This window comes from Paenibacillus taichungensis (assembly GCF_003287275.1).
In the GTDB taxonomy this organism is placed as follows: Bacteria; Bacillota; Bacilli; order Paenibacillales; family Paenibacillaceae; genus Paenibacillus; species Paenibacillus taichungensis_A.
The window spans coordinates 57,672-115,342 of the sequence record NZ_QEVW01000002.1; the positions used below are offsets into that span (position 1 = coordinate 57,672).

At 45.4% G+C, this 57,671-nt stretch carries 49 protein-coding genes and 1 other annotated feature; of the genes, 40 read left to right on the forward strand and 9 right to left on the reverse strand.

Annotation, left to right across the window (positions count from 1 at the left end; genetic code table 11):
• Positions 1 to 277 precede the first annotated feature (277 nt).
• Both DC345_RS02615 and DC345_RS02620 read left to right on the forward strand, forming a co-directional pair.
• Entirely contained in the window at positions 278 to 1,990 is a 1,713-nt protein-coding gene (locus tag DC345_RS02615; protein WP_181586449.1) for a methyl-accepting chemotaxis protein, read from the forward strand.
• 44 nt (positions 1,991 to 2,034) lie between these two features.
• On the forward strand, positions 2,035 to 3,009 hold the full coding sequence (locus DC345_RS02620; protein ID WP_258530457.1) for a TRM11 family SAM-dependent methyltransferase: 975 nt from the start codon (positions 2,035 to 2,037) through the stop codon (positions 3,007 to 3,009).
• A 135-nt stretch (positions 3,010 to 3,144) separates the two neighbouring features.
• Here the strand turns inward: DC345_RS02620 and DC345_RS02625 are convergent, their stop codons facing one another.
• Positions 3,145 to 4,101 carry a D-2-hydroxyacid dehydrogenase gene (locus tag DC345_RS02625; RefSeq protein WP_113051789.1) on the reverse strand — a complete coding sequence of 319 codons (957 nt, stop codon included), beginning with the start codon at positions 4,099 to 4,101 and terminating at the stop codon, positions 3,145 to 3,147.
• Between the two features lie 189 nt (positions 4,102 to 4,290).
• Between DC345_RS02625 and thpR the strand changes: the two genes are divergently transcribed.
• Entirely contained in the window at positions 4,291 to 4,899 is a 609-nt protein-coding gene (gene thpR, locus DC345_RS02630; protein WP_113051790.1) for an RNA 2',3'-cyclic phosphodiesterase, read from the forward strand.
• Positions 4,900 to 5,029: 130 nt separating this feature from the next.
• Positions 5,030 to 5,887, forward strand: coding sequence for a cell wall hydrolase (locus tag DC345_RS02635; RefSeq protein ID WP_113051791.1), 858 nt, complete (start codon positions 5,030 to 5,032; stop codon positions 5,885 to 5,887).
• Between the two features lie 277 nt (positions 5,888 to 6,164).
• Here DC345_RS02635 and DC345_RS02640 read toward each other — a convergent pair whose 3' ends face one another.
• Positions 6,165 to 7,385 carry an MGDG synthase family glycosyltransferase gene (locus tag DC345_RS02640; protein ID WP_113051921.1) on the reverse strand — a complete coding sequence of 407 codons (1,221 nt, stop codon included), beginning with the start codon at positions 7,383 to 7,385 and terminating at the stop codon, positions 6,165 to 6,167.
• Positions 7,386 to 7,742: 357 nt separating this feature from the next.
• Here DC345_RS02640 and DC345_RS02645 point away from each other — a divergent pair, with 357 nt between their 5' ends.
• The 4 genes from DC345_RS02645 to DC345_RS31595 all read left to right on the forward strand — a co-directional run bounded on the left by DC345_RS02645 (position 7,743) and on the right by DC345_RS31595 (position 16,464).
• Entirely contained in the window at positions 7,743 to 8,324 is a 582-nt protein-coding gene (locus DC345_RS02645; protein WP_090894209.1) for a TetR/AcrR family transcriptional regulator, read from the forward strand.
• A 207-nt stretch (positions 8,325 to 8,531) separates the two neighbouring features.
• On the forward strand, positions 8,532 to 10,814 hold the full coding sequence (locus DC345_RS02650; protein ID WP_113051792.1) for a YhgE/Pip family protein: 2,283 nt from the start codon (positions 8,532 to 8,534) through the stop codon (positions 10,812 to 10,814).
• 674 nt (positions 10,815 to 11,488) lie between these two features.
• The gene (gene gltB, locus DC345_RS02655) at positions 11,489 to 16,087 is read left to right on the forward strand and encodes a glutamate synthase large subunit (RefSeq protein ID WP_113051793.1); all 4,599 of its coding nucleotides are present in this window, start codon (positions 11,489 to 11,491) and stop codon (positions 16,085 to 16,087) included.
• 221 nt (positions 16,088 to 16,308) lie between these two features.
• Positions 16,309 to 16,464: a hypothetical protein gene (locus DC345_RS31595; protein ID WP_157258495.1), complete on the forward strand. Its 156-nt coding sequence runs from the start codon at positions 16,309 to 16,311 to the stop codon at positions 16,462 to 16,464.
• Positions 16,465 to 16,565: 101 nt separating this feature from the next.
• On the opposite strand, the gene DC345_RS02660 is transcribed toward DC345_RS31595, so the two are convergent.
• The gene (locus tag DC345_RS02660; protein ID WP_113051794.1) at positions 16,566 to 16,934 is read right to left on the reverse strand and encodes a helix-turn-helix domain-containing protein; all 369 of its coding nucleotides are present in this window, start codon (positions 16,932 to 16,934) and stop codon (positions 16,566 to 16,568) included.
• A 332-nt stretch (positions 16,935 to 17,266) separates the two neighbouring features.
• On the opposite strand from DC345_RS02660, the gene DC345_RS02665 reads away from it, so the two are divergent.
• The 23 genes from DC345_RS02665 (at position 17,267) to DC345_RS02780 (ending at position 40,926) form a co-directional block, all read left to right on the forward strand.
• Complete coding sequence (locus tag DC345_RS02665) at positions 17,267 to 17,701, forward strand: hypothetical protein (RefSeq protein WP_113051795.1); 435 nt, start codon at positions 17,267 to 17,269, stop codon at positions 17,699 to 17,701.
• A gap of 151 nt (positions 17,702 to 17,852) precedes the next feature.
• The gene (locus DC345_RS02670) at positions 17,853 to 18,611 is read left to right on the forward strand and encodes a tyrosine-protein phosphatase (protein WP_113051796.1); all 759 of its coding nucleotides are present in this window, start codon (positions 17,853 to 17,855) and stop codon (positions 18,609 to 18,611) included.
• A 67-nt stretch (positions 18,612 to 18,678) separates the two neighbouring features.
• A complete protein-coding gene (locus DC345_RS02675; RefSeq protein ID WP_113051797.1) occupies positions 18,679 to 19,431 on the forward strand; it encodes a YveK family protein in 753 nt (250 codons plus the stop codon).
• A complete protein-coding gene (locus tag DC345_RS02680) occupies positions 19,412 to 20,095 on the forward strand; it encodes a CpsD/CapB family tyrosine-protein kinase (protein ID WP_113051798.1) in 684 nt (227 codons plus the stop codon). Before DC345_RS02675 ends, DC345_RS02680 begins: the two co-directional genes overlap by 20 nt.
• 260 nt (positions 20,096 to 20,355) lie before the next feature.
• Positions 20,356 to 21,264: a UTP--glucose-1-phosphate uridylyltransferase GalU gene (gene galU, locus DC345_RS02685; RefSeq protein WP_113051799.1), complete on the forward strand. Its 909-nt coding sequence runs from the start codon at positions 20,356 to 20,358 to the stop codon at positions 21,262 to 21,264.
• Positions 21,261 to 21,929 (forward strand): sugar transferase, encoded by a 669-nt coding sequence (locus DC345_RS02690; RefSeq protein WP_220095231.1) that lies wholly within the window; start codon positions 21,261 to 21,263, stop codon positions 21,927 to 21,929. The genes galU and DC345_RS02690 overlap by 4 nt, the downstream gene beginning before the upstream one ends.
• Before the next feature lie 33 nt (positions 21,930 to 21,962).
• Positions 21,963 to 22,925, forward strand: a complete 963-nt coding sequence (locus tag DC345_RS02695; RefSeq protein WP_113051800.1) for an NAD-dependent epimerase/dehydratase family protein — start codon at positions 21,963 to 21,965, stop codon at positions 22,923 to 22,925.
• A gap of 25 nt (positions 22,926 to 22,950) precedes the next feature.
• Positions 22,951 to 24,141: a glycosyltransferase family 4 protein gene (locus DC345_RS02700; RefSeq protein ID WP_181586450.1), complete on the forward strand. Its 1,191-nt coding sequence runs from the start codon at positions 22,951 to 22,953 to the stop codon at positions 24,139 to 24,141.
• Positions 24,142 to 24,217: 76 nt separating this feature from the next.
• Positions 24,218 to 25,450 carry an O-antigen ligase family protein gene (locus DC345_RS31600; RefSeq protein ID WP_181586451.1) on the forward strand — a complete coding sequence of 411 codons (1,233 nt, stop codon included), beginning with the start codon at positions 24,218 to 24,220 and terminating at the stop codon, positions 25,448 to 25,450.
• Positions 25,451 to 25,452: 2 nt separating this feature from the next.
• Positions 25,453 to 26,607 (forward strand): glycosyltransferase, encoded by a 1,155-nt coding sequence (locus tag DC345_RS02710; protein WP_113051803.1) that lies wholly within the window; start codon positions 25,453 to 25,455, stop codon positions 26,605 to 26,607.
• Positions 26,600 to 27,682: a glycosyltransferase family 4 protein gene (locus DC345_RS02715; protein WP_181586452.1), complete on the forward strand. Its 1,083-nt coding sequence runs from the start codon at positions 26,600 to 26,602 to the stop codon at positions 27,680 to 27,682. The genes DC345_RS02710 and DC345_RS02715 overlap by 8 nt, the downstream gene beginning before the upstream one ends.
• Before the next feature lie 63 nt (positions 27,683 to 27,745).
• The gene (locus DC345_RS02720; RefSeq protein WP_113051805.1) at positions 27,746 to 29,098 is read left to right on the forward strand and encodes a lipopolysaccharide biosynthesis protein; all 1,353 of its coding nucleotides are present in this window, start codon (positions 27,746 to 27,748) and stop codon (positions 29,096 to 29,098) included.
• Positions 29,099 to 29,144: 46 nt separating this feature from the next.
• A complete protein-coding gene (locus DC345_RS02725) occupies positions 29,145 to 30,533 on the forward strand; it encodes a sugar phosphate nucleotidyltransferase (RefSeq protein ID WP_113051806.1) in 1,389 nt (462 codons plus the stop codon).
• Entirely contained in the window at positions 30,530 to 31,861 is a 1,332-nt protein-coding gene (locus tag DC345_RS02730) for a UDP-glucose dehydrogenase family protein (protein ID WP_113051807.1), read from the forward strand. Before DC345_RS02725 ends, DC345_RS02730 begins: the two co-directional genes overlap by 4 nt.
• A gap of 39 nt (positions 31,862 to 31,900) precedes the next feature.
• On the forward strand, positions 31,901 to 32,818 hold the full coding sequence (locus tag DC345_RS02735; RefSeq protein ID WP_113051808.1) for an LCP family glycopolymer transferase: 918 nt from the start codon (positions 31,901 to 31,903) through the stop codon (positions 32,816 to 32,818).
• Positions 32,819 to 32,837: 19 nt separating this feature from the next.
• Positions 32,838 to 33,419 (forward strand): VanZ family protein, encoded by a 582-nt coding sequence (locus DC345_RS02740; protein ID WP_181586453.1) that lies wholly within the window; start codon positions 32,838 to 32,840, stop codon positions 33,417 to 33,419.
• 87 nt (positions 33,420 to 33,506) lie between these two features.
• On the forward strand, positions 33,507 to 34,025 hold the full coding sequence (locus DC345_RS02745) for a hypothetical protein (protein WP_113051810.1): 519 nt from the start codon (positions 33,507 to 33,509) through the stop codon (positions 34,023 to 34,025).
• A 528-nt stretch (positions 34,026 to 34,553) separates the two neighbouring features.
• On the forward strand, positions 34,554 to 35,462 hold the full coding sequence (locus tag DC345_RS02755) for an ABC transporter ATP-binding protein (RefSeq protein ID WP_113051811.1): 909 nt from the start codon (positions 34,554 to 34,556) through the stop codon (positions 35,460 to 35,462).
• The gene (locus tag DC345_RS02760) at positions 35,455 to 36,249 is read left to right on the forward strand and encodes an ABC transporter permease (protein WP_113051812.1); all 795 of its coding nucleotides are present in this window, start codon (positions 35,455 to 35,457) and stop codon (positions 36,247 to 36,249) included. The genes DC345_RS02755 and DC345_RS02760 overlap by 8 nt, the downstream gene beginning before the upstream one ends.
• Before the next feature lie 219 nt (positions 36,250 to 36,468).
• Positions 36,469 to 37,542, forward strand: a complete 1,074-nt coding sequence (locus DC345_RS02765) for an AI-2E family transporter (protein WP_113051813.1) — start codon at positions 36,469 to 36,471, stop codon at positions 37,540 to 37,542.
• A 223-nt stretch (positions 37,543 to 37,765) separates the two neighbouring features.
• Entirely contained in the window at positions 37,766 to 38,161 is a 396-nt protein-coding gene (locus DC345_RS02770) for a GntR family transcriptional regulator (protein WP_113051814.1), read from the forward strand.
• Positions 38,162 to 38,502: 341 nt separating this feature from the next.
• Positions 38,503 to 39,285 (forward strand): DUF1648 domain-containing protein, encoded by a 783-nt coding sequence (locus DC345_RS02775; RefSeq protein ID WP_181586454.1) that lies wholly within the window; start codon positions 38,503 to 38,505, stop codon positions 39,283 to 39,285.
• 48 nt (positions 39,286 to 39,333) lie between these two features.
• Complete coding sequence (locus DC345_RS02780) at positions 39,334 to 40,926, forward strand: alpha/beta hydrolase family protein (protein WP_258530458.1); 1,593 nt, start codon at positions 39,334 to 39,336, stop codon at positions 40,924 to 40,926.
• A 130-nt stretch (positions 40,927 to 41,056) separates the two neighbouring features.
• Here the strand turns inward: DC345_RS02780 and DC345_RS02785 are convergent, their stop codons facing one another.
• On the reverse strand, positions 41,057 to 42,415 hold the full coding sequence (locus DC345_RS02785; RefSeq protein WP_113051816.1) for a hemolysin family protein: 1,359 nt from the start codon (positions 42,413 to 42,415) through the stop codon (positions 41,057 to 41,059).
• A gap of 375 nt (positions 42,416 to 42,790) precedes the next feature.
• Between DC345_RS02785 and cls the strand changes: the two genes are divergently transcribed.
• Both cls and DC345_RS02795 read left to right on the forward strand, forming a co-directional pair.
• Positions 42,791 to 44,230: a cardiolipin synthase gene (gene cls / locus DC345_RS02790; RefSeq protein ID WP_113051817.1), complete on the forward strand. Its 1,440-nt coding sequence runs from the start codon at positions 42,791 to 42,793 to the stop codon at positions 44,228 to 44,230.
• 347 nt (positions 44,231 to 44,577) lie between these two features.
• Positions 44,578 to 45,486 (forward strand): YitT family protein, encoded by a 909-nt coding sequence (locus DC345_RS02795; RefSeq protein ID WP_072734452.1) that lies wholly within the window; start codon positions 44,578 to 44,580, stop codon positions 45,484 to 45,486.
• Positions 45,487 to 45,545: 59 nt separating this feature from the next.
• Here DC345_RS02795 and ligD read toward each other — a convergent pair whose 3' ends face one another.
• The 5 genes from ligD to ku form a co-directional block, all read right to left on the reverse strand.
• Positions 45,546 to 46,436 carry a non-homologous end-joining DNA ligase gene (ligD, locus tag DC345_RS02800; RefSeq protein ID WP_113051818.1) on the reverse strand — a complete coding sequence of 297 codons (891 nt, stop codon included), beginning with the start codon at positions 46,434 to 46,436 and terminating at the stop codon, positions 45,546 to 45,548.
• An 80-nt stretch (positions 46,437 to 46,516) separates the two neighbouring features.
• Complete coding sequence (locus tag DC345_RS02805) at positions 46,517 to 47,482, reverse strand: ATP-dependent DNA ligase (RefSeq protein ID WP_113051819.1); 966 nt, start codon at positions 47,480 to 47,482, stop codon at positions 46,517 to 46,519.
• A 70-nt stretch (positions 47,483 to 47,552) separates the two neighbouring features.
• Positions 47,553 to 48,650, reverse strand: coding sequence for a GerAB/ArcD/ProY family transporter (locus DC345_RS02810; protein ID WP_181586455.1), 1,098 nt, complete (start codon positions 48,648 to 48,650; stop codon positions 47,553 to 47,555).
• Between the two features lie 219 nt (positions 48,651 to 48,869).
• Positions 48,870 to 49,739, reverse strand: a complete 870-nt coding sequence (locus DC345_RS02815; protein ID WP_113051821.1) for a VOC family protein — start codon at positions 49,737 to 49,739, stop codon at positions 48,870 to 48,872.
• A gap of 314 nt (positions 49,740 to 50,053) precedes the next feature.
• On the reverse strand, positions 50,054 to 50,965 hold the full coding sequence (ku, locus tag DC345_RS02820; RefSeq protein WP_113051822.1) for a non-homologous end joining protein Ku: 912 nt from the start codon (positions 50,963 to 50,965) through the stop codon (positions 50,054 to 50,056).
• A 195-nt stretch (positions 50,966 to 51,160) separates the two neighbouring features.
• On the opposite strand from ku, the gene DC345_RS02825 reads away from it, so the two are divergent.
• From DC345_RS02825 to DC345_RS02855, 7 genes are all read left to right on the forward strand, one after another.
• On the forward strand, positions 51,161 to 51,457 hold the full coding sequence (locus DC345_RS02825) for a hypothetical protein (RefSeq protein ID WP_113051823.1): 297 nt from the start codon (positions 51,161 to 51,163) through the stop codon (positions 51,455 to 51,457).
• Positions 51,458 to 51,462: 5 nt separating this feature from the next.
• Positions 51,463 to 51,639 carry an H-type small acid-soluble spore protein gene (locus tag DC345_RS02830; RefSeq protein WP_053783520.1) on the forward strand — a complete coding sequence of 59 codons (177 nt, stop codon included), beginning with the start codon at positions 51,463 to 51,465 and terminating at the stop codon, positions 51,637 to 51,639.
• Between the two features lie 193 nt (positions 51,640 to 51,832).
• A complete protein-coding gene (gene tsaE / locus DC345_RS02835) occupies positions 51,833 to 52,315 on the forward strand; it encodes a tRNA (adenosine(37)-N6)-threonylcarbamoyltransferase complex ATPase subunit type 1 TsaE (RefSeq protein WP_113051824.1) in 483 nt (160 codons plus the stop codon).
• Positions 52,316 to 52,317: 2 nt separating this feature from the next.
• Positions 52,318 to 53,166, forward strand: coding sequence for a tRNA (adenosine(37)-N6)-threonylcarbamoyltransferase complex dimerization subunit type 1 TsaB (gene tsaB / locus DC345_RS02840; protein ID WP_113051924.1), 849 nt, complete (start codon positions 52,318 to 52,320; stop codon positions 53,164 to 53,166).
• Positions 53,167 to 53,183: 17 nt separating this feature from the next.
• Positions 53,184 to 53,705, forward strand: coding sequence for a ribosomal protein S18-alanine N-acetyltransferase (gene rimI / locus DC345_RS02845; RefSeq protein ID WP_113051825.1), 522 nt, complete (start codon positions 53,184 to 53,186; stop codon positions 53,703 to 53,705).
• On the forward strand, positions 53,702 to 54,757 hold the full coding sequence (tsaD, locus tag DC345_RS02850) for a tRNA (adenosine(37)-N6)-threonylcarbamoyltransferase complex transferase subunit TsaD (RefSeq protein WP_063564484.1): 1,056 nt from the start codon (positions 53,702 to 53,704) through the stop codon (positions 54,755 to 54,757). The genes rimI and tsaD overlap by 4 nt, the downstream gene beginning before the upstream one ends.
• A gap of 696 nt (positions 54,758 to 55,453) precedes the next feature.
• Positions 55,454 to 55,799: a binding site (T-box leader), on the forward strand.
• Positions 55,800 to 56,014: 215 nt separating this feature from the next.
• Complete coding sequence (locus DC345_RS02855) at positions 56,015 to 57,571, forward strand: 2-isopropylmalate synthase (RefSeq protein WP_079695244.1); 1,557 nt, start codon at positions 56,015 to 56,017, stop codon at positions 57,569 to 57,571.
• Positions 57,572 to 57,671: the final 100 nt, after the last annotated feature.

The window sequence follows — 57,671 nt, forward strand, 5'->3', positions numbered from 1 at the left end:
ATCGGATATTTGCCGTATGCTGCAGCTCTTTTTTGCTTCATTTAACTCTGAATTTTACATCATTCGATTGCGTTCAACAGATGATGTGGAATAATCACAAGATTTTACAAAATAAAGCATGACTAAAACAAAAGAATGTTATAATACTTTACGTCTCTTTTCCTATAGATATAATATAGAAAAGAGTAATTTGCAAGATGCCAAAAGAAGGGTAAAACAGCGACAAAAGCACCTAAAATACGGAAGTGGCCGAAGATGGGCACAAGGGGGAAATCATATGTTCAGCAGATTCAGGATCAAGAGTATCGGTCTGCGTATCAGCATCGCGTTCTATCTATTAATCCTCTGTTTAATTCTTCTTAGTGTCACGATTGTTACACAAATGAACTCGATGGAAAAAAACACGAATATGATCACCAATAACTGGATGCCCTCCATCCAGCAGATTAACCGATTGAATTATACAACAGAACATATTTTGTCATTGAGCTATCGTCACTTTGATGCACAGGCAGGGGCCAAAGCGGACCTTGCTGAAGAGCGCACCAAATACATTCGCGAAACGGCTCAGGCTATTAAAATATATGATCAGCAGCAGAAGACGGATGAAGAAAAAGAACATTGGGAAGCTTTAAAGACCAAGTGGGAAGCTTACCTGAAGATTAACACGCAATCCATCAAGCTGAGTGATGAAGGTCAGGAACAACTGGCTAAGGAAGTATCCGAAAAAGGGGCCGCCTCCTTCGATGCCATGCAAGTCCATCTGGACTATCTGGTGGATTACAATCAGGAGCAATCCGATCTCTCAGCAGCTCAGACGATCAGATCCGTACAGGATGGCCGAATCATTATCGTCATTGGTGTTCTCGTGATGATTATCATTACGGCGATTGCGATCCCGATTATCCGTTCACAAGTCGTCAAACCGCTGCTTCGGGTGATCAGTGCTGTGAAGCTGATTGCGGAAGGTCAATTAAATGTTCAGGACATACATACCAAACATGAAGACGAAGTTGGTGTACTTGCCAAAGCCGTGAATGACATGAAAGGTAATCTGACCTCCATGGTACTGAATGTCAGACGAATCGCTGAAGCCGTTAACCGCCAAAGCAGCGAACTGGCCATTTCCTCTGAAGAGGTTAAGATCGGCAGTCGCCAAATTGCCATAACGATGGAAGAGTCGGCAAAAGCGGCAGAGAGTCAGGCGGAAACGGCTGTTGAATCTGCCCGTACGGTCGAGGGATTGAACGCACATATCCTGCAACATTCCGAGCAGGGAAATCAGCTTCGACTAATGTCGGACCTGATTCTGAAACAAGGACAGACCGGTCGCGAGTCCATGGAGCAATCCGTGAACCAAATGTTACAGATTGCCGGCGCAGTTTCGTCTTCCATGAACAAGATGGAACAGCTGGACCGCAAAAACGAAGATATATCACAGTTGGTCCAAGTCATTCATGACATTGCGCGCCAGACCAACCTGCTCGCACTGAATGCCTCCATTGAAGCTGCCCGTGCAGGGGAGAGTGGACGCGGATTTGCAGTTGTTGCAGCAGAAGTGCGGAAGTTGTCTGAAGCCGTTCGGACCTCTGTAGAGGAGATTACAGTCATCACGGAGGATATCCAGAAGGATTCTCAGGGTGTTGTTGAGGAATTGCGAACAGGTGTACTGGAAACAGAGCGCGGGCAACAGCAAGTACGTAATTCCGGCAATCTGTTCCGTACCATTAGTGAGTCGGTCGAGGGGATGGTCCAAGTCATTGGTACAATGACGGATGGACTGGAAGGCATGCAGGAAGCCAGCGGACGCATGAATGATTTCAGTCAACAAATTTCGGCAGTATCCGAGGAATCCGCGGCAAGTGTAGAGGAAGTGTCAGCGTCGGCCGAGGAACAGGTGAGTTCGATGGAAACAATTAGCGGCAATATTCAAACCCTGAAAGATCTGTCCGAAGATCTGCTTTCTTCCATTGAAAAATTAAAAATATAAAACATCTTCTTATAATAGAAGAAACATGAAGGACGGCTACCATATTGAGCTCTACAAACAGCAAAGATTCATTTGTCGGAAGTTATGTATATACCTTCGCTTGCCATGAGAATGAACGTGCCCTATGTGAATTGGAATTGGGAACGATGCTTGTTCCTGGGACAGATATTGGTTCAGGAGATCACGCCTATGTTCACTCCGATGTTTGTATTCCACCAGGTAGAAGTCCATTTGTCCGGGGCAGATTGGACGTGATGGCTGAAGCGGATACAGTGGCAGGTCTGAAACCTGCTGCTTCGCAAATCGATCTGTCATCTGGTGAAACGTTCAAGGTTGTCTGTTTGAAAGAGGGCGATGACATGCCGGATTATGCGCATTCCCGTCTACTGGAAAAAGAGCTGGGCATGTGCATTCAAGGCAAAGCTATGATGAAACAGCCTGACGTAACTTTTGGACTAATGCATGTGAATGGAAAATGGCTCTTCGGTCAATGGAAAGAAGCCGATCGCTCGTGGCAAACCCATCATCAGAAGCCACAGAATTACTCCACAGGCCTTGGTGTTACGTTAGCCAGAGCCTTGGTCAATATTGCTATTCCACAAGTGGAGGGACATCAGTTGCTCGATCCATGCTGCGGAATGGGAACCGTTGTAATTGAGGCATTGTCGATGGGAATTGAGGCCAAAGGAAATGATTTGAACCCTTTGGCAGTACATGGGGCACGCATTAATCTTCCTCATTATGGGTATGATCCAGCCAGAATTACCCTCGGGGATATGAATGATCTGGAAGGTTTCTACGATGCAGCTATTCTGGACATGCCATATAATCTCTGTTCTGTTCTTCCGGATGAGGAACAACTTGCCATGTTGAAGAGTTTGAAGAGACTTGCAGGACAGGCAGTGATCGTTTCCACCGAATGGGTGGAGGGGCACATTCTGGATGCCGGATGGAACATCGATCAGTATCGAACGGTGAGCAAAGGCACGTTTATACGTCACATTTGGCTGTGCGCTTAGAACGACAGCGCTGAAATAACAGAAAAAACCTCCATACCGGAAAAAATCCATTTTCCGGTATGGAGGTTTTTGATTTTAGTAGGGAAAATACCTTACATGAATTTGTACAATTTCACATAGGAACATCTAGAATTTTTAGTATTTATGACTATAATTCACCAGATTGAGCGGGAGAGTTCTTCCGGCGATATATGCTTCCAAATTTTGAACGAAAATATCAAGTGCCCGCTCGGTGTATTGCTCTGTACTGCCTGCAATGTGCGGCGTAATCAGGACGTTCTCCTTACCCCACAGTGGATGATCGGCAGGGAGCGGTTCCTCCTCGAATACGTCAAGTGCAGCAAAGGCAACCTTTCCACTGTCCAGTGCACCCAGCAGAGCTTCTGTATTCACGCTTGGACCACGTCCAACATTGACGAAACAGGAACCGGATTTGAAATGCTCAAATGCAGTCTGATTATAGATATGATGGGTTTCATCTGTGAGTGGCAAAATATTGATAACGTAATCGCCTTGCCCCAGTGCTTCATATAGGCCGGACATATTGTACATTTGGTCTACATTTGGAACGTCTTTTCCGGAGCGCCGAACTCCAATGACGTTCATGCCTAGCGCTTTGAGAATGCGCGCGGTTTCTGATCCGATCTCGCCCACACCGACGATGACCGCTGTTTTGCCATGCAATTCCGGAAGAGGTTTGCCTGGGGATTTCCATTCCGCCTGCTGCTGGTGCAGCATCGCTTGTCTAAGCCAGCGGCTGTGGGACAACATCATACCCAGAATAATTTCGGTAATGGGAATGGCATGTACGCCATTAGCACTGGTTAACATTATGTTTTTTTGTTCCAAATCTGAGAAAGGAAGGTTGTCCACACCTGCGGACCAAACCTGAACCCATTTTAAAGGGCTGTTTTCTTTCAGTGCATGTTCGGTTACCAGAGGAGACCAGCCTAAGACAATTTCGGCTTCTTTTAACTCCGATGTGTCAATCTCTTTGGCTTTGCCAACCGTAAGTGTATAACCTGGTGCTGCATCCAGAATACGTTGTTGCTGCTTTGTCGACAAGGATGGAAAACATACAATTTTACCCATAGTTAGTGGCCTCCTGAATTGAAATAAGTTGTGGTATTAGTTTAGCAGAAAAGAAGACGATGTGCGTAAAAGGCAGGAATACAGCCTCATGTGCAAATCCCAAAAATTGTGTCACTCTATACTTAACCAGCTTGAAACAATAGAGACGACTGTGAAATAATAAAACGAACTTTAGAAGAGGTGTATACCATGAATAACTATTCACATTCACATACGGATCTTCCATCCCGACGGGAACGATTATTTATTGCACTCCGTATGCCGGCACATATTCAGAATTTACTTCGGATGTCTGCGGAACAGGTGCAAGGAAAGCTTGATTTTCGCAAATGGACGGACTACCGGGATTATCATATTACACTGCAATTTCTGGGAGATACCCTTGTAAGTGACATTGGACATCTGCGTAAAGCGCTGCGTTCGGCAACGGCCGGGTTCCAGCCTTTTGAACTGCAATTATCCGGATGGGGAACGTTTGGTCTGGAAGAAGCGCCAAAGGTGTTGTGGAAGGGTGTTGAGGGAGAAACGGATCAACTTCATCTTCTGCAAAAACAGATCGTGGGCGCAACTTCTTCCCTTGGATTTGAGGCGGAATTAAGACCTTATTCTCCTCATATTACGATTGCGCGTAAATTTCTGGGCCAAAACCCAGGAAATGAAGATAAAGGGATATTTGGAGTGCTTCCAGGGCAGTTTTTAGGTGTTAATTCTTGGATGGTCCAAGATTTTGTGCTTTATGTGACACAGCCAGGTCAGGCGCCGATGTATGACGTCGTGGATACGTTTTCTTTTTCCTGAAACTCATTGATATGACATAAAATCACATTGACATAACGTTATTCCCTATGTAATATTAGCCATCGTTATTCAAATTCTTTTTTTGTGGTTACTTAGATTAGGGAATTGTTTCGACAGGAGGAATCTTCGAATGGATATTATAAGCAAGAATCGTTGGGTGGCACCGATGTTATCTGTGCTGCTTGTATGTATAGTGGGGGCTAACGTCGTTCAGGCGACTGGAAAATGGAATGAGGCAAGTGATAGCAAACAGATGACCGAACTTGCGGCATCAGCAGAAAATAGCGAAAATTCTTTTAGCGGAGACAGGCGTATGATGGAAGACGGGACAAGTCTATCTTCTGATGCGTCTACACAGACTGATAACTGGACCAATTCGCTTCCGGCCAAGAACTGGCTGACGGCTGCCCAGGAAGAGCAGGAACATAAAGAAGCTAAGGCTAAACATGCGGCCCGAGCTGCAGCAGCGGCCAAAGCGAAGAAAGAAGCAGCTCTGAAATTGGCCAAGATAGAGCATGCCAAAGCGGTAGCTGCAATTACGACTCCCCCCCAAAAACTTTACTTTACACGGACCAAACTCCTGAACCAGGAAGACTCGAAACTTGCAACCTGGTCATACAGTGTGTCCGATAAAGAGCTGCTTCTGCTGCAAAAAATCGTCATGGCAGAGGCGGAAGGTGAACCGTACGAAGGCAAAGTGGCAGTTGCCAATGTTGTCTTAAACCGGCTGCGGTCAGCCAATTTTCCCGATACCATTTACAAAGTAATCTACCAGAAATCTCAATTCAGTCCTGTAGCGAACGGGCGCTTGAAACGTGTTACTCCTAATGAGGACAGTATCAAGGCGGTTAATGCAGCACTGAATGGGAAAAAGGAAGTCGCCGATGATACGTATTATTTCTTGTCATTGACGCTTGCGGACGATCTGACAGTGGCTCGTTCCCAGAAAAAAGTAAAAACGATCGGGCATCATACTTTTTACAAGTAATTGACCCGTAAATTCTGCAAACAGGCAGGGTAGTTAACTATGTATTCGCTACATAGACCTTGAAAAGCCCTGTAATGCAGTTTTATTTCGTCGTTTTTAATTTGATTGGTGATGAGAGTTTGTTATTTAAATTACCCTTTTTACCAGCTAATCATACAGAAATATGAATGAAATAAAAGAAGGTTCCCTTCCGGATTAATGGAGGGGAACCTTCTTTATGCATGTCTTTAAGAGATGAAACGCCTTCGTAGAACGATTAGAAGGGGTCATAGAGCTGCTAGAATGGGATTCGGGTACCTGACAGCGAAGTTGCTCCAATTCCGGCTGTGAAGCGCTCCTTGGGCGCTGATGTGACTTCCGCTGTGGCCGGGAACAATAAATCATGGACAGCCTGGGCACAACAGGTTGGATCGTAGGTGTTTTTGCTCCCTAATTTGTGAACTGATTTCAGCTGACTTTCAGCTTCACGTGGTGCATAGATCTGCTCACACAAATGCCTGAAGCGATTGGTTATAACGTCAGCAGAGTGAATCACCTGGCCGTATCCGGCTTGTACAAAATATTCACAGTTCTCTTCTTCCTGTCCCGGCAATGGAGGTACGAATAACATCGGCAAGCCTTTAGCCAATGCTTCTGTACAAGTCATGCCACCTGGTTTCGTAATGAGCACATCGGATACGTCCATCAGTTTGCTGACCTCACGAGTATACCCAAGAATGCGTATATTCGGATGTTGGAAGCAGGACATTTCTTTCAGCTTGGCAATCATTTTCTCATTGCTTCCCAGACAGAACAGCAGCTGTACACGATCCGCCCATGACGTGAGGGCCTTCATATGCTCTTCATCAAAGGAAAGACCCCATCCGCCACCCATTAGCAGAGCAGTGGGCATGTTCTGAAGCCCCATTTCCTGTCGGAGGCTTACCTTGTCTCCTGCTTCCCAGAAGTCAGGATGCACAGGAATACCGGTGATTTGGATGCGAGAGGGCTCAACACCCCTGATCTCAAGCAGAGCCTTTACCTGTGGCGTGGATACCAAATATTTGTTGACCTCGGGATTAATCCACGTTGCATGTACGTCATAGTCTGTGACCAACGTATATAGTGGAATATTAAGTCCCTGGCGTTTCAGTCGTGAGATGACCGCATTCGGAAATGGATGAGTACAGATCACAGCATCGGGTTTCAATTGGGATACGACTTGAGCCGTCTGTGTGTAGAAAATCCGGTGCAAGGCCAGTTTGGTAAATCCGTTTAGTGATTTGTTGTATTGTGTCCGATACAGCAGACTGACCAGCTTAGGCTGAACAGTTAGCGTCTTGCGGTATGCAGACAGAATAAGCGGAGCCATGGTTGGATTTAAAAATTTGCCGAGCTCAATAACCCGACTATGCACATGTGGACTGACTTTCTTAATGCCGCTTGCGAGCGCATGGGCGGCCTGGGTGTGACCGGTGCCGAAACCTTCGGATAACAAGAGCACTCTTGGTTTTCGCATGAGTTCACCTTTATTCATCAATTTAAATTTAACATTCATAGTCATACCGCACGTTGCATTACTACAAGAATATACAGCGAAGCGGGAAATCATGTTCATTCGTTACATATTTACACTATAGTTAATGTTCTGATACATCAAAACTTCGTCTTAATCCGTGTTGTTGGAGTCATCATACACTATAGACGACGATAGAAGCAGTTTCCACTGCATTTCGGTTAAAAAAAATTAACACAATTTTTTAATGTTAGGGTTGCAATCTGATGATGAGAGTGGTAATCTTGGTTTTGACCGAATGACCGAATTGTATTTTTGGTCATTTAAAGAGGACGATCAATGAAAATGAGGAGGGATATGATGGCTCCGATTGACAGGAGACAGCAGGTCATTCATGCAGCCGCGCAGTCTTTTGCCATGTTTGGATACAAGGCAACCACGATGGATCAGGTAGCGAAGATTGCGAATGTTGGCAAGGGAACGATCTACACGTTCTTTACGAATAAGGAACAATTGTTTGATCAGATTTTGGTGGAAGTAATCCAGGAAATGAAAAACATTGCTCATCGTGAAGTTCATCAGGAAAGTGCTTTTTTTGATAATTTGTTTCGTGTGCTTGATTCATTGCTGGAGTTTCGCCGTGATCACGATTTGCTGGTTAAATTGTCCCAGGAGCTTAAGGATTTTGGAACTCTTCAGGCCAAAGAAGGTTTGGAGAAAGTGGAGAAAGTCATCTCCGATTTTCTGGCACGGGAGCTTGAGAAGGCAAGAGACAACGGAGAGATTCGTGACTGTGATCCACAGGTAGTAGCCTTTATGATGATTCGTTTGTACATTGCCCTTACCTCAGATTGGAGCAAGCAACATGAGCCGCTGAGCAAAGAGGAAATCAAGAATTACTTTCGCCTTTTCTTAATGGAAGGAATTGCTGCTGCAACGTAACCCGAATTTATTCTACTATCATATGGGTTAGTCATACGATTGAAGGCAGTGAGGCTTGTCGAAAGACAGGTTTGTTTTTTTGCTCTAAAGTGACCGTTTGAGGAAAATAGTCATTTCGTATTTCGGTAAATTTTCCGAAAGGAATCAAATTAATTTCATTATGGTTATTCTGCTTAGGAAGCAGAGAGAACAAGGGGAGAAAATAACATGAAATCTTTATCCGTGTTTTTCAAGGATGTGGGATCGGCCGTGAGAAACCCGAAGGTGTTGATCCCCGTTATTGCAATTTTATTTATACCGATTCTATATAGTGGTATCTATTTGGCTGCCTACTGGGACCCATATGGTCATGTCGATGAAATGCCGGTTGCGGTTGTAAACCTTGATAAGGGCGCAGAACTGGAAGGCAAATCATTGCATGTCGGTAGTGACCTCGTTGATGAACTGAAGAAAAATGCAGATTTTAAATGGGACTTTGTCAGTGCCAGCCAAGCCAAAGAAGGCATGGAAAACGACAAGTATTATATGCAAATTACGATTCCGGAAAACTTTTCATCCCAGGCAACCACGTTGCTTGATGATAAGCCACAGCCGGCTGATCTGATCTATGAACCGAATGGAAATTACAGCTTCGTGGGTGCGCAGATTGGGAAGACGGCCATCAAGGATCTAAAAGCTAAGGTTTCGGCCAAAGTGACGGAATCCTATGCGGAGACCCTGTTCGACAAGTTTTCCGAAGTGTCGGACGGATTGGCAGAAGCTGGAGACGGCGCTGGAGAATTGAATACCGGTGCAGGCAAGCTGGATGATGGAGCTATGAAGCTCAAGGATAATCTGGAGAAGCTGGCTTCTGGTACATTGGAACTTCAAGATGGCTTGTCTCCATTAAGTGATGGTGTAAATGCACTGCATACGGGTGCATCTAAACTTGAAAGTGGAACATCGAATCTGGTATCCGGTTTGCAGCAGCTGCAAGCAGCGGCGACAAGCCAGCTTCAGAGCGGTGCAGACCAGTTGAAGGACGGCAGTGCCAAGCTGGAAACTGGACTGAAGTCTTCCGTGGACGGAGCAGGCAAACTGCAAGCGGGTCTGCAGTCGTCTGAGCAGGGCAGTGCGAAGCTGTCCGAGGGTCTGCAAAGTGCAGTCCAAGGTAGCGGCACTTTGGCCACTGGCCTGCAATCGGCAGTAGACGGCAGCAGCAAGGTTGCTGATGGTGCTCAAGGCGTTGCTGACGGGTTGAAGCAGCTTGCTGCATCCAACCCTGAACTGGCAGCCAGTGAGGATGTACAGAAGCTGCTGGCAGCCAGTGCAGCAGTCGCTGAAGGCAGTAAGCAACTGCATGAGAGCGAACAGAAGCTCGCGCAGGGTGCAGATCAGTTGCACCAGGGCAATCAGCAACTGGCAGCAGGTGCGTCTGAGCTGCATGGAGGCCAAGAGCAGCTTCTGACAGGTGCGAACCAGTTGGTGGATGGTCAGCAGCAATTGCTGGCGGGCGCTGGACAGCTTAGCCAAGGCGGAGCGAAGCTCTCCGATGGTCTGAAACAGTTCAGCGGTAAGCTGGGCGAGGCTGCAAGTGGAGGCACATTGCTGGCAGATGGAGCCAAGCAACTGGGCTCCGGAACTACAGCCCTGCAATCAGGTGTGGGTAAATTGAGCGGTGGTGTGAGTTCGCTAACGGACGGCTCCAAACAACTCGGTGACGGAGCAGGCAAGCTGGCAGACGGTTTAACTGAGCTGAAAGACGGCTCAAGCGAACTGGCTACCAAGCTGAACGATGCGGCTCAGAAAACGTCAGAAGTCAAGAAAACGGACGATGTAGTGAATATGTTTGCTGAACCTGTGAATACGTCCGAGAACACAACAGAGAACGTGAGCAATTACGGTACAGGGTTGACGCCGTTCTTCCTGTCCATCGGTTTGTTTGTTGGATCGCTGATTTCAACGATTGTTTTGAAAATGCGGGAAACTTCCGTACCGGGGGCAACGGGTTGGAACCGTTTTGTAAGCCGTACGCTCGTATTCGGTTTTGTGAGCATTATCCAATCCGTAATCGTGGCAAGCTTCATGCTGTACGGTCTTGGACTGGAAACACACAGCGTACCGCTGTTCTATCTGTTCACGATCTTTACGGGACTGACCTTTATGTTTATTGTTCAGGCCCTCGTAACTTGGCTTGACTTGCCAGGACGTTATGTTGTTATCCTGTTATTGGTCTTCCAGCTTGCAGCAAGTGCGGGAACCTTCCCGGTGGAGCTGATTCCGTCGTGGCTTCAGGCGTTTAGCCCTTGGCTGCCAATGACGCACAGCATCATGGGCTTCAAAGCAGTTGTATCCAGTGGCAATTTCGATGTGATGTGGCATCAGGTCGGTATTCTGTCAATCTATGCAGGTATATCTGTGCTGCTGACCTTGGCTTTCTTCCTTTGGAGCGGCAGACGTCGCAAAAAAGAAGCCGAAGTGGTTGAATCCGGTCAAGTGGTGACGGCATAAGCCGAATTGAACCGGAATAGGACAGAATAGTGAAAATAAACTTTGAACTCAAGTATCAAAATTATGCAATATAGTAGTCAAATAGTGCAAAGAGTCTGCGACCTGAAAATGGGCTGCAGACTCTTTTTGTATACAAATGCATAAGGATGAAGATAATCGCTGGAGCATGACATGAGAAATTGGCCCAACTATGGTTAAACGCAGGCCACATATGGAATGATTTTCTTTTGTCAGCAATTAAAATTAGTTGTACTCTGACATAAAATGTGTATAATTATTCGAAAAAGAGATGAATTTTAGCATCAGCACACTAAAGCTGTACTGCAAAACATTTCTTATCAGAGGTATTAAAAAGTTTAAATTGCGCTGATGTTAGGTCGGTGTTAAAATAATAGAACTATATCAAAAAACGTCGCTCCATACCAGCGGCCGTGCCAGCGGTTGCGTGTTGTTATACCAAGCTGTTTACCGGGTGATCCGGACCAGCTCATCTCATGGATGGCCCCTGCCGCAATAGCAGCACTTATAAGATTGACAGCCCTTATTGCTGTCGCCCTCGTTCATCCAGCAGGCAATTTTCATGTTGAAAATGCCCGTTCCTCCCGTTTCATTGTTGCTTGTTGCCTATGTTCTTGATCTTTCCGAAATACTTCATTATAGAAAGGTTGCGTTCCATGAGACACATCGGATTACCTCCTAAACAGGGTCTGTATGACCCGCAGTTCGAAAAAGACGCATGCGGAATGGGTTTTGTCGCCAACATCAAAGGAGTACCTTCACACGACATCGTTAGTCAGGCACTGACCATGCTCAGTAACATGGAACACCGCGGAGGACAGGGCAGTGAGCCGAATTCCGGTGACGGAGCCGGTATCTTGATCCAGATTCCACATCGCTATTTTGCACAGGAAGCGGACCGTCTTGGTTTTGCATTACCTGAACAAGGCTTCTACGGCGTAGGGATGCTGTTCCTTTCACAGGACCCTGTCATTCGGAGCGCGCACGAAGAAAGCCTTAAGAAAATCATCGAAGAAGAAGGCCAGACGTTCCTGGGTTTCCGGGATGTGCCTACGTTTGATGAAATGCTGGGACGATCTGCGCTTGCAGCGAAGCCTTATGTACGTCAGGTGTTCATTGGAAGATCGGCAGATGTTAAGGATGAATTGGGATTTGAACGGAAATTGTACGTCATTCGTAGACGTGCGGAGCTGGCTATTCGTTATTCCGCGGATGAAGCAGAAGGTGGTTCATTCTACCTGCCAAGCTTGTCCTGTCGCAAAATTGTCTACAAAGGCATGCTGACAACGGAACAGGTGGGACAGTTCTATCTGGATCTTCAGGAAGATCTCGTGGAATCAGCAATTGCGCTTGTTCACTCCCGCTTCAGTACGAATACATTCCCTAGCTGGGAGCGTGCTCACCCGTATCGCTTCATGATCCACAACGGTGAGATCAATACGATGCGTGGTAACGTGAACTGGATGCATGCCCGGCAGTCGCTGTTTGAAAGCGAATTGTTCGGTAACGACATCTCGAAAGTAAAACCGGTTATCAATCCGGATGGTTCGGATACAGCGATGTTTGATAACACGCTAGAGTTCCTTTATTTGAGCGGACGTTCATTGCCACACGTGGCCATGATGATGGTTCCTGAGCCTTGGAGTACAGATGAGGGAATGGACCCTGCCAAAAAGGCATTCTATGAATATCACAGCACGATGATGGAGCCTTGGGATGGACCTGCAGCGATGGCTTTTACCGACGGTTTGCAGATTGGTGCAACTCTTGACCGTAATGGTTTGCGTCCTGCACGTTATTATGTAACGAAAGATGACCGTATTATTTTATCCTCCGAGGTGGGGGTACTTGATATCGCTCCTGAAGAAATTCTCTACAAAGATCGTCTGCGTCCTGGACGTATGTTGCTTGTTGATACAGAGCAAGGCCGTATCATTGCGGATGAGGAAGTGAAAGCTCTCATTGCGGCCGAGAATCCGTATCAGGATTGGCTCGATGAGCATCTGATGGATCTGAATGAGCTGCCGGATGCACCGGAACTGCCTGATCCAAAACATGATAACGTGACCCAGCTTCAGCTGGCCTATGGATATACATTTGAAGAATTGCGCAAAGTGTTGGAGCCAATGGCTTCAACAGGCATGGAAGCTACAGGGTCCATGGGTTATGATGCACCACTGGCGGTTTTGTCGGATCGTCCGCAGCGTCTGTATAACTATTTTAAACAAATGTTTGCACAAGTTACGAATCCACCGATCGACGCAATTCGTGAAGAGATTGTAACGTCTACAGCAACAACGATCGGACCTGAGCGTAACCTGCTGAATCCTGAACCCGAGAGTTGTCGTCAGATTCGTTTGGATACACCGGTACTCTCTAATGAGGATTTTGCGAAGATTCGCCACGTTCGTCGTCCGGGCTTCCGTTCGATGACGATTCCGATCTTCTTTACAGCAAAAGAGGGCGCAGAAGGACTTCGCAAAGCGATGGAACTGCTCTTCGAAGCTTCAGACCGTGTCATTGACAAAGGTCACAACATTTTGATCCTGTCTGACCGTGGTGTTGACGCGGAGAATGCTGCAATTCCTGCATTGCTGGCCGTAGCAGGTTTGCATCACCATCTGATTCGCAAAGGAACCAGAACCAAAGTTAGCATTTTGCTGGAATCGGCAGAGCCGCGTGACATTCATCACTATGCCTTGTTGCTTGGTTACGGCGTAAGTGCGGTGAACCCTTATCTGGCGTTTGAAACGCTGGATGACATGATTCAGCAAGGGTTGCTGCGTGGCATCTCACATGAGAAAGCCGTGAAGAACTACATTAAAGCCGCTACCAAGGGCGTTATTAAAATATTGTCCAAAATGGGAATCTCGACGATTCAATCCTATCGCGGTGCTCAAATCTTTGAAGCCGTGGGCCTGAAATCGGACTTCGTTGATCGTTACTTTACGTGGACACCTTCGCGAATTGGCGGGATTGGTCTAGAAGAAGTGGCAGCCGAAGCATTGACTCATCACAACCGTGCCTTTACGGACAAAGATGGCAATGACAAAGTACTGGATTCCGGCGGGGAATACCAATGGCGTAACGACGGAGAAGAGCATCTGTTCAATCCGCAAACGATCCATACGTTACAGCATGCAGTACGTACGGGCGACTACAAACTGTATAAAAAGTATTCCAAACTCGTGCAAGGCGAAAATGATCAGTTGCTGACCATTCGCTCCATGCTGAGACTTAAACCGGTCGGTCCTGCTATTCCTTTGGAAGAAGTAGAATCCGTCGAAGACATTATGCGCCGTTTCAAAACAGGGGCAATGTCCTTCGGTTCAATCAGCAAAGAGGCACATGAAGATCTCGCTATTGCGATGAACCGTGTTGGTGGTAAGTCCAATACAGGTGAAGGCGGCGAAGATCCGGCTCGCTTCATTAAAGATAGTAACGGTGATTCTCGTCGCAGTGCGATCAAACAGGTGGCATCCGGACGTTTTGGTGTAACATCGAACTATCTGGTTAATGCCGACGAGATTCAGATCAAGATGGCACAGGGAGCAAAACCGGGTGAAGGTGGACAGCTGCCTGGACGTAAGGTATACCCTTGGGTTGCTGAGGTTCGTGGATCAACACCAGGTGTAGGTCTGATCTCTCCGCCACCGCATCATGATATCTACTCGATTGAGGATCTGGCTGAGTTGATCTATGACTTGAAAAATGCCAATCCACGTGCAGAGATCAATGTTAAATTGGTATCCGAAGTCGGCGTCGGAACGATTGCTGCTGGTGTTGCTAAAGGTCGCGCCGACATTATCCTCGTCAGCGGTTATGACGGCGGTACAGGGGCTTCTCCACAAGGTTCGATTCGCCACGCGGGTATGCCTTGGGAGCTGGGACTTGCAGAAACACATCAAACGTTGATGCTGAACAATCTGCGTGATCGTGTCGTACTGGAAACAGACGGAAAGATGCTGAATGGTCGTGACTTGGCGATCGCAGCTTTGCTCGGAGCTGAGGAGTATGGATTCTCTACAGCACCACTCGTTGCATTAGGCTGTATCATGATGCGTGTCTGCCAGATGGATACATGTCCGGTAGGTGTAGCGACACAAAACCCTGAATTGCGTAAAAATTACACGGGAGATCCTGCTCATGTCGTCAACTTCATGCGATTTGTTGCTGAAGATGTTCGTGAAATCATGGCTGATCTTGGATTCCGTACGATTCAGGAAATGGTAGGTCGTACCGATTGCCTCGAAACGGTAGAGGCTGTAGACCACTGGAAGAAAAAAGGTGTGGATCTGTCCGTATTGTTACATGTGCCTGAAATGCCAGAAGGTTCTGCACGTTACCGTACTCAGCATCAAAACCACCAATTGGAAGAGACGCTGGATATGCAGCAGTTGCTACCATTGGCACAACCTGCGATTGAATCCGGTCAGCCGGTTGAAGCAGTGCTTCCAATTACCAACGTAAACCGTGCAGTAGGTACCATTTTGGGCAGTGAAATCACGCGCAAATATGGCATAGCAGGATTGCCAGAAGATACGGTTCAATTCAAATTTGTCGGCTCCGCTGGACAAAGCTTTGGGGCCTTTGTACCTAAAGGGATGACATTGACCGTTGAAGGGGATTCCAATGACTATGTAGGTAAAGGGTTGTCCGGAGGTAAACTGATCGTCATGCCTTCACCAAAAGCCACATTTGATGCCGAAGATAACATCATCATTGGTAACACAGCTCTATACGGGGCAACCAGTGGTGAAGCTTATATTCGTGGTATTGCGGGAGAACGGTTTGCTGTGCGGAACTCGGGTGCCAAAGTGGTTGTTGAAGGTGTAGGAGACCATGGCTGTGAGTACATGACGGGTGGACGTGTCGTCGTTCTGGGTGATACAGGTCGTAACTTTGCAGCCGGGATGTCCGGAGGTATCGCTTATGTGTATGATCCGAAAGGCACATTCCTGAAACGTTGTAATCTGGAAATGGTACTTTTGGAGCGCATCGAAGATGTCTCTGAGAGTGCAGATCTGCGAGGCATGATTCAACGTCATGTTGCGAACACAGGCAGTGAGGCGGGTCAGCGCATTCTGGATAACTGGCAGCAATCTGTAGATCAATTTGTTCGGGTTATTCCGAAGGACTTCAAACGAATGACGGAGCAAATCGAACGGATTCAGGCAACGGGCCTGACCGGGGAGGCAGCTTTGCTGGCTGCTTTTGAAGCCAATATGCGTGAACTTGCACGTACAGGAGGTTAATATATTCCTGTCCGATTGCATGAACGGGTTGTATTAAGAATAATAGGAGCTTTATGGCGGCCAATGCGGCGCTGTAGAGCTCCTATTTGGTTTTCGACAAAATTAGAACCCGCACAAAAAACGCTATCGCCATGAGACGACAACATTGAAGAACTTTCTCAAGTATAATAAGGCTAGTTTTGGAGTGCAGGGAAAGTATAAAGATAAGAGAGGTTAGCGGAATGAATATGAAGCAACCAAACAGGGGCGATCGTAAGCCGAAAGGTAAACCAGTCGAAGCAACCCAGATGGACATCATGAAAGTTTTACTGCAATGCGGAATCGACCCGGAGCGTTGGAACCATTTCGTATCCTCCGACAACAACAAGCGCGCTTGACAACACATCGACAAGCATAGAATAGATGGAGGGAAATCAAGACATAAAAAAGCCCAGCAACCGGAGAGTGGTATTTCTCGGTACTGGGTCTTCTTTGCGGTTTAATCCATACTGCGTTCCATACGGACAAAAGCAATAAAACGACGTGCCTCTTCTTCTGTTAAGGGTTTGCCATCAATCATCAGTCCGAAGCGTTCCAGCACTTCCTTATCCGATAATTCAAGGGCGTCCACGAACTGCCTTACGTCCTCATCCATTACGACATCACTTTGTTTCGTCCGTCCAATGAGATAATCAATGGATACGCCAAAGATGTCAGCAAGTCTCGTTAACACTTCGAAATCCGGTTTGCGTCGGTTTTTCTCGTAGTGGGAGAGAGCAGCTCTCGTAATATGAATGGAGCTCGCAAGTTCTTCTTGAGTAAGTCCCCGCTGTTCCCTTAATTCAGCAATGCGATTTCCGTAGCTCATATGCTATTTCCCCCTGAACGCCATCAAATATATATTAGAACAATCCTGAGCCAAATGTTTGATCAGGGCAGCTTTCCTGCATCATCGTAACGCCTTAGTAGTCCTAGTTGTATATAGGTCTGTCTAAGGACATCTCATATTGTCGTAAATCAAAAGAACCATGTCCAAATACTGCTTGACATGATACAAATTGTATCGTAAATTGGACGTATGGAGTTACAAAATGTATCATTTGGGATATTTTAAGTATGACCACGTTGCCTAGCCAATATACCTGTGAGAAGGAGTATGGGCAACTCTTGCAAGCTAATCCATTCTAAAGGAATGAAGCCATGAATTCAATGATTCAGGAATGGGCGGATCTCAAATTAAATGTCCATATGTACATTCAGGAGTTTCATGGCAAACTGGTAGACCGCAAAAGACGCCCTGTTCTGTTGCTTGGAATGGACACGCGAGCGATCACCTTCCTGAGTGACCTGGACTTGCCGATATCATCAGAGATGCTGATTGGTTTGGATGTAGAAGATAGCCATGTATGTGTACGACTCCACGCAAGGTTGCAATGGAAACAACCCTTCGGTGAGCTCACATTGTATCATTCAAGTTTGCATATTCAGCAAGAGCAGACACTATATATAACGGGACAGTTAAATACAATGATTCGAGAAGTTCAGTTTCCGACGGTTTCCCGGTTTCAATATGAAAAGGCATCGGAGCAACCTGACTTACAGAAAACCTATCATTACATTGATTTTACCATATGAGTTGAACACATTCTAAACATATTCTGAACAAGCATGTACTTAACGCCATTTTACTATATTTCATAGCGTTATGCATTAGTTCTTTAACACCAAAAGCATTTGCGCAATGAATAAAGGGGCGAGGGGGATCATACATTGAGGAAGTTTGGATATGGTTGAAATGCACTGCCACATTTTATCCGGTCTGGATGATGGCCCTGTTCATATGGAACAGTCCATTGCGATGGCTGAGAAAGCGGCAGCCTCAGGAATTACCTCGATCATTGCTACTCCGCATCACCTGAACGGGCAGTACAACAATCAACCCAACGTGGTCAATCAGGCAGTGGACCTGCTACATGCAGAACTTCGCAAACGCAACATTTGCTTGGAGATCCGCCCCGGACAGGAGATCAGAGTGCATGACAACCTGATTGCAGACTTATACGCAGGAAAGTGCTGCACACTCGCCGGGAGTCGTTACATGTTGATGGAATTGCCCTTTGGTCATATCCCCTCGCAGTTCCCCGGGATACTCCAAGAACTTAAATTGGCGGGTATCATTCCTATTATTGCTCATCCCGAACGAAATCGTCCAATCCAGAACAATCCCGATTTATTGGTTGAATATGTTGGGCAAGGAGCTCTATGTCAAATCACGGCTCAATCGGTCATGGGACTTTTCGGGCGAAAAGTTCAGAAATGGTGTTTCCATTTTTGCAAAGAAAACGGATTTCATTTCATTTCATCAGACGCCCACAATATGGAAGAAAGAACATTTTCAATGAAGGCCGCATATCACCTGCTTGAACGCCGATTTGGAAGTCACCTGGTTCAAACTTTGCAAAATAATGCGTGCTCGGTATGGAACAATCAAATCATAGAGCCGGAAGAACCTGTGATGATGAAGCGTAGATTGTTGTTCTGGTAACCAGCTAAATAGTATATAAGACACCGTTCTTCATCATAATTGCTGATCTAAATGGGAGGAATACAAGATGGAGTTAAAAGAGTATATGCAAATTTTACGTAAACGTTTTTGGATCATCATTGCCTTTGTTGCAGTTGCTTGTATTGGGGCAGGGGTAAAAAGTTATTTTTTTACTGTTCCTGTTTATGAAGCTAACGCCAAACTAATCGTTAATCAGGCATATAATGCTCAAGGTGTGCCGACCCTGGATATTAGTTCAATTCAAACCAACATTAAAGTGATTAATTCCTATATCGAAATTATTAAATCTTCAGCAATCCTCGATAAAGTTGCTGCTACATACCCGGATCTAGGAATGAGCGGGAATCAACTGGCGCAGAGCATCCAGGTAACGACTGCGAACGAATCCCAGGTTATGAGTTTGACCGCCACTGGCTTATCTTCTGAAAAAGCAGCGAAAACGGTAAACGCCGTTGCCAAAGTGTTTGAGTCCCAAATCCCCGTAATTATGAAAGTAGACAACGTAACCATTCTGAGTGAAGCCAAGCCTACAGACTCCTCCAGACCCATTAATGTCAATCCCGTTATAAACATCCTTATCAGCTTCTTTGTTGGACTTCTATTATCTATAGGATTTATATTCCTGTTGGAATACCTAGACGATACTTTGAAAACAGAGGATGAATTGTTAAAAGAACTGGGTATACCAGCACTAGCCGTCATCTCGAGAATCCGAAAAGAAGACGCCCGTTTTTCCAAGCAAACAACAACATCTCAAAAACAGGTAGGTGATGGCCAGTATGCCACGGTTAACCAATGATAAAGGGAGCCTCGTTACTATGGCTAATCCCAAGTCTACATCATCTGAAGCATATCGGAAGTTAAGAACCAATATCCAATTCTCATCGATTGATAGTCAGATTCAAACGATCATGATTGCTTCGGCATTATCCGGTGAAGGGAAAACGACAACGATCGGCAATCTGGCAGTTACCTATGCCCAAGAAGGGAAAAAGGTTCTGCTAATGGATACGGATCTGCGAAAACCTGCGGTGCATCGTATGTTTAATGTTCCTAACCATGTGGGTCTGACTAGTGTATTGTCCAGCCAATATAAAGTTACGGAAGTACTTCGGGAAACCGGAGTGGAAGGGCTGCATGTTCTTTCTTCTGGCCCTATACCTCCTAACCCTTCAGAGATGATTGGATCTCGTAAAATGACGGCTTTACTTGAAGATTTAAAGGAAGAATACGATGTCATTTTATTTGATACACCTCCTGTTCTGACAGTTACGGACGCTTTAATTATTAGTTCACTGTGTGATGGTGTCATTCTGGTCGTGAGCGCGGGCAAGGTGAAGAAAGATCTGGTTAAAAAGGCAAAAGCCCATCTTGAACATGTGAACGCACGTATCCTCGGGGCTGTCTTGAACAATGTACAGGTACCAAAGAGTCGAAAAGCCTACTATGGGGAAAATGCTTAACGAATGCGCACATTGATCCACAAATTATATCGTCAAGGTGATGTCTACTATACCTTTATCAAGGTAGGCACTCGGTCACACTGTGGGTAGTGTACCTTAGACGTATATCGTCAAGGGTGTGATGTGAGGACGGGTTTAATGCCCTTTTATGAAATTAAAAGTAAGAATTGCATCAATTTATTTCATGATTTCATGGATTTTAATAAGTGATCCAACTCATACTTTTAAACATAAAAATATTAATGGATAGGGTGGTATTTATGACTAGAGTGAGGAAAGCAATCATTCCCGCAGCCGGATTGGGAACCCGATTTTTACCCGCTACAAAGGCAATGCCTAAAGAAATGCTCCCTATTGTGGATAAACCGACTATTCAATACATCGTGGAAGAAGCTGTAGCCTCCGGAATTGAGGATATTATTATTGTTACGGGCAAGGGAAAACGTGCGATTGAAGATCATTTTGATAGTGCGTTTGAACTGGAGCAAAATTTGCTCGAAAAAGGAAAGCTCAGCTTGCTGGAAGAAGTCCGGAAGTCCTCCAACGTTGATATTCATTACATAAGGCAGAAGGAAGCGCTGGGACTCGGGCATGCTGTCTGGTGTGCTCGGAATTTTATTGGCAATGAGCCGTTTGCTGTATTGCTTGGCGATGATATTGTGGTTTCGGATGTGCCGTGCACGAAACAACTCATTCAGCAATATGAGAAGGTCAACCAGTCTGTACTCGGTGTGAAAACGGTAATTCCAAGTGAAACCTATCGCTATGGAATTATTGATCCCCTGCATACAGAGGGACGCCTATCCTCTGTAAACAGCATGATTGAGAAACCCCCGTTGGGTACAGCACCTTCTAACTTGGCTATTATGGGGCGTTACATTTTGACACCTAAAGTATTTGAGTATCTGGAAGAACAAAATGTGGGCGCGGGTGGTGAGATTCAACTCACGGATGCGCTGCAAATGCTGAATCGGGATGAAGGAATTAGCGCTTATGATTTTGAAGGCTCACGGTTTGACGTCGGTGAGAAGCTGGGCTATATCCTGACCACACTTGATTTTGCTCTCAAAAATAAAGAATTGCGTGCGCCGGTCCTAATGGCGATAGAAGAGATTCTCATGAAGGAACAATTGAACCAAATGCTTGTCGCAGGAGGGGATAGTCTGTGAAACTTTCAAGACCTGAATACTTTGGGAGTGGAGAAGCCCTTGCCAAAGATGGCACTTCGGCAGTATTGGAACAACCTTACTCCCAGCGTGTTGGCGGATATGCTGACGTAATAAAACCGTTTATCGATTTTATTATTGCGGCTGTGCTGTTGCTGATTACATCACCGATCATGCTTGTTGCAGCGATTATGATTAAGCTTGATTCCAAAGGACCTGTAATATTCAGACAAGAACGTTACGGGAAAAACGGCGTTAAATTTAGTATTTATAAATTCAGAACGATGCGTACGGATGCACCGAAATATGGCGTATCTCCAACGACAAGCAATGATCCGAGAATTACACGGCTGGGTAGATTACTTCGTAAAACGAGCCTGGATGAGCTGCCACAATTGCTTAATATTATCAAGGGTGACATGAGCTTCATAGGTCCCAGACCTGAAATGAAACGAATCGTAGAAGAAAGCTACACGGATCTGGAACGTAGACGTTTTCTGGTGAAACCAGGGATTACTGGATTATGGCAAGTAAGTGAAGTTCGCAAGGAACCGATTCACCATAATCTGCAATATGATTTTCACTATATCTCCAACGTCTCTATGAAGATGGATATTATTATCATTTTTAAAACCGTTGGCGTTATGATCAAAAGTAATACATTTTAACCAACTCTTTAGATAACATGGAGCGTGATCGCATTGAAACATGTTGTAGTGACGGGCGCGGCCGGTTTCCTAGGCTCACATCTAGTCAAGTCATTAATTGATCAAGGACATCAGGTTACCGGAATAGATAATCTTTCAACAGGCGTTTCTAAGAATCTGCAAGAGGTGGCTAACAACCCCCTCTTTTTTTTCCGTGAAGCTGATGTTACGTTACCCGACTCACTGGATTTTCTGATAGATCAGCCAGTAGATGAAGTCTATCATTTGGCTTCACCCGCTTCACCCAAATTCTATCAGGCCGATTCGATTGGGACGATCTGGGTGAACACTCGAGGAACCTATCATTTGCTGGAACTCGCCCGTACCAAAGGAGCAAAGTTCCTGTATTCGAGTACGAGTGAAGCTTATGGAGATCCCGAAGTTCATCCGCAGCCTGAGAGTTATCGAGGTAATGTGAACACTTGGGGACCAAGAGCCTGTTATGATGAGGCCAAGCGCTTGGGAGAAGTTTTTTGTTATGAATACTACACGAAACACAGTGTTCCCGTGAAGGTAGCTCGTATTTTTAATACGTATTCCTCAGGACTTCGGAACGATGATGGCCGTGTTATTTCTAACTTTGTGACACAGGCAATAACAGGTGAGGACATAACGGTGTATGGAGATGGATCACAGACACGCTCGTTCTGTTATGTGGATGATAATATCAAAGGATTGCAAAAACTGATGGCTGTAGACGAAGCCAATGGCGAAATTATTAATATTGGGAATCCAACTGAATATACCGTACTAGAAGTTGCACATTTGGTTAAAAGGCTAACCCAATCAGAGAGTAATCTGGTATTTCTACCGTTGCCAGAAGATGATCCAAAAGTAAGACGACCCGTAATTGATAAGGCACGGGAAATCTTAAAGTGGGAACCGGAGATTGGCCTGGAAGAGGGATTACAGCGTACGATCGAGCATTATCGGTCGATCCTGCAGGCAACCACATGATGCTGATTAAAGTGAGTTGATAAGAGTGGATAAAGTATTAATCGCACATAGTCTGTATCCACCCCATATTATTGGGGGAGCCGAAATATCAACACAAATTCTCGCCCAGACATTGAATCGCCATTATGATGTCAAGGTAATTACTGTGGGCGGACATGAAAAACGGGAAGTACGTACAGATCTGGTTAACGGCATAGAGATTTCGAGGTTACCGTATAACAATCGGTACTGGATTGGGGATTCTGACAAGGAAGTATCTACAGTTAACAAGGTGGTTTGGAGAATTCAGGATATTTTTAATATCAGGCAATACAAGTACATCAAACAGTATCTCACACAGACACGACCGGAAGTTATTCATACACAGAATATCCCGGGTCTTAGCTTAGCGATCTGGAAGGCTGCACATGAATTGCATATTCCGGTCGTGCACACGCTGCGCGACTTCTCGCTAATTGATCCTATTAAAATTTCAGCGTACTCCAGGATATATAGACAAATATCAAGAAGATATAGCCGAATGGTTTCGTCGGTCGTTGGTATATCCAACCACATTCTTGGAAGTCATACAGCGCTTGGTTTCTTCGAACGATCTTCGAAACAAGTCATTCATAACATCGTAGAGGATAATACCAAGGTCCAGCAGTTGTATACACAGAAGCAGGTTAACCATAACAAGCCGCTGAATATTGGCTATTTCGGACAGTTAACGGAAGTTAAAGGCGTTCAATATTTAATTGATGCGGTGAAAAGTCTTGGACATATTGTAGGGAAATTGTTCATTTATGGGGAAGGCCCACTGCTGCCTCATTTGAAACAACTGGCTGGGTCAGATCAACGAATTGTTTTCAAAGGTAAATTGGATAAATCCCAAATTGCCTATCACATGAAAGAGATGGATCTTAACGTGGTTCCCTCTACGTGGGATGAGCCATTTGGAAGAGTGGTTATTGAGTCTTATCAGGTGGGTACCCCTGTATACGCATCGCGTGTGGGAGGCATGGCGGAGATTCTGCTGGATACGGAGAAGTTTTCATTTCCTGCGCACAGTTCGGAAGCTATTGCCCAAGCAATTGATCAATATTATCTTCTGAGAGAACAGGAAAAAGTTCAATTGAAGCAGCAATGTTACGCACATAGTCAGACGTTTAATGAAGCCTACCTTCTAAAAGAGCATATTGAGATATACGAAAAGTTAATCAGGCGTGGAGGGTAATATGCAAATTACTTCTTTGAGTGCCAATACCTATAGGTATATTCAAATAAAAAAGGAACCACAGCATACACTATTCATGGCAACCATCCATACATTGTTGATTTATTTATCGGTCTATGGTTTGGTTTCTATTTATGTGGATAACATCATTATTCGTTCCCTCAAGGACGTAGGCATGATGGGGATCGCGATCTTTGCCTTGAGCAAAGTATATCGAAGCCACACGGCATTTATCAAACCTATTCTCTTCCTGTTGGGATCCATTATTGCACTGGGCTCGTTGAATTTGTTGCTGGGTGCAAGTGTTATAACACTTGTATACGGGATTAAAATAACGTTCCTACCTATGATGATGATGTTTACGGGGATGCTGATCTCACAATGTCACAGAGCTTACTCGTTTACCAGAACAAATTTTGTTATTTTTATTTTATTAATTGTTGGCTGGTTGATTCAGTATTCGCTTGGCATTGAGAATTTGGTTTCACTTGGTTTTGTCTATGGCGTAAATGTTAAAAACTATTTTGAGGGTGTGCCGCGGCTGTCATCCATTACATATTCACCTGACGGTTATGCGTATGCTTTGGTGATCACAGGTTTAATAGCAGAACGAACCAAAATGGCGATGAATCAACGGCTGATTCGGGGAATCATTCAATTGCTAACGATCAGCTTTTTGCTGTTATCCACCATTCGTTCGGCATTGGTTTTGTGGATTGTATATCAAGTGGTTATGTTTTTTTTTCAGGTTCGAAAATATAGTAAAAAGAGTACATTGTTGCTTGCATGCACGTTCATTATGATGCCCGCAGTGGTGTTCTATGGGGGGCGGATGCTAGAGTCCTACAACCTGCTTTCTGTGTATTCTTTATTAGATCGATTTCAGACATGGGGGAACATTCTTACCTCTCCGTTCACGATGAATGGAGCTATTGGTAACGGTATCGGTTCAGTGGGGGCTGCAAGTCGGAGAACACATATTATCGGTGTAGATTCTTATAACTTTGCTGTGGACAATCAGTATTTTTCACTTTATGAACAGACAGGCTGGATCGGTATGATTTACTTTATGATGTTATTTATGTGGATTATCGCCTCTCTCGTGAGGCAGATGAACACTCTGTCTGCTACTAACCCGTTGCGTCTACCGCAGATGGCACTTGCATTTATAGCAGGTGTAACAGTCGCAAGTCTTACAACGAATGTACTGGAGATGTTACCTTCGAACATCTTTTTCTGGATGGTCATTGGCATGGCTCTCGTTCAGCCTCTTGATTCTAGTGATTTATCACAGAAAGCGGTGGGATAGAAATGAAGATTTTACACATCGGTGAATATGTCATTGGTGGAATGGCGACTTATCTTAATGAAGTTGTTGGATACCAACGTCAATTTTTTGATGTTTATCTGCTGATGAGTGATTATAACAGTGCTACGAGTTTTGATTTGGAGCCTGATCATATTTTGCATTACAAGTATAGACGTCATCCTAAATATTTCCTTTCGGCTATGCGGCAGATTCATCAAGTCATCCAAGACATTCAACCTGATATTATTCACGTTCATAGCTCTTTTGCGGGCCTACTCGCAAGGGGCTTATTTTTCGTTCAACCCAAGAAAGCCCGTATATTTTATTGCTCCCATGGCTGGGCTTTTCTGATGGATACCAAGCCGTTGTATAAAAAGGGGTTTTTATTAATAGAAAAGCTTATGGAGTTCAAAACAGATGTAATTATTAACATTTCCCAGCATGAGATGGAACAATCTTTACGTCGAGGTCTATCCCCTTCCAAATCAAGGCTCGTCTACAGCGGCATACGCGAACGGGAGTCTACTAACGTGATTCCCCTAGAAGAAGCCGCAGCGGAGACAGACATCATTCAATTATTATTCGTTGGCAGGTATGACCGGCAAAAAGGACTTGATATTGTCCTTAACATCTTTAACGAGAATCCTGAATTGCAGCAGTATATTCGCTTGTATGTTATTGGTGACACCGTACTTGAAGATAAGGTATGGGATTTTCCCGATAACGTTATTCGTCTGGGTTGGGTGAACAATGCCGAAATTGATCGTTATTATCAGCAATGTGATGCGGTTATTATGCCATCCAGATGGGAAGGATTCGGGCTTGTAGCCATCGAGGCTATGAAAAACCGGAAGCCTGTCATTGGAAGTAATCGCGGTGCATTACCGGAGCTGATTCGGCATGGGGAGAATGGATATATTTTTGACATTGAACATGTATATGAACTTTTGAACACCCTGAACAATCTAGACAAGGATGAATTGGTGAACATGGGTGAGGCAGGCTATGCCATCTATAAAGATAAATTTAGCGCTGTCAGGATGAACGAGGAGATTGTCGGTCTCTATTATGAGGCGTATACCGGGGCTTCTGTTAAGGAGATACCCGTTACTAGCGGGTTAGATTTTTCTAAGAGAGCTGGAGATGCACATGATTAAAATATATATTAATGCCCGATTTCTGACCCAAACGATGACGGGAGTTCAGCGATATGCGCTGGAGCTTGTGAAAGAAATCGATCAATTGATTGATCGAGGGGAAATTGATGGGAGTCGTTATGAATTCTGCCTCTTGTCTCCATCCAATGTTATAACAAACCTGGAGTTCAAGCATATAAGTCACCATAAGGCCGGTAAGTTGAAAGGGCACCTTTGGGAGCAACTCGAACTTCCCTTCTATGCCAAAGGGGGATTGTTAATAAACCTGTGTAACACAGGTCCAGCTTTTAATAAGAATCAGATTGTAACCATCCATGATGCTGCTGTCTTCAATTATCCGAAGGCCTTTTCGTTTGCTTTTCGGGCCTGGTACAAATTTTTGATGGTTCGTCTGGGTAAAAACTCTAAAAAAATTATTACGGTGTCTAACTTCTCTAAAGGGGAATTGATCCAGCACTGTAAAATAGCCGAGCATAAGCTGGTGGTCACTCATCTGGGAATCGATCACATTCACAGAAAAAAGGCGGCTGTGGGTACTCTTGAAAAATATGGGATACAATCTCCTTATGTTTTGGCTGTGAGTACGATGAATCCATACAAGAACTTCAACTTGATTGTTGATGTTTTACCCGAACTCGAAGCTCATAATCTGAGCGTTGTGATTGTTGGCTCCAAGAACAGTAAAGTGTTTGGTGAACAAACATGGGCACAATCCGATGCAATCAATTGGGTGGGCTATGTTACGGATGAGGAATTAAAGGCGCTATACGAAGATGCTGCAGGGTTTATTTTCCCTTCTCTATATGAAGGATTCGGCTTGCCGCCACTAGAAGCGATGGCGTTGGGGTGTCCGGTCATCGTATCTTCTCGTGCATCTATACCCGAAGTTTGCGGGGATGCAGTGTTGTATTTCGATCCCCAGAGCCCGCAAGAAGCAGCTTCACGTTTGATTGAAATTACATCAGATCCGGAGTTGAGTCAGCAATTGGCACATAAAGGAAAAGATCACTCCAGTTTATTTTCCTGGAACAAATGTGCTAAAGATACAGTCAACATTATTATGAACACGGTATAGCCATGCTGGATGATCCATTAAAATCATAGGTGAGACCAGCAAAAACCATGGGGGATAACGGTTATGATGGAATTAGCTCCAAAAGGAAACATTCAACAGCGAAATATGTACATCGCTATATTAATGACCAGTTTCACTAACATTCTCATCTTGGGAATTACAACCGTAACTTCCATCATTACAAGTCGAATGTTTGGAGCTGAAGGCAAGGGCGAATTGGCAGCTATCTTGTTCTGGCCCGGATTCCTAACTAATCTGGCTACACTGGGGTTACCAACGGCGCTTATCTACCATATCAAAAAGAATAATAAACAAATTCCTGTGTTTACAGGAATCGGATTCCTGCTACAAATTCCGGTAAGTATTGTGGTTGGGGTCATTAGTTGGTTTGGAGTATCCTCGTGGTTATCCAATTATGCGGAGTCCGTTATTTCCATATCAAGGGTATATATCGCGTCTTTGACGCCTGTTTTGCTAATAATGGGCGTATTCGCAGCTACTGCTCAGGGGATGGAAAAGTTCCAAATTTACAATTTAGCGAGATTGCTTGCGCCGTTTATCAATTTGATAGGGCTCGTCTCTCTATGGATCACGGGGACGTTGTCGTTGGAACGTACAATAATTGTAAGTTTTGTATCGTTCGTTTGCGTTGTTGTTTTCTATGCGTATTCACTCAGGGAGCATATTTCACGGCAGGTCTTCTCCGTTTTTAATCAGATGAAGTCCGGCTTGTACTTGTTAAGTTATGCTGCAAGAGTTAGTGGAGTGGAACTGCTGAATACATTGTATAATCAGTCCGATAAAATTATTATTTTGGCACTGCTTACTCCACGTGAATTCGGTCTTTATTCCGTTGTATACGCACTTTCCCGTATGTTTAATGTATTCCAGACCGCTATAACGAATGTGATCTTTCCGAGAGCTACTGGATTAGAACAAGACAAAGTGTTCAGCCTAGTGGGCAGATCTTTCAGAACCAATATGGTTTTTATGATGATCATCATCGTGCCTTCTATGGTGGTAGGTCGTTTTTTGCTCGGTTTATTGTATGGGCAGGAATTTTTGGAAGCCAGTGGCGCATTTTATTTATTATCCATTGAATGTGTTGTGGGCGGGGGAGCAGGAATTTTAGCCTCTTCTTTTAACGCGCTAGGTCGCCCAGGAGTCATTCTGGTTGGACAAAGTGCTGGAGTAGCCGTAAGCATAAGTTTGTTTCTACTTCTAACCCCTCATTTCGGATTATATGGGATAGGTCTTTCTTTGCTCACAGGTTCGATCATGCGGGTTATGGTATCTCTGATCTCACTAAAAAAGATCTATAAAATCCCAATAAGACAAATGCTCTATAACAAAGGAGATATTCAATTTGTGATGCAGCGTCTGAACGAAAAGCTTATTTTGAAAAGAAGTAGATAAAAATCTGAACTAAAGCTGCTTAAATATAGAGAGTGGAGTGATAACCATGAGAATCGTACTTCTCTCCGGTGGATCAGGCAAGAGGTTGTGGCCTTTATCCAACGATACGAGATCGAAGCAGTTTCTGAAAGTACTGGAGGGCCCTGAAGGGCAGACTGAGTCCATGGTTCAACGGGTGTGGAGGCAACTGCAGCACACGGGGTTAAGCGAACAAGCCACGATAGCAACGAGTAAACCACAGGTGGAGATTTTGCGGAGCCAACTGGGCGATGAGGTTGATCTTGTCGTAGAGCCGGAACGCAGAGATACCTTTCCCGCAATTGCCTTGGCAGCTGTTTATCTGTACTCGGTACAGGGTGTCAGTCTGAACGAAACGGTTGCTGTGCTTCCTGTTGATCCCTATGTTGAAGAATCCTTTTTTTATAAAGTTACGGAGCTTGAAGGAGTGTTGGATGAGTCTGGTGCGGAGCTTGCATTAATCGGGGTAAAACCTACGTATCCTTCAGAGAAATACGGTTATATTATTCCTGATCCGCATGAAACCGAAAAACATAACCATTACGCCAAAGTATCACGTTTTCAAGAAAAACCCTGTGAGACTGAAGCGGCAGAGATGATAGAACAATCTGCCCTTTGGAATTGCGGGGTTTTTGCATTCAAGCTGAACTATCTGATTAATCTGCTGATCTCACTTGAACTGCCAATTCAGTATGAAGAGATGCTGAAACAATACGGAAGATTACAGAAAATTAGCTTTGATTATCAAGTAGTAGAAAAGGCCAGTCACATTGTGGTTACACCTTATGAGGGATATTGGAAAGATCTCGGCACATGGAATACGCTGACGGACGAGATGAGCACCCATATTGTGGGCAAAGGTGTGATGACGAACAGCTCGGTAAACACACATCTGATCAATGAGTTGAATATTCCGGTGTGTGTGCTGGGAGTATCCAATCTGATTGTTGCGACCAGTCCGGATGGAATTCTGGTCAGTGAGAAAGAGGCAAGTCCACAGATTAAAGAGATTCTTAAGGATGATACTCAACGTCCAATGTATGAGGAACGCCGTTGGGGTTGTTACAAGGTACTTGATTACACGCGTAATGCCAGGGGAGAAGAGGTATTAACCAAACGCATTATTGTTGGGGCAGATAAGAATTTTTCTTATCAATACCATCTCAAACGAAATGAAGTATGGACAGTTGTTTCGGGAAAAGGCGAACTGATTCTAGACGGTGAGCTAAGATTGCTTAATCAAGGGGATGTCATTTCGATTCGGGCAGGTAGTAAACACAGTGTGAAAGCCATAACCGAACTTGAAATTATAGAAGTTCAGATGGGCAGTGAGCTGGTGGAAGAGGATATCGTGCGAATAGAGATGGAATGGGCAGATATTATCCAAAATTGCGTGAATTGGGGGAAAACAAGATGAATATCGCGGTGATTGGAACAGGGTATGTAGGTCTTGTATCAGGAGTATGTTTTTCGGAGATCGGCAACCAAGTCATCTGTGTGGACAACAATGAGGCCAAAGTGGAGATGCTCAACGAGGGTAACGTTCCTATCTATGAGCCTGGCCTCAAAGAGTTGATGGCTTCCAATATGAAAGCAGGCAAACTATCGTTCACCTCCAATATTGCTGAAGCAATTAGCCAGTCGGATATTATCTTTATCGCTGTAGGTACGCCTTCTCTTCCGAGCGGCGAAGCCAACCTGAGCTATGTGGAACAGGTAGCTATAGAGATTGGAAGTCACATTGAGAGCTACAAAATTATCGTGACCAAAAGCACCGTTCCTGTAGGCACCAATGATCGTGTCCGCGAGTTGATTAGCAGTATTTCATCTCAGCCTTTCGATGTGGCTTCTGTTCCCGAGTTCCTCCGCGAAGGATCTGCGGTCAATGATACCCTGAATCCTGACCGGATTGTCATTGGAACAAACAGTGATCGTGCAATTAAGTCACTAAAAAAACTTCATCGGCCATTAACAGAGAACTTGATCATTACGGATATTCGATCAGCTGAAATGATTAAATATGCTTCCAATGCATTTCTTGCAACCAAAATCTCATTTATTAATGAAATCTCGAATATATGCGAAAAAGTAGGAGCTGACGTTACACGAGTAGCCGAAGGCATGGGTTACGATAAGCGTATAGGAGCTTCCTTTTTGAAGGCAGGTATTGGTTATGGAGGTTCATGCTTTCCAAAAGATACACAAGCTTTGATTCAGATCGCAGGCATGGTCGATTATGATTTCAGACTGTTAAAATCCGTTGTCCAAGTAAACCAGGATCAGCGTTTACATGTCATTCACAAACTGGAAGAGGCGCTGGGATCTTTAAAAGGAAAAACCATTGCTGTCTGGGGATTAGCGTTTAAACCGGAGACAGATGACGTGCGTGACGCTCCAGCGATTGATATCATTCAGCATTTAAGTGATGCTGGAGCAATAATTAAAGCCTATGATCCCATCGCAACTGCAAATTTTCGTAAAGAGGTAGATGTAGCTTCCATCACGTGGGAAGAGCATCCACTACACGCTGCTGAAGGAGCAGACGCATTGTGTGTGTTGACTGAATGGAAAGAATTCGCTCATATCGATTTGAAAGAGCTGGCCAAAATCATGAAAGACCCAATTATGATTGATGGTCGTAACTTGTATAGTGCTGAACAGGTTCAGGCATCTAATCTTCAATATTATTCTGTTGGTCGACCAGGTTTGACGAAGTTGGAAGGGAAAGCGGCAGCAATTATTTAACCATTTTTCATCATCTTGAATGTGAGTGAGGAAGAACCCATGAAAAAGTGGATGAAAGTTACCATCTGGATTGTTTCCTTTTTTGTCGTTGTAGTGTTTGGTTATGCCATATATCTCTACCAATCCGTTAAATCAACCGCTGATCAAATTTATGAGCCCCGAAATCCTGTAAAGCCCGTCTCGGTCACAGATAGCAGAGGTGGGCTACCGGTGGATATCAACGGCAAGGAGCCTTTTAATGCGCTTATTCTTGGCGTGGATGAACGTCCAAATGATCGAGGGCGCTCGGATACGATGATTGTACTGAGTGTGAACCCCGGGAAAAAACAAGTGCTCATGTTTAATATTCCAAGGGATACACGGACAGATATTGTGGGACACAATACTGTAGATAAGATCAATCATGCTTATGCCTTTGGAGGCGTGGACATGTCGGTGAATACCGTTGAACAATTTTTGGGAGTTCCCATTCATTATTATATGAAAGTGGATATGGAGGGCTTTGCCAAAATCATTGACCTTGTCGGTGGCGTGGATGTAAATAATCCTTTTGCATTTGATTATGAGGGCCAGCGATACGATCAAGGGAATATTCATCTGGATGGTGTTGCTGCGCTCGGTTTTTCAAGAATGCGCTATGATGACCCGAAAGGGGATTTGGGTCGTAATGATCGACAACGAGAGGTTCTGAAGCAGATGCTTAAGAATACAATGCAATTCTCCAGTGTAATTAATATCCAAAATATGCTGGATGAACTAGGTACTCATGTCAGAACAGATGTTACTTTTGATGAAATGAAGGAACTTCTCCTCGAATATCGTAATGATCTGGAGAACGTAGATACGGTGGAGATCAAGGGTAAAGGCGAGAAAATCAATGGGATTTATTATTACATTGTAGATCAGCAGGAAAAAGATCGCATTCACGGAATACTTGAAGAACATTTGAAGAAATAATGAAAGGTTTATGAAAGTGGTGAGAACTTTGCTTATGGAGGAGGATTACGGGAAAAGAAAACATAAGCATAGACGTAAACAACGACCTTATGTTTATATATTGTCCCTGCTGCTGATTGTGGCCTGGGTTCTGGTGATTTGGCACTTTTCGACCCAATCATACCAGCAGCAGACTATCCAGCCTTGGCTGCATAAATGGTCTGAAAAGGTGAAGATCGGATTTGCACTACCTGATGTGCAATTCACATACGGTGAGCTTGATTATTCCTTAAAACAACGACCGTATGATTTTGTTGAGTTCATATTTCGGAAGAGTGCACATTTATTTGTATATGCTGTGCTGGCGGTGCTTATCTATAGTGGGCTGAGATACAGGAAAGTACGGATGTTGGCTTGTATCGCTGTTGCCCTGGCCGTAGTCGCGGTTATTGCCTCCATTGATGAGTATATTCAGCAGTTCAGCCCTAACCGGACGAGTTCAATCCGGGATGTCGGCGTGGATCTGCTCGGGGGATGTGGCGGAATTGCTTTATATATGGGGGCTAATGTCGTTTTCAGAAGATTCAGGTCCCCAAGGCGATCGTCAGTCAAAAGAAAGTGATTTCCCAGGAAATGCTACTAGCGAGTTCCCGCTTCTACTTGCTTGCCATCCATCATAAGTATGGGAGTAGGACAAGGGGGACGGGACATGCTGCGAAGAAGGAACCGGAACGCGTTATTTAAAAAGATCGGATTCATAGCACTTGTGCTGCTGCTGTTGTGGCTCATAGGCAGAACCATCCCATATCTGTTTCGTGCGGATGCACCAGATGAAGCCGCTGCCATCGCCCAAGAGTTTTACAAATATGAGCAGACGGGTGATTTCGGCAGTTCATGGGAGTTGTTTCATCCATTGATGAAAGAACGCTTTCCCAAAAGCGCCTATTTGCAGTCCAGAGCACATATTTTCATGCAGCATTTTGGGGTGGAAACCTTTGATCTGGAGATGGAGAAACCGGAGCGGGAATTTGACGTTACGGTGATTGATGGCGTTAAACCATTTGCAGAGGCATATCGCATTGGTGTCACCCAGAAGTTTACGGGAACCTTTGGTCAATTTAAAATCGTGCAGAATTGTTATATTGTAAAGGATGGAGACGATTGGACGCTGCTTTGGTATTATCCAAAGAATGGAGATACCGAGACAGAGCACGACAAAACCGAATGATAGTATTAACCCATACTATGTACCGGATTGTATCATTTGTACTTGAAAAGGCTCTATGAATGCGAGACTTTAGTCGCATTTATAGAGCTTTTTTTTGCATTTCATTTCTTTTTATACCTACAAGGGGTTGACATTAGTCCCGGTGTCAAGTAAATTACGAGTTAGATACAAATTGTATCAAAATTCAGCGTCTAACGACAAATAACAGGGACTTCAATGCTCCTTGTGAGGGGAAGGAATATCATTGATCGAAACGGACCGCTTTTACTGTGTCAGTTGTGGGATGATTGTGTCGGTCGCTAGGGGCTCTGTCGAACTAAAGGAAGAGGACTGTGGAGGCAATCACGTATTTCGCACCGGATTTTATCGGAGTGAGATGCCGCTTGGATGCTGTGAAGCGTGTGTAGTTCATACGAAACGTCAAGGGAAATCCCAGTTTGCGGGACAATATACTAAAGATTATGATACACTATCTTCATATGAGAAGCGGGCATGAAGTGAGTGTCCGTTGATGAAGGAGGAAATGGAATGCAGCAGGAGCCGGTCGTCCGTCTTCAGGGCGTCAGTAAAATCATCTCCTCCCGATCATTGGTCAGTGACCTGACTCTGGATATTTCTCCGGGGCAGGTTTTTGGTTTTTTAGGACCCAATGGAGCGGGGAAAACAACAACGATTCGAATGATGGTAGGACTGATGTCCATCAGTCAAGGAGATATCATCATCTCGGGACACAGTGTAAAGAATGAATTTGAGCAAGCCATAGCTCAGGTTGGGGCTATTGTTGAAAATCCAGAAATGTACAAGTTTCTGACTGGATATCAGAATCTCGTTCACTTTGCCCGGATGTCACCTGGTATTACGAAAGAACGCATTGCCGAGACGATTGAACGTGTTGGGCTTACAGCCCGAATTCATGACAAGGTAAAGACCTATTCTCTGGGTATGCGCCAGCGTTTGGGCGTGGCCCAAGCCATATTACATAAACCAAAGTTATTGGTATTGGATGAACCCACCAACGGACTTGATCCGCAGGGGATCCGGGAACTCAGGGATTATTTGCGTCAGCTCTGTCAGGAGGAAGGAATCACCGTCTTTGTATCCAGCCACTTGCTGTCGGAGATGGAATTGATGTGTGATACCGTTGCGATTATCCAAAATGGCAAATTGATTGATGTAAGAAATCTCAGGGCTGAGGCGGGAGCGGACGTACTTACTGAAGTTGCTTTTGAAGTAAATGATGCCCCACGTGCAGCCGAAGTAATTAGCGAGGCTACAGTGCAGGGCAATGCCATTGTAATTCGTTTATCCCGTGAGCAGATTCCGGACTTGAATGCGAGGCTGGTCAGTGAAGGATTCCAGGTATACGGTATCCGTAACGTAACCCATACGCTGGAAGATCAATTTTTGCAGGTGACTGGGGGCGGAAGCATTGAGTAATTTCGGCAATCTCATTATGAATGAAAACATGAAAATTTTCCGTCGTCCGCGTACTTGGATTATGTTATCCATTCTGGCATTGATCTCGCTGTTGATGCCGGTTCTGCTCAATGAAGGCATGGGGTCCAGTGAGGTCCCATACTGGCAAGCAGCTATTACAACCGTTCAGATTGTCTTTTTCCTGAATACCATCTTCTGCGTCGTCATTGCAGCTGAAGCGGTAGCTGGTGAGTTCACATGGGGAACGATTAAACTACTGCTGATTCGTCCGTGGTCGCGCAGCAAAATACTGGCATCCAAATATTTGTCCGTGATTGGATTCAGTGTTCTGAGTACGTTACTTGTTGTTATTCTGGCAACCGTAATGTCGTATATGCTGTTCTCCCATACCGTAACTCCGGATGGAAGCGGTGCTTCTGCATCACACGCATTTGCACTATGGGGATATCTATACGTGGACTTGTTTATTACGCTCGCTATTGCCTTTATGGTCTCCTCCGTGTTTCGTTCGGGAGCTCTGGCAATCGGTTTGTCTCTATTTATCATGTTTACACAGAATTTGTTCTCATTAATCTTCAATCCTGTTCGTTACGAATGGGCCAAATATGTTCTGTTCAATAACATGGATCTCAGTCGCTATATGGATTCAGCGGCGGATTATGGATTGCTTGGCGATGGAAATGCAGGTATGACACTTGGGTTTTCTATTGCTGTGCTAGCTGTATATTATGTCATTTTCATGTTGATCTCATGGGTTGTATTCAACAAAAGAGATGTGGCAGGCTAATCGCCTGCTTCTTTTTTTGCCCAATTTCTCCTTCAGGATGGAAAATAGAGTATATTCAGCATCCGCTGTGGCATGACTAGCATTTAAGGGTACATATAATAATACATGAGCATGCGGCATGGAATGGAACACGCTGCCCAAGCTATATTAAGTTGCAATACATACATATTATCGCCGCAGTCGTATTTGGCAGAGCAGCGTATGGAGGGATCACGTTTCTTGATAAACAACAAGTTTTACCGTATATGCACAGCGATTATTTTGCTGCTGCTCATCGTGTATTTGGGGGATAAAGTCAACTTTATTTTCAGCCCCCTGACCTCGCTGATTCACATCATCATCATTCCGCTGCTGATTGCTGGTTTCTTCTATTATCTGCTGCGACCGCTCGTCGATTATATGGAAAGGCACAAGATTAAACGTGCATTGTCAGTTCTGATTATTTATGTAGTGACTGCATTGATGATTGCAGGTTTCAGCGTACTGGTATGGCCTTCATTGAGAGAGCAACTGATGAATTTTGTGGAGAATGCTCCAGCGTTGGTTACTTCGCTCAGTGATCAGTTGAATGCACTTGAAAAGAGTAATTTTGTTTCCAGATACCTGCCTGATGATTCCAATCTATTCTCACGATTATCCGATGTTCTGAGCCAAGGGATCACACAGGTAACCGATTATGTCTCAGGGTTATTCTCCGTAGTATCGAATCTGGTTATTATTCTGGCGACGTTCCCAATCATGCTGTATTACATGCTTAAGGAAGGCAGCAAGTTTGGAACGAATCTGACCTTGTTGTTGCCAAGGCGTTATCGGAAGGATGGGGAAGAAACCGTCCATGAGATCGATGAAGCACTAAGCAACTATATTGTTGGCCGGGTAATTGTTAATGTTGCTCTGGGGATTCTGATGTACATCGGTTTTCTCATTTTAGGTTTGCCTTATGCCTTGCTGCTGACGGTGGTATCCATTATTCTGAACTTCATCCCTTATGTGGGTGCTTTGCTGGCAGCTATTCCGGTTGTCATTGTCGCGTTTATCGAATCTCCTTCGATGGCGATATGGTCACTGGTTATCATTGTGATTGCACAGCAAATTCAGGATAACCTGATCTCACCTTACGTTTATGGCAAGCAGCTTGATATTCATCCACTGACTACCGTTATTTTGTTGCTTGTGGGTGCTGACCTGGGAAATATCCTGGGCATGATTATCGTTATTCCGCTGTATATGATTCTGAAAATTATAGTTCGCAAAATCCATTATCGGATTGTCGAAGATAAGACTGAACTTTGAATGAAATTTGAGATACGACTCTGTCATATGATACCACTCACGTTTTCTCGAATCACATGGATAAGCTCAATAGGATAAGCCGCATATCAATGGTGAAGGGTCAGGTAAGTTTGCCCTCGCGATGGATATGCGGCTTTATTTTTTATTTTCATTTTTATTGCTCACTCATGTTATAGCTGTTATACTTGATATATAACAGATAACAATAAAAGAAGGTGGACCCTTGATTATTCAACTGGATATGCAATCCGAACTTCCCATCTATTCGCAACTTGTTTATCAAATTATTGAAGGCATTGCTAGTGGCAAGTTACAGCTAGGTGAGGCGTTACCTTCGGTTCGGAATTTGGCCGCAGATATTGGCGTTAACCTTCATACGGTCAATAAGGCTTATACACTACTCAAGCAAGATGGATACATTCTAATTCATAGACAAAAGGGAGTCGTAGTAAACCCTGATGGAATGCCTGATTTAACGGATGATTTTTTGAAAAAGCAGCAAAGAGAATTAAGACCGATTATTGCCGAAGCGATATGTCGCGGAATGACCAAAGAGGAACTATCTGTGGTATTAGACCAAATGTATGATGATATAAAGATGGGTGACAACAAACAATAAAGAATCGAGGGAGTGTGTTATGTATGCAACTATTTAGTATATTACCTATCATTTTAATCTTTGCTCCAATAGCCTTACTTCTATCCTTTGCACCTTATGTGACAAGGGAAACAATCAGCTTTGGGGTCACGGTAAGTCAATATAATTACTACACACCAGTCTTACGCAAGCTACGGAGAACGTTTGCTACAGTAAGTCTGATCGGAAACGGGATGGTTGTTCTTGTCAGTTTGTATTTACTCCGGTCTGCTAATGAAGAGTCTACCGCAATGATCACCGGTGTTTGCACAATGATATTTATTGTGTACTGGTCAGCACTACACATCTTATTTCATTTCAAGATGAAAAAGATAAAAGGAACACTTCCAACTGTAGAAGCACCTCAAAGGGTTAAAATCGATACCACCTTCCGCCAAAATAAGCTCACCTATTCCAACTATTGGTTTCTCATTCACATTGCTATTATTGTGGTCATTGCCATCATTTCAATCCTGAATTATAAGGCACTACCTAACGTCATTCCAATGAAATATGATCTTCAGGGCAATGTCACTTCCAGTGTGCCTAAAACCTACCTTTCGGTACTGGCTATTAACCTTGTACAGCTAGGAATCATTGCACTTATGATGTTGGTGAACTGGAGTATTAAAGCAAGCAAACAACAGCTTACTACGTCTAATCCTGCCAAATTTGCTGCTGAAAATATTCAATTCCGCCGTAAATGGTCCCTATTTACGATCATAACAGGGTTGCTTCTTACCATTTTATTTGCCTTCATTCAGATCAATATGTTCGTCCCTAATCTGGTCTTGTTAACAGCTATTAGCTTCATCATCCCTGTGCTGATCGTGTTAGGTGCAGTATGGCTGTCTCTCACAGGCAGACAAGGCGGCGGGAAAATTCGTAATCATCAGGAAGAGCGCGAACGATCCAAGGAGCAGCCTGTGAATAACGATGATTATTGGAAGCTTGGTTTTATTTACTTCAATGCCAATGATCCTTCTTTTACCGTAGAGAAACGTTATGGAATAGGCTGGACGATTAACTTCGCTCACCCACTATCTTGGGTCCTGTTGTTATTCATCATTGCTATTGTTGTTATAAGTAGATTTCTGAGCCAATAAATGCTCATAAATCTATGCATATCATAAAAATAATTAGGAGGAATGATTATGATGAACCATTGGAAAAAGCTATTACTTTCTCTTACTTTCGTATGTCTAATACTGCCGGCGACATCCATCTCAGCAGCAGCTGAAAAACCCGCGGGAAGTGAAAATCTAGTTCCTATTCGTGAGATTGCAGAAAAGAATGGGGCAGAGGTATCTTGGCAACAACAAACAGGACAAATCACCATACGTAAAAATGAGCTTATGATTGTAGTTAAGGTAGGAGAGAAGCAGGCGATTGTGAATGGGCAAGTCATAGCTTTAGACAATCCTGTTCAGTTAACGAAAGGAATTACCTTTATGGATGAGGGATTTCTTACCGAGACGCTGGAGGCTGCACCTGAGGATCTATTCATTTCACTTATAAGTGAGGGTGATGGCAAGGAGGCCGCCAAGTATGTTCATACCTCTGTGAGTGGAGTGTTGTCACCCACGTTGTTGAGTCAGTTATGGGGAGCTTTAGAAGGACAAAACGGCAAAATTACAAGTAAAGCCATAGCTAAACACGTAGAAAATAACACAGTGCATCGCAATGTCACCTATACTTTTAAGACAGCGCTTACTCGTTTAAATATTACAGTCAGAATGAACTATGATGGACTTGTGGATGATTTGTATATTGCTGCCGCCACTCCAGATGTTTATCAGAAACCAAGTTACGACGACGCATCTGCCTATACAGAACAAGACATTACGGTTGGTCAGGGGGATTTAGCTTTACCAGGGACATTAACTTTGCCCAAGGGAGAGGGACCCTTCCCAGTTGTAATTCTGGTACACGGATCCGGGGCCAGCAATCAGGATGCTGCCATTGGTGGTGCAAAGCCGTTTCGCGATCTTGCGGTAGGTTTAGCTTCACAGGGAGTTGCTGTATTAAGATATGATAAGGTCACGTATGAGCATACCTATAAGGTCGCTTCTCAACCTAAATTCACATTAAAACAAGAGAGCGTAGATCAGGTAACCGATGCTATAGATTTACTTAAAAAGAATACACATATTGATTCTACAGCGATTTTTGTAGCTGGACATAGTCAAGGCGGGTTTGCATTACCGTTAATCATTGCTGAGGATAAACAACATGATATTGCAGGAAGTATCCTACTTGCTGCACCAAGTAGTAGCTTTGTGGATGTGCTTACTGAGCAGCAGAACGAATTGGTCGATCGGATGAAGCGGCTTGGTTTAGATACGGAGATCATTAAAGAACAAGCTGATTTTTATAAAAATGTTGCTGCGATCGTTAAAGATCCTAAATATTCTGTAGATCATCTTCCTGAGGCGTTTCCACTTCAACCTGCTTATTGGTGGTTTGAGCAGAGAGATTATGTACCTGCAGAACTGGCTAAAACACAAAATACCCCTATGCTTATTATCCAAGGCGAAAATGATGTGCAAGTGTCTATGAATCAATTCCAAAACTGGAAATTGGCTCTTCAAGATCATTCCAATGTAACGTACAATAGCTATCCAAAGGTAAATCATCTTTTATCCAGCTATGACGGACTGTCGATTGGTCAAGAATACGCTGAGCCATCTAATGTCTCCAAAGCCATTATCGATGATATTGCGAAGTGGGTATTAAAATCAAATTAAAAACGGGACGGTTAGTTCCATTCTTCGTTGAGTGATAACATGGGGAAGTAACACATTCAGCCAGAAATAATAAGAAGGGCACTTACCAAAGTAGGTAAGTGCTCTTCTTATTATATATGAGGTTGTTGCTTTATTTAGCCCAATTGGATTCTTTCTCGTCTTCATCGGTGTAGTCGGACATGGTCAGTGGTTCCTTAGGAACAACGGCGACTTTGTAGAAGCGATTTTTGTCTTTTTCCAGCAAAACGAAGGTCAGATTCTCGAACTCATATTCTTCCTGTTCATTCATCTCTGGACGATGGCTATAGAGCCAGCCACCAATGGTATCCCATTCATCAGCATCCAGGTTTGACGTGAACATGTCGTTAACCTTGGATAGGGACACCTTACCATCCATAATGACATAGTTTTCATTGATGACCTGAATATCCTCGACTTCGTCTGCGTCAAACTCATCCCGAATTTCACCGACAATCTGTTCAAGCACATCCTCAATCGTTACTATCCCGGAAGTACCTCCGTACTCATCGACCAGTACGGCAATATGCACGCCATCCTTCTGCATTTTTTTAAGCAGATCTTTGACTGGCGTCGTTTCGTGAACAGCGGATACCGGCTGAATGAGGGAAGACAGATCGACAGGTTCGTCGTTTCCGTACAACTCCAGGAAAAATTGTTTGGTATTAATGATACCGATAATATCGTCTTTACTCTCATTTACCACTGGAAAACGGGTGTATTGTTCCTGTCGGATAATATCCAGGTTTTCCTCGTTCGATCTATTGACATAAAGGCAGACCATATCAGTCCGGGGTACCATGATTTCTTTGGCAAGCATTTCATCAAAAGCAAAAATCCGGCTTACATAACCGAACTCGGCTTGGTTGATTTTGCCGCTCTCAAAGCTTTCATTAATGATAATCTGTAATTCCTCTTCGGAGTGCGCATCTTCATGCTCGGATGCAGGTTTAATTCCGAACAACTTGACCAGTTGATTCGCTGAGCTGTTTAACAGCCAGATAAAAGGATACATAATTCGGTTAAACCAGATGATAGGTGTAGACGTCAGCAGTGCAACAGTCTCGGCTTTCCGGATTGCAATCGTTTTTGGAGCAAGTTCGCCAACCACAACATGCAGATACGTGATGGAAGCAAACGCGATAACAAATGATAAGAATGAAGAAACTGCCTCAGGCATGCTCATGCTTTCAAACACAGGGTGGAGAATTTTCTCTACCGTCGGTTCACCCAGCCAGCCCAATCCCAGAGATGTGATCGTGATTCCAAGCTGGCAGGCGGACAAATAGCCATCCAGATTGGCAACTGCCTGTTTAACAGCCAGCGCACGCTTGTTTCCTTCTGCAATCATTTGGTCGATCCGGCTCGGACGAACTCGTACCAGAGCGAACTCCACTGCAACAAAAAAAGCCGAAAGTCCTATCAAAAACGCAACCAATACTAAATTTAACGCATACCTCTCACTTTCCATTCACTGCTCTTCTCCTTTAGGTAATAAGTTTTTAACGAATATTATATCTAATTTTACGTAAGAAGACCACCTTCCAATCAAGAAAAGAGGAAGAGTCTGGAAGGCCGTGAGCTCGAAATGGCGATGGAACGCTGATCCGCAGACTGGAATGAATCATATGTAGAGAGGAACACAGTCAGAATATACAACGCCGAAGTATGGTATGAACTGGCTGAGCACCGCTACAATCAGCTGTGTATGTAACATTTTATCTAAGCAAACGTTACGAACAGTGCATACATTGGGTATCTAATGATTAGCTATAGGCTTTATCGTCAAAGCTTGTACAGTGAGAGAGAACGGCAAGATTATACCTTGCCATGAGGAGGAAGCCGAATGTTTTGGCTGGTCATTATATTGCTCGTATTTACTTTTCAGGCAGCCACCATTCTGTTGCTGGAATTCCGTAATCCGGCGAAAGCTGTGGCATGGCTTTTTATTTTATTCTGTGTACCCTTGATCGGCTTTGTGGTGTATTATTTTGTCGCCCAGGACTACAGCAAACGCAAGAAGGTCCGTAAAGGCGGTTCGCGAATCTTTCGTGAAATACGGGAGACGATCTGGGAGCAGGCACATATTGTCGAGCATGCCGATCAGATGTCAGGCGGCCGCTACAATCATCAGCATCGTTTGTTCAACCTGCTGTCACACCTGTCTGAGAGCCCGATTACAGGCTGTAATCGGAGTCAAGTACTGACGAATGGTGAAGAGACATTTGAAGCCATGTTGAGGGCAATGGAACAGGCAGAGCACCATTTGCATGTTGAATTTTATATTTTTCGAGATGATGTCATCAGCACGAAGTTTCAGGATGTGATGATTCGCAGGGCGAAAGAAGGCGTCAAAGTGCGTCTGATCTGCGATGGACTCGGCAGTCACAAGATGAGCTGGAGCTTTATCCGGAAGTTTCAGGAGGCAGGCGTGGAGTTTCATTATTTTCTGCCACCGCTCATTGCAACGATTGATCGAAGAGTGAACTACCGGAATCACCGTAAAATTGTTGTGGTGGATGGAAGGATTGGCTTCGTGGGTGGGATTAATATAGGGGATGATTATCTCGGACAATATCCAGAAGTTGGGTTCTGGCGCGATACTCATGTACAGATTGAGGGAGATGCCGTATATTTCCTGCAAAATACGTTCTTGAACGACTGGAAGCTCGCTTCCGGCGAGCAGATTACAGAGCCTCAACTGACAGAACTGTTCCCGCCACATATTTGCAGCGGGAAAGAGCGAATTCAGATTCTGGCCAGCGGGCCGGATCAGGACTGGGATGCCATTCAGGAAATGTGCTTTGGGGCGATTTCCGTGGCAAGCGAACGCATATATATCACGACACCCTATTTCATCCCGGATCCCGCATTGTACGAAGCAATTAAGACGGCTGCCGTCAGTGGAGTGGATGTGAAAATCATCATTCCGTATCAATCGGATTCTCGGCTGGTGCATTTGGCTTCTATGTCCTATGTCGAAGAATTGTTGCGTGCCGGAGTGAAGTTCTATCAATATCGCAAAGGCTTTGTACATGCCAAGGTCTTAATTGTGGATGATTTGCTTGCGACGGTAGGGACAGCCAACATGGATATGCGCAGCTTTTTCTGCAATTTTGAGTTAACCGCAGTATTGTTCGAGACATCATCCATGGAACGGCTGACTGAGGATTTTGAACGTGATCTGAATGATTGCAGCCAGATTGACGTGAAGGTGTTTCAGCAGCGCTCACGGTGGGAAAAAGGGGCAGAAATGCTTTCTCGCATGCTTTCTCCGCTGCTTTAGCCGTTATAAGGCGGATTTCTCAAGATAAGTTCACTTTTTGTGAATTTATCTTCTTTTTGCTAACTATTTTGCTCAAATTTGATCTTTTATGATATAATGTTTATATAAATTATGTCTTGGCGAAGGAGGGGAGTCTGCGGGAAAACAGGCTCCCTTTTGCTCTCTTTTGGAATTGTCAACCGGAATTAAGACATACTTGAATACATTTCATATAGCCTTTAGGTGCTTTTATTACGGGGTGCATATAGCGTTGGAACGGTGTTGTTCCTCTTTATGTAGGGTTCCTCTGGGGTACTTAAATGATTTATGAAATGGATTCACATATTGATCAAAACGGGGGGGATACCATGTCCAATGTATCGGTTAAAGAACTAACATCCAAGCCGGACCGCAATGTGAAGAGCTCGGTGTTTTCACTAAAGCTTCTGCAGCGCATTGTGATGATTCTGGTCGGTGCTGCACTGATGGCTGTGTCACTCGAAGTATTTCTCGTGCCGAATGGCGTTATTGATGGGGGAATAACAGGGATTTCGATTATGGTGTCAGAGCTTACACATCTGCCACTCGGAATTTTCCTAACCTTGCTTAACTTGCCTTTCCTGATTCTGGGGTATAAACAAATAGGTAAAACGTTTGCGTTGTCCACACTGCTCGGGATCGTTGTAATGTCCATTGGAACGTCATTGTTACACCGCGTTCCTGCACTGACGCCAGGTGAACCACTGCTTGGAGCTGTATTTGGTGGATTGATCTTGGGGGTTGGAGTTGGTCTCGTCATTCGTTCTGGCGGTTCACTGGATGGTACGGAGATTGTAGCCATACTGTTGAGTGAGAAATCACCATTGTCTGTAGGTCAGATCGTATTGTTCATTAACGTATTTATTTTTGCAGGTGCAGGTTTTGTGTTTGGTTGGCCAAATGCCCTGTATTCCATGATTGCTTATTATATTGCAATGAAGATGATTGATATTGTCAATGAAGGATTGGATCAATCCAAATCGGTATGGATTATCAGTGAGAAGTACCGTGATATTGGTTCAGCCTTAACCGACCGTCTGGGTCGTGGCGTCACTTTTCTGGATGGGGAGGGCGGCTTCAGCGGAGACGAGAAGAAAATTATATTTGTGGTTATTACCCGTTTGGAAGAAGCCAAGCTGAAGTCCATTGTTGAAGATTGGGACCCACATGCTTTTGTGGCAATAGGTAACATTCACGATGTGAAGGGCGGACGTTTCAAGAAAAAAGGTATACATTAGCGAATCTCATCGCGAGTAAACGAAAAAATAGCCGGTACCCTTGGTTTGAGGGTGACCGGCTATTTTTGTTTTAAATGCTGGATGATCAGTTCAACAGGCTGGGGGTCGACAGCTGCGATCAGATCCCCGGTCTTCGTCAGGCGTTCCACGATGTTCATCAAGTGGTAATCCTTAACCGAAACGTTGTTCCGAACTTCATCCCATGTGAGAGGAGTGGACACTGTACCGCCTGGTTTGGCGCGGGGAGTGTAGGGAGCTGCAAGCGTTTTGCCACCGTAATGCTGGAGGTAATCAAAATAAATACGATCCCCCCGGTCTTTTTTTAGTCGTTCCAGTGTAAATAGATCCGGATGTTTTTGAGTGACGTATTTGCCTACAAAATAACCAATGTCTCTTAATTCATCGAAGGTTACACCTTGGCGGATCGGAACAATAATTTGTACACCTGTGGCACCAGAAGTTTTCGGTACCGATCTAAGACCAAGTGAAGTCAGCGTTTCCCCCACGATCAGGGCAGCCTGCATGATGCGGGGTTCTTCTTCCTGCGAAGGATCGAGATCAATCATCCATTCACAAGGCAGATGGCTACCTACAGCATGTAAGGAAGGATGAAACTCAAGAGCGGCCAGATTGCCAAGCCATAACAGATCAGGAAGGTCATTCATCACTACATATCGAATCCCATCATGCATCTCCGTTCGTACAAACTCCGGAACGGGCTCTGGAGCATTTTTCTGATAGAAAAACTCGCCGCCTGCACCATGTGGATAACGTATCGTGGTGAGCAGCCGATTTCGGGTGTACGTCAGTAGATAGGGAGCCAGCGCCGCTAACTTTTGTAAATAGACAGCCTTGGTTACACCTGCTTCGGGCCATAACAACTTGTCCGGATTGGTCACGGTAAGCTCCATTCCATTAATCGTTATGGTGCCCTTTATTGTATGGGCCATGAACAACACCTCCTGTGGTAAACAAGTATAGTTTTAAATGGGAAGTCATTTTAATGTTTCAGGCGGCTGGAAAAGGAGGTTTATCGTTCAGGCATAAGATGACTGATCTGGCTGATCTCACACTCATCTCGCTTTACCGAAGCAAAAGTCTGGATGCTTGGGTGACGTAGGGTAAGATGGTGGGTGAGTTCCATGAATTGCACTTTGACGCCGATCTGTGGTTCAATCCATGTCGTCTCCGCGCTTCTCTCGGGTATGTTATGAAAAGGTCTATCCTTACGAATAAGAGGTTGTACTTCTTCGGTTAGTTTACGCCAGGAGTCCGAGTTCAGCTTACCCGTGCCGACATGACCAATATAGACAAAGTTAGGCCCATCATATACACCGACTGCAATTGCATTGACGATGCCGCTGCGGAAGGTGACCCCTCCAATCAGGGCATATAGGTCGTGGAAAATCTTAACCTTCTGCCAACGTTGATCCTTGCCGTTGATTCCATAGGTACTGGAAAGGTCTTTACATACAATTCCCTCCATCTGGTGCTGTCTCATCACAGAGAGCAGGGCGTCGGGATCTGACGTGTTGGTTACTTCCTGAACATGGGGAGCAGAATTCAGAACTTGATGCAGCAGACGCTGACGATCTGCAAGTGGTTGATCTGTGACCCATACCCCATCGCAGAAAAGAATATCAAATACCATATAAGTCACCGGAATCTGGTTTACAGCTTGGGCAATGCCATCCGGTCTGCTCATGCGATCTCGCCGCAGCACGTGATAGAAGGATGGTTTTCCCGTATCTGGATCAAGGGCAATAATCTCTCCATCCAAAATATAAGAAGGGACGGAGCACAGATTGCGTGGCTGAACCAGTTCAGGATATTGTGCAGTTCGGTTGTGCAATCTGCGATTAACTAACTGAATTCCCTGGCCGTCCTCGTAAGCAAGCATGCGGACCCCATCCCATTTGATTTGGGCAATCCAATTTTGCCCGGTAGGGATCACATCACGGGATATAGGTTCAAAAGGAACCAAGGGATTGAACATGTGCTTAAAACTCCTTTCCTCTTTCAAATCTGCCTGGAGGTTGATCCTCTATAAGTTGAGTAGGGAAAGTTTAGCTCTTCCGCAGCCGTGCTTTCAGTTTATGTACCGTAATAAGCAGTAAAGGAATCCCGATACCACAAGTCAAATCCCAATCAATCCAATACGGAATTACGACTTTGAGATAGAAATTTTCGTTGGGTGCTAGAACAATGGACATGGACAGAATCAACATGGCGCCAGGCAAAATGAGTGGACGATAGCTGGACAATTTGAAGAGATGACTGATTCCGAGTACAAAGCTATAGAAGAACAGAATGCTCTTGAAAAAGACGGCAATAATCCAGACGGAAGCCATAAATGCCTCAATCCGCTGTAAAAAGTTGCCTATATTGATCTTCAGCGACAGATTAAATGCTGCAAACCAGTGGTGCTGCGTCATAAATGGACCCATGACCAGCAGACAGATGGTTAGTGTGAGGGTAAGCATCAATCCCCCTATGATGGCTGCTAGAAGGATATCCTTTTCCCAATGTGCTTCCTTTTTAGCATAAGGAAAGAGCATAAGAAAGATGCACAATTCACAATAAGGATAGGTAAGCACAGCGACAAAGCCTTTAAAGGGATTCAGAAAGCCTTCTGCAAGAACGGGCTTGATGTTGTCCAGATGTGAATGCGGGAATAGACAGACGGTCAGAATGAGCAGAAACAGCACAATCAGGGGCAGAAGTACCTCGGCACTTCTGCCTATGGGTTCCAGACCGGAGAAGAGTCCCCAGGCAAGAGTACAAACAAAAAGCAAACTCACAATGAAGAGAGGGGATTCAGGCAGGAGCTGGGTCGTCATGAAATCCCCAATTTCTCTTATGAATGCAGAAGTACCCATTAGAAAATAGAATAGATAAAAACAGCTGATGAACGCCCCGATCCAGGGTCCGAGAGTATACAATGCATGTTGGATCAGATTCATCCGGGGTTGCAATTTGTATACAACGAGCATGATGGACAGTACCCCTGCTCCCCCGGCAACGCCCATTAATGCAGATATCCATGCATCCTGATGCGCATATGAGGTGACCATTGAGGGGAAGACGATAATCTGTTCACCAATCGTGCATAAGAACATCAGTGAGCCCAGTTGTCTTACAGTTAAACGCCCCTTTTCAATCATGTGGGTTCTCCTTCGCATATCGATCTAGATATTGGTTAGGTTGCGCCAATAGCACCAGTTTTATTAGGAAATGGATAAAGGCATAGATAAATATAAAAAAAGGTAGGCAAAAAAGCCCGGACAACGAATTTCCCCATGTTAGAGCGAGGAAATTGGTGTCCGGGCTAATCAGAACGTAGTCAACTTAACGCACAACATTTAATTCACGGATTCCCCGTCTTAGTTCGTTGAGGTCAAGCGAATACGAATATTCTGTGGGTCTACAGTAAACCAGTCCATACCTTGCTGTTCAATAGATGCGTTGGATTGACGCAGTTGTTCTACAGCTTGTTCTAATTGTTCTTTTCCGTCATAAGTGATGGTGAAGTAGTCAATCCCTGTCGCATTGGCCGGATTCACAGGTGCGCCTGTACCAGCCCAAATGTTCAGTCCGATGTGATGGTGATATCCGCCTGCGGATACAAACAGGGCGGACATGTTAGCGAAGTTACCAACGATATCGAATCCAAGTGCTCCTGTATAGAAACGGCGCGACTCTTCCAGACTGCGTACATGGAAGTGAACATGGCCGATGACCGTTCCAGCAGGCAGACCCTGCCAAGGTTCGTTCGTGGCCAGAGCGAACAGGCTGTCTACATCAACAGGATCACTTGACATAATGTAGTTATTATCTGCATCTCGTTTCCAGGTGTCGCGCGCACGGTCTGCATAGATTTCGATACCGTTCTGATCTGGATCGGAAATGTAGAATGCTTCACTGACCAGATGATCACCTTGACCAATTTCGATGCCGGATTCAGCCAGATTACGAAGAGCAAGGCCCAGCGATTTGCGGTCAGGCAGCAGGATGGCGAAGTGATACAGACCTGAAGTGGAGCGAACAGGCATCGTCACTGCATCGGTCAACTGCTCAAGGCGCAGAAGAGACTGCTTCCCATCGGCTGTCAAGGTAGCGACTTTGTCACTGCGTTCAAGCAGTTTCAATCCGACCACCTCGGTATAAAATTGAATGGATCGATCCAAATTGCTGATTCGTAGACTTACTTCACCCAGATGGGTGGTAGCAGGGATTTGATAAGTAGAAGTCATAAGGAATTCCTCCTGTGTAAAATTTAGTTGAATTAGTTGAATTGTTGCGGTTCATTCATTGGCAATGGAATAGGATTATTATAATGTCATGGCTCATGTAGTTATGAGGCTTGACTGTACATTTATAAATAAGTTACTTTTCATAAGTTAATATAAAATATAAATCAACTTTCGTCAATTATATTTTCGATTTTGGTGTATTGAATCTTGGTTGCGCCTTACTTCAATTATGGAATACAAAACAAAAATCCGGCTTCTTGGCCGGATCTTCAATGTTGATGTTAGTGACTTGCGAATCCTGTGCTGTTTGCTGTTTACGCTTTGGGTTTAGGCGCAGCCTTCTTTCTTTTGGCAGGAGCGGGGGACTCTGTTTCTCCTCCAGCCACTGCTTGGACCGAAGTTTTCTTCGGAGCACGTTTCTTGGGTTTGGCTGTGGTGGTTCCGGGATCGGTTGGAATGGGCTTCACAGCTTCAATACTTGCTTGCAGTGCTGCCATGAGATCCATGACATTCGCTTCCGGCTTGGCAGGGGCAATTTTGATTTCTTCACCCGCTACTTTGTGATTGATCAGATCCAGCAGTTTGGCGCGATAGTCGTCTGTATATTTACCAGGTTCAAACGGAGTAGATAACTGATCGATCAGCAATTTGGCCATCGTCAATTCCTTCTCGTTTACGTTCAGAACCTCGGGCAGGTTGGGAACCTGAGAGACGGGACGAATCTCGTCCGGATAGAAAATGGTTTCCATGGAGAGGCAATCGTCCAGCACACGAATGGCGGCCAAACTACTTTTGGAGCGAATGGATATCTTGGCGATGCCAATCTTTCCTGTATCCCGCATGGCTGTCATTAATAGCTGGTAGGCGTTTCCTCCCGCTTGATCGGGAGAGAGGTAATACGTTTTTTGAAAATAAATCGGATCGATCTCCGTTAAATCCACGAAATCCAGAATGGTAATGGTTTTGCTGCTGGAATCATTTAACGCTTCAAGCTCGTCCTTTTCGAACAAGACGAATTTGCCTTTCTCATATTCATATCCTTTGGTGATCTCTTCCCATTGAACCTCAACTTCACAGGAAGGGCATTTACGTACATAAGCAAGTGGACTGCCGCAGACTTTGTGAATGTAACGCATGGAGATGTCTTTGTCTTCGGTAGCCGAAAACATTTTGACAGGAACATGAACCAGACCAAAGCTAATGGCACCTTTCCAGACCGTATGCATAAACGGCTCCTTTCCGAGAACATTTTAGGTATAGTATGGGCATTTCACGGGCGGGATAACCCTATTTTCCCGGATCGGTATGCTTCAGAAAGAGTGGGGGATGATAACAGAAACATCCTTGAAGATTTTCGCTTATAGCGTTGTTTTGAAAGAGGATGATGTTAGTTATTAACTATCACGTCAGGAGGTACCCCAATGAAGAACAAACGAGACGAAGCTGAAGCTCACGCCCATGCGTTCTCTCCGTATCCTCGTGCCGAGTCGGAAGGGTCTGAAGGTTTTCATACACCTGCAACAGCGGTTAACTGGGAGGCTATTACCTCAGAAGAGCTGCCGCTTGACAGGGAATCGTTCATGCTGGACATTGACCGGATGGTGAATGAGGGTCTGGGCGGTGGACAAGTTACAGAAGATAACGGATATATTGGTGAGAGTACAACAGATAGCATGGTGCGGGAATCGCATGATGATCCGGAAGGGGAGTATGAATAACAATGATGGATGTGAAACGTGCAAAAGCCATTTATGATTCCAAAGATACGATTGCTGTTACATTGGAAGGAGATCCGGTCTGGATCGAAAATGTGGATGAAGCCAATGGCATGGCAACGGTGCAGGTTGGCAGCAGACCGGGGAATACCCAGACGGTACGTGTAGACCGTTTGGAAGAGTAAAAGAGAACATCTGGTATAGGATGTCTAGGGAAGGCCGGTGCCGTCAGGTGCCGGTTTATTTGTCATTCGTGTGAATGGTGGCCTATCTTCCGTTCTGCTTCTGATCCTTCGATGTTGCGGGGTGAGAATGGGACCGATATAATAAGGTTCAAAGTGAACTCAGGCGGCTTGACCGCCAAAGGTGGGGCGTATATTGAATCAGACGCATGAGCAGTGGGTGTATCACTCCCATGGCATTGCAGATACAGAAGTACTCGCGTCCGCACTCGCTGAACAGGCAATCGCCGGCATGGTGATTGCACTAGACGGTGATTTGGGCGCGGGCAAAACGGCATTTTCGCAAAAGTTTGCCTGGCATTTGGGTGTACGTGAAGTGGTTAATAGCCCCACGTTTACATTAATTAAGGAATACGAAGGGCGTCTGCCCTTGTATCACATGGATGTGTACCGCATATCGCTGGAAGAAGCGGACGAGCTTGGACTGGATGAGTATTTCTATGGTACCGGAGTCAGTCTGGTGGAATGGTCCAGCATCATTCCGGAATTGCTGCCGCAGGAACACCTGCATGTGCAGATCGAGACGATGGGTCCAGAGGATCGAACGATTACGCTGGATGGGTATGGCGAGACTTATGCTGCCATGTGCCGACAGTTCAGACAGAATGGAGTCAAATGATGATGGAAGATTTACAAAAACAGCCGCGCCAGCGGTTTTTGGCGTTGGATACATCGACTGCGGTGATGGCAGCCTCAGTTATGGAAGGCCACGCTCTTCTGGAAGAACGTAATGAACGTGCAGAACGCAACCATTCGGTACACGTCGTGCCTGTAATGGAGCAGCTGCTGGAAGCTAGCAGCACGCAGCCGGGACAGCTGGACGGTGTTGCCGTTGGCATTGGCCCTGGCTCGTACACGGGCATCCGCATTGCGGTGACCGCGGCAAAAACGTTAGCCTGGGCGTGGGACATCCCCGTTGTCGGGGTGTCTAGCCTTCAGGCCCTGGCCTGGGGCGGCTGGCACAGCGGCCTCGCCGCCAAGGCTGAAGCTGCGGCAGAGGATGCCGCAGCAGGGGCTGGCGGAACGCCATCCGCGGACCAGGGCGGCACAGGTGCCGCCCCTGTCCACTGGATCGTTCCGCTTGTGGATGCACGGCGCGGTCAAGCCTATACCGCGCTGTTTGCCTCCGCCGGGAGCGCTGCGCCCCGGCGGCTGGCGCCAGATGCCATCCGTCTGGTGGACGGATGGCTGGAAGCCCTCGCCGCCCGCATGGCGGAAGCGGCGCCGGAAGAGCGGCCCGCTGCCGTCTGGATTGTCGGCGAGACGGGCCCGCATGCGGCAGCTGCGGCTGAGCTTCGCTGCCCTGCAGGAACGGCGCTCCAGCTCGTATCCTATGAGCTGGAGGGCCGCTGGGTTGGGCGCTTAGGCGCCGAGGCGCTGCTTGCAGGTCAGCGAGATGACGTGCATGCGCTCGTGCCCAACTATACCCAGCTGGCTGAAGCGGAAGCCAACCTGCTGCGCAAAGGCTAAAAGGGGAGGGGAAGCAGATGGACAACGTGGAGAATGACGAGCAGGAGGCAGCGCTTCAGTTCAGGTTCATGACTCTGGATGATATTCCCGATGTAATGATTATCGAACATGAAGCTTTCACCCTGCCCTGGACGGAAGAAGCATTTCAAAATGAATTGACACACAATCATTTTGCTAAATATATGGTCATGGAACTGGAAGGTACAGCGATCGGCTACGCCGGTATGTGGACAATCATGGATGAAGCCCACATTACCAATATTGCAGTCCGGGAAGCCTATCGTGGGCGCAAGCTCGGTGAGAAGCTGCTGGACGAACTGATGAGAACAGCGGCATATCTCGGGATGGAACGAATGACGCTGGAAGTCAGGGTTTCGAATCGGATTGCCCAGAGCTTGTATCAGAAAAAAGGGTTTGAATCGGCTGGTCTTCGCAAAGGGTATTACTCCGACAATGGGGAAGATGCGATGATTATGTGGGCGAATTTGCCGCCTGCGAGCCGGAGCGGCGAAGAGGAAGGAAGCGTAACGGATTCATGAAGGATTTCAATGAAAAGGTAAGTTCAGCACCATCTTATATATTGGCCGTGGAGACAAGCTGTGATGAAACATCCGTAGCGGTAGTCAAGGATGGACGAGAAGTGCTGTCCAATCTGATCTCCAGTCAGATCGAAACGCATAAGGCATTTGGCGGGGTTGTGCCTGAAGTAGCTTCACGTAAACACGTGGAAGTCATTACATTGATGTTGGAACAGGCTATTGAGCAATCCGGCATCCGTCCGCGTGATCTGAGTGCAATCGCCGTGACGCAAGGGCCTGGACTGGTTGGCGCATTGCTGGTGGGCATCGTGGCAGCGAAAACCATGGCCATGGCACTTGGCAAACCGCTCATTGGCACACATCATATTGCGGGACATATCTATGCCAACAGACTTACCCATGAGCTGCAATATCCAGCGATGGCACTGGTGGTTTCAGGGGGGCATACCGAGCTTGTGCATATGGAATCCGAAGGCAAGTTCAAACTGATCGGCCGTACACGTGACGATGCTGTAGGCGAGGCTTATGACAAAGTGGCGCGAGCACTGGGGTGTCCCTATCCGGGAGGACCGCACGTGGACCGGATGGCTGCTGAAGCAGAGCAGGCGGTACCTTTGCCACGCGTCTGGCTTGAAGCGGACTCTTATGATTTCAGCCTGAGCGGTCTGAAGTCTGCTGTACTGAATGTATTGAATCAAGCCAAAATGCGCGGAGAAACGCTTGAACCATCCGCTGTGGCACGGGGCTTCCAGGAAGCTGTCGTCGAAGTTCTGGTAGAAAAAGCGGTAAGAGCTGTCCGTGAATATGGATCACGTCAATTGCTGTTATGCGGTGGCGTTGCGGCAAACCGGGGATTGCGTTCTGCTTTGCAGGAACGTTGTGCGAAGGAAGGGCTCGAATTGCTGATCCCGCCAATGGAGTATTGCACCGACAATGCAGCGATGATTGGAGCTGCGGCGTATTTGAAGTGGCAGCGGGGAGAAATCTCGGAATTCGATGCCAAAGCTGATCCTGGACTTTCACTTGAGGCATGGTCTGTTCAATCCCTATAGAATGATTCATGGATTTGCAGGCTTGACAGCTTCAAGGGAAGACTGTATATTAATTACAAATTAAAACAGGAATACGATATGTTCAACTAAACATTTACACGATAGCTGAGAGTACAGAAATAACCTGCAGAAGCGAAGCGTTCGCCTTTATCACCGGATTTTCCCTTTTAGAGAAGGGAATCAAAGAAATCTGGGGATAACAGCGTTCGGAAGGTTGTTCTGGAGCGCCAGTGTAAATATTCATTTGTTGAACTTATATAGATTCCTGAACTGAAAACGCAATGAACAGGAACAGTAGGGCAATTCCCGGTCATAGAGAGCTGCGGGGTGGTGCAACGCAGTCGAAGGAAACCTGAAACTCACCTGGAAGCGGAACGATGGAACACGGTAACTCCCTGGGAGAAGCCGAAGGCCGATGATGGCCCAAAGTACATGGTTACGGGTTGCCTCCGTGAAAGGGCCGTTGTTGATGGAATACGGATGACATTATCGGTAGAAAATCAACAATAACTGAGGGGGCTTTTGTCACTTTGGGCAATGATAAGGTATGGACGCATACAGGATCAGCTCGAAGGAAATGAAAGTCAACAAGAGTGGTACCGCGAAGGTGAACAGCCTGTCGTCTCTTGCATTATTGCAGGAGATGGCAGGCTTTTTTGATTTTCAAAATGGTGATGTAATTCATGGTCACATATCATAAATGTAATGAACGGGAGCAGTAAAACGATAAAGCGCTCAGAGAGCTGCGGGATGGTGCGACGCAGTGGCTGGAATCGTTCGAATCTCGCCCGGGAACGGAGCTGTGGAAACAGGTGAGACCATGTCTCACCCCTTGTCCTTGTAACTAAAGGGCATCGTGGTACACAGCAACGGCTAACCTCCGTTATAGGGTGTTTCTCCTGCTGGATCGGTTGTTATTGTTGCGTATACGCAGCTGCAATGGATCTATGCTGGAGACGACGAGGTGGATGGTGCCTGGCGCAAGCCGGGACTATCAAGCAAGAGTGGTACCGCGGAGGGATAATAACCCGCCGTCTCTTAGATGAGATGGCGGGTTATTTGTGTTTGCTGCCGGCAGCAGGGTGGGCGATGGGAATCGATAATCATGGTTAAGAAAAAGAAATAAGTCCGGCGTGCAAGTCGACGTGCACTTCGGCATGGAATGCAAAATCAATAAACATAGAAAACGGGAAGTGAACGCCGCGTTCCGATCCCCAAAATCCAATATACATTCAAATTTGATGGAGGTTGATGATGATGACAACGAACAATAACAAACGCATGATTGAGATTTTTGATACAACACTGCGCGATGGAGAACAAGCACCGGGAGCCAGTCTGCAGCCTGAGCAAAAAATTGAACTGGCACATCAGTTGGCTTCTCTGGGCATTGACGTCATCGAGCCTGGATTCCCGATCTCAAGCCCAGGTGAGTTCGCGGCGGTTCAGGCGATTTCCAGACAACTGCAAAACGTGGAGATTTGCGGATTTGCGCGTGCGGTCAAAGGAGATATTGATGCCGCCGTGCGAGCAACAGCTGACGCAGCGCGCCGCCGTATTCACCTGTTTATCTCCTCTTCGGACATCCATATTGAGCATCAACTGCGTCGTCCGCGTAGTGAAGTCGTGGCTACTGCTCGGGAGATGGTCTCCTATGCACGTCAGTTCACGGATATTGTGGAGTTCACCGCCATGGATGCGGCACGTACGAAGATGGATGATCTGATTGAAATGGTTGAGGTAGCCATTGAAGCGGGAGCAAGTATTATCAATTTGCCAGATACGGTCGGGTACGCACTGCCGCATGAATATGGAGAGATGTTCCGTCAGGTACGTGAGGGTGCAAGAGGTGGAGATAAGGTTCGTTACAGCGCACACTGTCATAACGATTTGGGGCTTGCAGTTGCCAACAGTCTGGCCGCGATTGCCAACGGTGCTTCCCAGATCGAAGTAACCATCAATGGTGTGGGAGAACGGACGGGCAACTGTGCCCTGGAGGAACTGATTATGGCTCTGGAGACACGGGGAGATGTAATTGGTGCAACGACAAATATCAAACTGAACCAGATGTATGAGACTTCCCGTCAGATTAGCCGTGCGATGCATTTCCCAATTGCCTACAACAAACCGGTGGTAGGGCGTAATGCCTTCCAGCATGAGTCTGGTATTCATCAGGATGGTCTGCTCAAGAATCGGAGTACGTATGAGATTATGGACCCGGAAGCGCTGGGCATTCCACGCAGCATGATTATTCTGGGCAAACACTCCGGGCGTCACGCTTTGAAAGATCGGGTTCGCAAATATGGCTTTGAACCGGATGAGCAGCAAATGGAACAACTGTATGAGATATTTAAAGAAACTGCCGATCAACAGAAAGTGGTCAGTGATGACCAGTTATTGCAGATGGTGAGCCAGACCATGAATATTCCTGCACAGGATTATGAACTGGTTGAATTGCAGGTTACGGCGGGAAGCATGACGGATCGAATGGCAGCGGTTCGTATTCGCACGAGCGCAGGGGAGCAATCCTATTCTGCGGTTGGCGGTGGTCCGGTAGATGCGACGATTCGTGCGATTGGTCAAAGTATCTCGGACGACATTACGTTTGTCGATATGGAGATGCACGCACTGAGCGGCGGAGAGGCTGCGAGTGCAGAAGCTGCGGTTACCGTAGAACGTGCAGGACGTGAATTCAGAGGAACTGCCACACACAATGATATTGTCATGGCAGCCGGTCTGGCTTATGTAGCAGCATGCAATGCGGCCGGACTGAAGGCGGAGTCTTCTGAAAGTGATGAATCAGTGCACGCGTAATATTACTTCCGCATATCACACCACATAACGTTGTACTTTGTAATCAAAAACAAACCAGAGCAGACCTTGAAATACAGAGGTCTGCTTTTGTCCTTTTATA

What these genes read in the sequence shown, in the direction of transcription:
- DC345_RS02725 (WP_113051806.1), top strand. Translation starts at nt 29,145, where the DNA reads ATGAGAATCGTACTTCTCTCCGGTGGATCAGGCAAGAGGTTGTGGCCT.
- DC345_RS02635 (WP_113051791.1), top strand. Translation starts at nt 5,030, where the DNA reads ATGGATATTATAAGCAAGAATCGTTGGGTGGCACCGATGTTATCTGTG.
- galU (WP_113051799.1), top strand. Translation starts at nt 20,356, where the DNA reads ATGACTAGAGTGAGGAAAGCAATCATTCCCGCAGCCGGATTGGGAACC.
- DC345_RS02745 (WP_113051810.1), top strand. Translation starts at nt 33,507, where the DNA reads ATGCTGCGAAGAAGGAACCGGAACGCGTTATTTAAAAAGATCGGATTC.
- DC345_RS02810 (WP_181586455.1), bottom strand. Translation starts at nt 48,650, where the DNA reads ATGATTGAAAAGGGGCGTTTAACTGTAAGACAACTGGGCTCACTGATG.
- tsaD (WP_063564484.1), top strand. Translation starts at nt 53,702, where the DNA reads ATGAAGGATTTCAATGAAAAGGTAAGTTCAGCACCATCTTATATATTG.
- ku (WP_113051822.1), bottom strand. Translation starts at nt 50,965, where the DNA reads ATGCATACGGTCTGGAAAGGTGCCATTAGCTTTGGTCTGGTTCATGTT.
- ligD (WP_113051818.1), bottom strand. Translation starts at nt 46,436, where the DNA reads ATGGCCCATACAATAAAGGGCACCATAACGATTAATGGAATGGAGCTT.
- DC345_RS02615 (WP_181586449.1), top strand. Translation starts at nt 278, where the DNA reads ATGTTCAGCAGATTCAGGATCAAGAGTATCGGTCTGCGTATCAGCATC.
- tsaB (WP_113051924.1), top strand. Translation starts at nt 52,318, where the DNA reads ATGGAAGATTTACAAAAACAGCCGCGCCAGCGGTTTTTGGCGTTGGAT.
- DC345_RS02855 (WP_079695244.1), top strand. Translation starts at nt 56,015, where the DNA reads ATGACAACGAACAATAACAAACGCATGATTGAGATTTTTGATACAACA.
- DC345_RS02645 (WP_090894209.1), top strand. Translation starts at nt 7,743, where the DNA reads ATGGCTCCGATTGACAGGAGACAGCAGGTCATTCATGCAGCCGCGCAG.
- DC345_RS02625 (WP_113051789.1), bottom strand. Translation starts at nt 4,101, where the DNA reads ATGGGTAAAATTGTATGTTTTCCATCCTTGTCGACAAAGCAGCAACAA.
- DC345_RS02780 (WP_258530458.1), top strand. Translation starts at nt 39,334, where the DNA reads ATGATGAACCATTGGAAAAAGCTATTACTTTCTCTTACTTTCGTATGT.
- DC345_RS31600 (WP_181586451.1), top strand. Translation starts at nt 24,218, where the DNA reads ATGGCAACCATCCATACATTGTTGATTTATTTATCGGTCTATGGTTTG.
- DC345_RS02650 (WP_113051792.1), top strand. Translation starts at nt 8,532, where the DNA reads ATGAAATCTTTATCCGTGTTTTTCAAGGATGTGGGATCGGCCGTGAGA.
- DC345_RS02735 (WP_113051808.1), top strand. Translation starts at nt 31,901, where the DNA reads ATGAAAAAGTGGATGAAAGTTACCATCTGGATTGTTTCCTTTTTTGTC.
- DC345_RS02640 (WP_113051921.1), bottom strand. Translation starts at nt 7,385, where the DNA reads ATGCGAAAACCAAGAGTGCTCTTGTTATCCGAAGGTTTCGGCACCGGT.
- rimI (WP_113051825.1), top strand. Translation starts at nt 53,184, where the DNA reads ATGGACAACGTGGAGAATGACGAGCAGGAGGCAGCGCTTCAGTTCAGG.
- DC345_RS02825 (WP_113051823.1), top strand. Translation starts at nt 51,161, where the DNA reads ATGAAGAACAAACGAGACGAAGCTGAAGCTCACGCCCATGCGTTCTCT.
- cls (WP_113051817.1), top strand. Translation starts at nt 42,791, where the DNA reads ATGTTTTGGCTGGTCATTATATTGCTCGTATTTACTTTTCAGGCAGCC.
- thpR (WP_113051790.1), top strand. Translation starts at nt 4,291, where the DNA reads ATGAATAACTATTCACATTCACATACGGATCTTCCATCCCGACGGGAA.
- DC345_RS02675 (WP_113051797.1), top strand. Translation starts at nt 18,679, where the DNA reads ATGGAGTTAAAAGAGTATATGCAAATTTTACGTAAACGTTTTTGGATC.
- DC345_RS02715 (WP_181586452.1), top strand. Translation starts at nt 26,600, where the DNA reads ATGATTAAAATATATATTAATGCCCGATTTCTGACCCAAACGATGACG.
- gltB (WP_113051793.1), top strand. Translation starts at nt 11,489, where the DNA reads ATGAGACACATCGGATTACCTCCTAAACAGGGTCTGTATGACCCGCAG.
- DC345_RS02670 (WP_113051796.1), top strand. Translation starts at nt 17,853, where the DNA reads ATGGTTGAAATGCACTGCCACATTTTATCCGGTCTGGATGATGGCCCT.
- DC345_RS02755 (WP_113051811.1), top strand. Translation starts at nt 34,554, where the DNA reads ATGCAGCAGGAGCCGGTCGTCCGTCTTCAGGGCGTCAGTAAAATCATC.
- DC345_RS02730 (WP_113051807.1), top strand. Translation starts at nt 30,530, where the DNA reads ATGAATATCGCGGTGATTGGAACAGGGTATGTAGGTCTTGTATCAGGA.
- DC345_RS02785 (WP_113051816.1), bottom strand. Translation starts at nt 42,415, where the DNA reads ATGGAAAGTGAGAGGTATGCGTTAAATTTAGTATTGGTTGCGTTTTTG.
- DC345_RS02830 (WP_053783520.1), top strand. Translation starts at nt 51,463, where the DNA reads ATGGATGTGAAACGTGCAAAAGCCATTTATGATTCCAAAGATACGATT.
- DC345_RS02660 (WP_113051794.1), bottom strand. Translation starts at nt 16,934, where the DNA reads ATGAGCTACGGAAATCGCATTGCTGAATTAAGGGAACAGCGGGGACTT.
- DC345_RS02720 (WP_113051805.1), top strand. Translation starts at nt 27,746, where the DNA reads ATGATGGAATTAGCTCCAAAAGGAAACATTCAACAGCGAAATATGTAC.
- DC345_RS02805 (WP_113051819.1), bottom strand. Translation starts at nt 47,482, where the DNA reads ATGTTCAATCCCTTGGTTCCTTTTGAACCTATATCCCGTGATGTGATC.
- DC345_RS02775 (WP_181586454.1), top strand. Translation starts at nt 38,503, where the DNA reads ATGAAAAAGATAAAAGGAACACTTCCAACTGTAGAAGCACCTCAAAGG.
- DC345_RS02710 (WP_113051803.1), top strand. Translation starts at nt 25,453, where the DNA reads ATGAAGATTTTACACATCGGTGAATATGTCATTGGTGGAATGGCGACT.
- DC345_RS02795 (WP_072734452.1), top strand. Translation starts at nt 44,578, where the DNA reads ATGTCCAATGTATCGGTTAAAGAACTAACATCCAAGCCGGACCGCAAT.
- DC345_RS31595 (WP_157258495.1), top strand. Translation starts at nt 16,309, where the DNA reads ATGAATATGAAGCAACCAAACAGGGGCGATCGTAAGCCGAAAGGTAAA.
- DC345_RS02665 (WP_113051795.1), top strand. Translation starts at nt 17,267, where the DNA reads ATGAATTCAATGATTCAGGAATGGGCGGATCTCAAATTAAATGTCCAT.
- DC345_RS02815 (WP_113051821.1), bottom strand. Translation starts at nt 49,739, where the DNA reads ATGACTTCTACTTATCAAATCCCTGCTACCACCCATCTGGGTGAAGTA.
- DC345_RS02680 (WP_113051798.1), top strand. Translation starts at nt 19,412, where the DNA reads ATGCCACGGTTAACCAATGATAAAGGGAGCCTCGTTACTATGGCTAAT.